General features: G+C 63.0%; 55 protein-coding genes, 1 tRNA gene and 2 pseudogenes (2 of these 58 cut by a window edge). 26 read left to right on the top strand and 32 right to left on the bottom strand.

Features of this window, described 5'->3' with window-relative positions; translation table 11 throughout:
* Together UP06_RS15530 and UP06_RS15525 are read left to right on the top strand one after the other, a co-directional pair.
* Positions 1–683: the 3' portion of a transglutaminase-like domain-containing protein gene (locus UP06_RS15530; protein WP_045003611.1), read on the top strand. The gene continues 133 nt to the left of window position 1, outside the view; 683 of the gene's 816 nt are visible here — the last part of the coding sequence; its start codon lies beyond the left edge, outside the window; its stop codon occupies positions 681–683.
* Between the two features lie 46 nt (positions 684–729).
* Entirely contained in the window at positions 730–1,128 is a 399-nt protein-coding gene (locus UP06_RS15525; protein WP_045003609.1) for a gamma-glutamylcyclotransferase family protein, read from the top strand.
* Here UP06_RS15525 and UP06_RS15520 read toward each other — a convergent pair.
* The 3 genes from UP06_RS15520 to UP06_RS15510 all read right to left on the bottom strand — a co-directional run bounded on the left by UP06_RS15520 (position 1,125) and on the right by UP06_RS15510 (position 2,335).
* Complete coding sequence (locus UP06_RS15520; protein WP_045003607.1) at positions 1,125–1,688, bottom strand: chlorite dismutase family protein; 564 nt, start codon at positions 1,686–1,688, stop codon at positions 1,125–1,127. The two genes, UP06_RS15525 and UP06_RS15520, sit on opposite strands and share 4 nt — an antisense overlap.
* A gap of 70 nt (positions 1,689–1,758) precedes the next feature.
* A complete protein-coding gene (locus UP06_RS15515) occupies positions 1,759–1,998 on the bottom strand; it encodes a BrnA antitoxin family protein (protein ID WP_245305488.1) in 240 nt (79 codons plus the stop codon).
* Between the two features lie 19 nt (positions 1,999–2,017).
* Positions 2,018–2,335 carry a BrnT family toxin gene (locus UP06_RS15510; protein WP_045003603.1) on the bottom strand — a complete coding sequence of 106 codons (318 nt, stop codon included), beginning with the start codon at positions 2,333–2,335 and terminating at the stop codon, positions 2,018–2,020.
* A 159-nt stretch (positions 2,336–2,494) separates the two neighbouring features.
* Here UP06_RS15510 and dnaG point away from each other — a divergent pair, with 159 nt between their 5' ends.
* Positions 2,495–4,513 carry a DNA primase gene (gene dnaG, locus UP06_RS15505; protein WP_045003601.1) on the top strand — a complete coding sequence of 673 codons (2,019 nt, stop codon included), beginning with the start codon at positions 2,495–2,497 and terminating at the stop codon, positions 4,511–4,513.
* Positions 4,514–4,891: 378 nt separating this feature from the next.
* Positions 4,892–7,033, top strand: a complete 2,142-nt coding sequence (rpoD, locus tag UP06_RS15500; protein ID WP_045003600.1) for an RNA polymerase sigma factor RpoD — start codon at positions 4,892–4,894, stop codon at positions 7,031–7,033.
* A gap of 95 nt (positions 7,034–7,128) precedes the next feature.
* Here the strand turns inward: rpoD and UP06_RS42675 are convergent, their stop codons facing one another.
* Positions 7,129–7,596: a DUF365 domain-containing protein gene (locus tag UP06_RS42675; protein WP_156162992.1), complete on the bottom strand. Its 468-nt coding sequence runs from the start codon at positions 7,594–7,596 to the stop codon at positions 7,129–7,131.
* Entirely contained in the window at positions 7,589–9,709 is a 2,121-nt protein-coding gene (locus tag UP06_RS15495) for a GNAT family N-acetyltransferase (protein ID WP_082081440.1), read from the bottom strand. The genes UP06_RS42675 and UP06_RS15495 overlap by 8 nt, the downstream gene beginning before the upstream one ends.
* 112 nt (positions 9,710–9,821) lie before the next feature.
* Here UP06_RS15495 and UP06_RS15490 point away from each other — a divergent pair, with 112 nt between their 5' ends.
* On the top strand, positions 9,822–10,202 hold the full coding sequence (locus UP06_RS15490; protein WP_502691563.1) for a thiol-disulfide oxidoreductase DCC family protein: 381 nt from the start codon (positions 9,822–9,824) through the stop codon (positions 10,200–10,202).
* Positions 10,203–10,220: 18 nt separating this feature from the next.
* Here UP06_RS15490 and UP06_RS15485 read toward each other — a convergent pair whose 3' ends face one another.
* The gene (locus tag UP06_RS15485) at positions 10,221–10,457 is read right to left on the bottom strand and encodes a hypothetical protein (protein ID WP_045003598.1); all 237 of its coding nucleotides are present in this window, start codon (positions 10,455–10,457) and stop codon (positions 10,221–10,223) included.
* Positions 10,458–11,003: 546 nt separating this feature from the next.
* Positions 11,004–11,939, bottom strand: coding sequence for an OmpA family protein (locus UP06_RS15480; RefSeq protein ID WP_502691555.1), 936 nt, complete (start codon positions 11,937–11,939; stop codon positions 11,004–11,006).
* Between the two features lie 154 nt (positions 11,940–12,093).
* Between UP06_RS15480 and UP06_RS15475 the strand changes: the two genes are divergently transcribed.
* Positions 12,094–12,900, top strand: a complete 807-nt coding sequence (locus UP06_RS15475; protein ID WP_045003594.1) for a lytic murein transglycosylase — start codon at positions 12,094–12,096, stop codon at positions 12,898–12,900.
* Between the two features lie 202 nt (positions 12,901–13,102).
* Here UP06_RS15475 and UP06_RS15470 read toward each other — a convergent pair whose 3' ends face one another.
* Positions 13,103–13,936, bottom strand: coding sequence for an SDR family NAD(P)-dependent oxidoreductase (locus tag UP06_RS15470; RefSeq protein ID WP_045003593.1), 834 nt, complete (start codon positions 13,934–13,936; stop codon positions 13,103–13,105).
* 125 nt (positions 13,937–14,061) lie between these two features.
* On the opposite strand from UP06_RS15470, the gene UP06_RS15465 reads away from it, so the two are divergent.
* The 4 genes from UP06_RS15465 to UP06_RS15450 all read left to right on the top strand — a co-directional run bounded on the left by UP06_RS15465 (position 14,062) and on the right by UP06_RS15450 (position 17,671).
* Positions 14,062–14,436 (top strand): response regulator, encoded by a 375-nt coding sequence (locus tag UP06_RS15465; RefSeq protein ID WP_045003592.1) that lies wholly within the window; start codon positions 14,062–14,064, stop codon positions 14,434–14,436.
* A gap of 96 nt (positions 14,437–14,532) precedes the next feature.
* Positions 14,533–15,144, top strand: coding sequence for a LysE family translocator (locus UP06_RS15460; protein WP_045003590.1), 612 nt, complete (start codon positions 14,533–14,535; stop codon positions 15,142–15,144).
* A 654-nt stretch (positions 15,145–15,798) separates the two neighbouring features.
* A complete protein-coding gene (locus UP06_RS15455) occupies positions 15,799–17,010 on the top strand; it encodes a GGDEF domain-containing protein (RefSeq protein ID WP_045003588.1) in 1,212 nt (403 codons plus the stop codon).
* 34 nt (positions 17,011–17,044) lie between these two features.
* A complete protein-coding gene (locus UP06_RS15450) occupies positions 17,045–17,671 on the top strand; it encodes a peptidoglycan recognition protein family protein (RefSeq protein WP_045003587.1) in 627 nt (208 codons plus the stop codon).
* A gap of 8 nt (positions 17,672–17,679) precedes the next feature.
* On the opposite strand, the gene UP06_RS15445 is transcribed toward UP06_RS15450, so the two are convergent.
* The 3 genes from UP06_RS15445 to UP06_RS15435 all read right to left on the bottom strand — a co-directional run bounded on the left by UP06_RS15445 (position 17,680) and on the right by UP06_RS15435 (position 20,541).
* Positions 17,680–18,021: a hypothetical protein gene (locus UP06_RS15445; protein ID WP_045003586.1), complete on the bottom strand. Its 342-nt coding sequence runs from the start codon at positions 18,019–18,021 to the stop codon at positions 17,680–17,682.
* 393 nt (positions 18,022–18,414) lie between these two features.
* Complete coding sequence (gene rpoH, locus UP06_RS15440; RefSeq protein WP_045003585.1) at positions 18,415–19,314, bottom strand: RNA polymerase sigma factor RpoH; 900 nt, start codon at positions 19,312–19,314, stop codon at positions 18,415–18,417.
* A 219-nt stretch (positions 19,315–19,533) separates the two neighbouring features.
* Positions 19,534–20,541 (bottom strand): RluA family pseudouridine synthase, encoded by a 1,008-nt coding sequence (locus UP06_RS15435; protein WP_045003584.1) that lies wholly within the window; start codon positions 20,539–20,541, stop codon positions 19,534–19,536.
* On the opposite strand from UP06_RS15435, the gene UP06_RS15430 reads away from it, so the two are divergent.
* Together UP06_RS15430 and UP06_RS15425 are read left to right on the top strand one after the other, a co-directional pair.
* Positions 20,540–20,884 carry a hypothetical protein gene (locus UP06_RS15430; protein WP_045003583.1) on the top strand — a complete coding sequence of 115 codons (345 nt, stop codon included), beginning with the start codon at positions 20,540–20,542 and terminating at the stop codon, positions 20,882–20,884. The two genes, UP06_RS15435 and UP06_RS15430, sit on opposite strands and share 2 nt — an antisense overlap.
* Positions 20,885–21,114: 230 nt before the next feature.
* Positions 21,115–21,189 (top strand) — tRNA-Glu (locus UP06_RS15425).
* A 73-nt stretch (positions 21,190–21,262) separates the two neighbouring features.
* Here the strand turns inward: UP06_RS15425 and UP06_RS15420 are convergent.
* From UP06_RS15420 to UP06_RS42665, 7 genes and pseudogenes are all read right to left on the bottom strand, one after another.
* Positions 21,263–21,763 (bottom strand): GNAT family N-acetyltransferase, encoded by a 501-nt coding sequence (locus tag UP06_RS15420; RefSeq protein WP_045003582.1) that lies wholly within the window; start codon positions 21,761–21,763, stop codon positions 21,263–21,265.
* Positions 21,764–21,766: 3 nt separating this feature from the next.
* On the bottom strand, positions 21,767–22,030 hold the full coding sequence (locus UP06_RS15415) for a type II toxin-antitoxin system TacA family antitoxin (protein ID WP_502691554.1): 264 nt from the start codon (positions 22,028–22,030) through the stop codon (positions 21,767–21,769).
* A gap of 168 nt (positions 22,031–22,198) precedes the next feature.
* Positions 22,199–22,684 carry a hypothetical protein gene (locus UP06_RS15410; protein WP_349509933.1) on the bottom strand — a complete coding sequence of 162 codons (486 nt, stop codon included), beginning with the start codon at positions 22,682–22,684 and terminating at the stop codon, positions 22,199–22,201.
* A 48-nt stretch (positions 22,685–22,732) separates the two neighbouring features.
* Positions 22,733–23,209, bottom strand: coding sequence for a DUF7986 domain-containing protein (locus tag UP06_RS15405; protein ID WP_045003579.1), 477 nt, complete (start codon positions 23,207–23,209; stop codon positions 22,733–22,735).
* A gap of 34 nt (positions 23,210–23,243) precedes the next feature.
* A pseudogene (locus UP06_RS42670) lies at positions 23,244–23,438 on the bottom strand (hypothetical protein); the annotation flags it as partial.
* A 173-nt stretch (positions 23,439–23,611) separates the two neighbouring features.
* Positions 23,612–23,908 carry a HigA family addiction module antitoxin gene (locus UP06_RS15395; protein ID WP_045003576.1) on the bottom strand — a complete coding sequence of 99 codons (297 nt, stop codon included), beginning with the start codon at positions 23,906–23,908 and terminating at the stop codon, positions 23,612–23,614.
* Between the two features lie 42 nt (positions 23,909–23,950).
* On the bottom strand, positions 23,951–24,127 hold the full coding sequence (locus UP06_RS42665; RefSeq protein WP_045003574.1) for a type II toxin-antitoxin system RelE/ParE family toxin: 177 nt from the start codon (positions 24,125–24,127) through the stop codon (positions 23,951–23,953).
* 981 nt (positions 24,128–25,108) lie between these two features.
* Here UP06_RS42665 and UP06_RS15385 point away from each other — a divergent pair.
* Genes UP06_RS15385 through UP06_RS15375 form a run of 3 tightly spaced genes read left to right on the top strand, consistent with a single transcriptional unit; the run spans position 25,109 to position 28,440 of the window.
* Complete coding sequence (locus UP06_RS15385; protein WP_045004194.1) at positions 25,109–26,599, top strand: amidohydrolase family protein; 1,491 nt, start codon at positions 25,109–25,111, stop codon at positions 26,597–26,599.
* Positions 26,600–26,602: 3 nt separating this feature from the next.
* Positions 26,603–27,532 carry a CobW family GTP-binding protein gene (locus UP06_RS15380; protein ID WP_045003572.1) on the top strand — a complete coding sequence of 310 codons (930 nt, stop codon included), beginning with the start codon at positions 26,603–26,605 and terminating at the stop codon, positions 27,530–27,532.
* A gap of 44 nt (positions 27,533–27,576) precedes the next feature.
* Positions 27,577–28,440, top strand: coding sequence for an urea carboxylase-associated family protein (locus tag UP06_RS15375; RefSeq protein WP_045003570.1), 864 nt, complete (start codon positions 27,577–27,579; stop codon positions 28,438–28,440).
* Positions 28,441–28,471: 31 nt separating this feature from the next.
* On the opposite strand, the gene UP06_RS15370 is transcribed toward UP06_RS15375, so the two are convergent.
* The gene (locus UP06_RS15370; RefSeq protein WP_045003569.1) at positions 28,472–28,849 is read right to left on the bottom strand and encodes a tautomerase family protein; all 378 of its coding nucleotides are present in this window, start codon (positions 28,847–28,849) and stop codon (positions 28,472–28,474) included.
* Positions 28,850–28,964: 115 nt separating this feature from the next.
* On the opposite strand from UP06_RS15370, the gene UP06_RS15365 reads away from it, so the two are divergent.
* Positions 28,965–29,573, top strand: a complete 609-nt coding sequence (locus UP06_RS15365) for a TetR/AcrR family transcriptional regulator (protein ID WP_045003567.1) — start codon at positions 28,965–28,967, stop codon at positions 29,571–29,573.
* 93 nt (positions 29,574–29,666) lie between these two features.
* Positions 29,667–31,349, top strand: coding sequence for a methyl-accepting chemotaxis protein (locus tag UP06_RS15360; RefSeq protein WP_045003565.1), 1,683 nt, complete (start codon positions 29,667–29,669; stop codon positions 31,347–31,349).
* Here the strand turns inward: UP06_RS15360 and UP06_RS15355 are convergent.
* Genes UP06_RS15355 through UP06_RS15335 form a run of 5 tightly spaced genes read right to left on the bottom strand, consistent with a single transcriptional unit; the run spans position 31,346 to position 36,042 of the window.
* Entirely contained in the window at positions 31,346–32,257 is a 912-nt protein-coding gene (locus UP06_RS15355) for a polysaccharide deacetylase family protein (protein WP_082081439.1), read from the bottom strand. The genes UP06_RS15360 and UP06_RS15355 overlap by 4 nt on opposite strands.
* A gap of 2 nt (positions 32,258–32,259) precedes the next feature.
* Positions 32,260–33,069, bottom strand: a complete 810-nt coding sequence (locus UP06_RS15350) for an ABC transporter permease (RefSeq protein ID WP_045003563.1) — start codon at positions 33,067–33,069, stop codon at positions 32,260–32,262.
* The gene (locus UP06_RS15345) at positions 33,059–33,916 is read right to left on the bottom strand and encodes an ABC transporter permease (protein ID WP_045003561.1); all 858 of its coding nucleotides are present in this window, start codon (positions 33,914–33,916) and stop codon (positions 33,059–33,061) included. Before UP06_RS15345 ends, UP06_RS15350 begins: the two co-directional genes overlap by 11 nt.
* 1 nt (position 33,917) lies before the next feature.
* A complete protein-coding gene (locus tag UP06_RS15340; RefSeq protein WP_045003558.1) occupies positions 33,918–34,961 on the bottom strand; it encodes an ABC transporter substrate-binding protein in 1,044 nt (347 codons plus the stop codon).
* Between the two features lies 1 nt (position 34,962).
* Positions 34,963–36,042, bottom strand: a complete 1,080-nt coding sequence (locus UP06_RS15335; protein ID WP_045003556.1) for an ABC transporter ATP-binding protein — start codon at positions 36,040–36,042, stop codon at positions 34,963–34,965.
* A gap of 246 nt (positions 36,043–36,288) precedes the next feature.
* Between UP06_RS15335 and UP06_RS15330 the strand changes: the two genes are divergently transcribed.
* The 4 genes and pseudogenes from UP06_RS15330 (at position 36,289) to UP06_RS15315 (ending at position 43,130) form a co-directional block, all read left to right on the top strand.
* On the top strand, positions 36,289–37,062 hold the full coding sequence (locus tag UP06_RS15330) for a GntR family transcriptional regulator (protein WP_045003555.1): 774 nt from the start codon (positions 36,289–36,291) through the stop codon (positions 37,060–37,062).
* A gap of 1 nt (position 37,063) precedes the next feature.
* Positions 37,064–37,731: pseudogene (locus UP06_RS15325) on the top strand (aspartate/glutamate racemase family protein).
* Positions 37,732–37,859: 128 nt separating this feature from the next.
* A complete protein-coding gene (locus tag UP06_RS15320; RefSeq protein WP_045003553.1) occupies positions 37,860–41,165 on the top strand; it encodes an acetyl-CoA carboxylase family protein in 3,306 nt (1,101 codons plus the stop codon).
* 108 nt (positions 41,166–41,273) lie between these two features.
* Positions 41,274–43,130, top strand: coding sequence for a sigma-54-dependent Fis family transcriptional regulator (locus UP06_RS15315; protein ID WP_045003552.1), 1,857 nt, complete (start codon positions 41,274–41,276; stop codon positions 43,128–43,130).
* 9 nt (positions 43,131–43,139) lie between these two features.
* On the opposite strand, the gene UP06_RS15310 is transcribed toward UP06_RS15315, so the two are convergent.
* Positions 43,140–43,691: a flavin reductase family protein gene (locus UP06_RS15310; protein WP_156162989.1), complete on the bottom strand. Its 552-nt coding sequence runs from the start codon at positions 43,689–43,691 to the stop codon at positions 43,140–43,142.
* 58 nt (positions 43,692–43,749) lie between these two features.
* Complete coding sequence (locus tag UP06_RS15305; RefSeq protein WP_045003551.1) at positions 43,750–44,847, bottom strand: LLM class flavin-dependent oxidoreductase; 1,098 nt, start codon at positions 44,845–44,847, stop codon at positions 43,750–43,752.
* A gap of 217 nt (positions 44,848–45,064) precedes the next feature.
* On the opposite strand from UP06_RS15305, the gene UP06_RS15300 reads away from it, so the two are divergent.
* From UP06_RS15300 to poxB, 3 genes are all read left to right on the top strand, one after another.
* Positions 45,065–45,979 (top strand): 2-dehydro-3-deoxygalactonokinase, encoded by a 915-nt coding sequence (locus tag UP06_RS15300; protein WP_045003550.1) that lies wholly within the window; start codon positions 45,065–45,067, stop codon positions 45,977–45,979.
* A gap of 13 nt (positions 45,980–45,992) precedes the next feature.
* Positions 45,993–46,625 carry a 2-dehydro-3-deoxy-6-phosphogalactonate aldolase gene (locus UP06_RS15295; protein ID WP_045003549.1) on the top strand — a complete coding sequence of 211 codons (633 nt, stop codon included), beginning with the start codon at positions 45,993–45,995 and terminating at the stop codon, positions 46,623–46,625.
* A gap of 79 nt (positions 46,626–46,704) precedes the next feature.
* Positions 46,705–48,441 carry a ubiquinone-dependent pyruvate dehydrogenase gene (gene poxB, locus UP06_RS15290; RefSeq protein ID WP_045003547.1) on the top strand — a complete coding sequence of 579 codons (1,737 nt, stop codon included), beginning with the start codon at positions 46,705–46,707 and terminating at the stop codon, positions 48,439–48,441.
* Positions 48,442–48,460: 19 nt separating this feature from the next.
* Here poxB and UP06_RS15285 read toward each other — a convergent pair whose 3' ends face one another.
* From UP06_RS15285 to UP06_RS15265, 5 genes are all read right to left on the bottom strand, one after another.
* On the bottom strand, positions 48,461–49,189 hold the full coding sequence (locus tag UP06_RS15285; protein ID WP_156162988.1) for a hypothetical protein: 729 nt from the start codon (positions 49,187–49,189) through the stop codon (positions 48,461–48,463).
* On the bottom strand, positions 49,186–49,578 hold the full coding sequence (locus tag UP06_RS15280) for a hypothetical protein (protein WP_045003543.1): 393 nt from the start codon (positions 49,576–49,578) through the stop codon (positions 49,186–49,188). Before UP06_RS15280 ends, UP06_RS15285 begins: the two co-directional genes overlap by 4 nt.
* The gene (locus tag UP06_RS15275; protein WP_045003541.1) at positions 49,575–50,846 is read right to left on the bottom strand and encodes a M48 family metalloprotease; all 1,272 of its coding nucleotides are present in this window, start codon (positions 50,844–50,846) and stop codon (positions 49,575–49,577) included. Before UP06_RS15275 ends, UP06_RS15280 begins: the two co-directional genes overlap by 4 nt.
* Before the next feature lie 153 nt (positions 50,847–50,999).
* Positions 51,000–51,365, bottom strand: a complete 366-nt coding sequence (locus tag UP06_RS15270) for a hypothetical protein (protein ID WP_045003540.1) — start codon at positions 51,363–51,365, stop codon at positions 51,000–51,002.
* Positions 51,366–51,431: 66 nt separating this feature from the next.
* Complete coding sequence (locus tag UP06_RS15265) at positions 51,432–52,355, bottom strand: PaaI family thioesterase (RefSeq protein ID WP_045003539.1); 924 nt, start codon at positions 52,353–52,355, stop codon at positions 51,432–51,434.
* 231 nt (positions 52,356–52,586) lie between these two features.
* On the opposite strand from UP06_RS15265, the gene UP06_RS41510 reads away from it, so the two are divergent.
* A complete protein-coding gene (locus UP06_RS41510; protein ID WP_045003538.1) occupies positions 52,587–52,904 on the top strand; it encodes a hypothetical protein in 318 nt (105 codons plus the stop codon).
* Positions 52,905–53,085: 181 nt separating this feature from the next.
* Positions 53,086–54,312, top strand: coding sequence for an LON peptidase substrate-binding domain-containing protein (locus UP06_RS15255; RefSeq protein ID WP_045003537.1), 1,227 nt, complete (start codon positions 53,086–53,088; stop codon positions 54,310–54,312).
* A 37-nt stretch (positions 54,313–54,349) separates the two neighbouring features.
* Here the strand turns inward: UP06_RS15255 and UP06_RS15250 are convergent, their stop codons facing one another.
* A protein-coding gene (locus tag UP06_RS15250) for an amidase (RefSeq protein ID WP_045003536.1) crosses the window boundary here: on the bottom strand, positions 54,350–55,631 show its 3' portion. Its footprint extends 188 nt past the window's final position; 1,282 of the gene's 1,470 nt are visible here — the last part of the coding sequence; its start codon lies beyond the right edge, outside the window — the gene reads right to left on this strand; its stop codon occupies positions 54,350–54,352.

The following is a 55,631-nucleotide window of genomic DNA, read 5'->3' as shown; positions in this document are numbered from 1 at the left end:
TTCCCATCCGCTTCTATCACGACGGTTTTGGTAATGTGTGCGGTCGCCTCGTCGCGCCGGCCGGCGGCGTGACGCTGAAGGGCCGCGCGCGGGTGCGTGACACCGGCCTGCCGGACGAGGTGATGCCGGGCGCGCAGCAACTCCCGATCGAGCAATTGCCGAACGAATTGATGCTCTATTTGATGCCGAGCCGCTATTGCGAGACCGACAAGCTCACTGACATCGCCTGGTCGCTGTTCGCCAAGACGGAGCCGGGCTGGAAGCGAGTCTGCGCGATCACCGAGTTCGTGCATAAGCACGTCACGTTCGGCTACGAGCATGCCCATCACATGAAGTCGGCGCACGACGTCTACGAGCAGAAGACCGGCGTCTGCCGCGACTTCGCGCATCTCGCGTTGACCTTCTGCCGCTGCATGGGCATCCCCGCGCGCTACTGCACCGGCTATATGGGCGACATCGGCATTCCGCCGGATCCATCTCCGATGGATTTTTCCGGATGGTTTCAGGTCTGGCTCTCCGGCAAATGGTTCACCTTCGACGCCCGCCACAACGTCCCCCGCAGCGGCCGCATCCTGATGGGAACGGGCCGCGACGCCGCCGACGTCGCGCTGTCGACCAGCTTTGGCCGGATGGAGTTGAAGAAGTTCGAGGTGGTGAGCGACGAGGTGGCGAAGGCGGGGTGAGTTGTAGCGCTGTCGCTCCGCAAAATTCGCAGCTATAGACACCTCCATGACCTCCGATCGTCTCTTCGTCTACGGCACCCTGATGCGCGGCTTCGACCATCCGATGGCGCGGCTGCTCGCGGGCCATGCGGATTTTTTGGGTGACGCGACCTGTCGCGGCAGGCTCGTGCTGGTGAAGCATTATCCGGGATTGCTGCTGTCGGACGCGCCGTCCGATCTCGTCCATGGCGAGCTGTTTCACCCGCGCACGCCCGACGAACTGCTGAGCGAGCTCGACATGTACGAGGCCTGCGGCGAAGGCTTTCCGGAGCCGACCGAATATCTGCGCAAGCTGATCGACGTGACGCGTGCGGATGGCGCCATCGAGAAGGCCTGGACCTACATTTACAACTGGCCAGTCACTGATATGCCCATCATCGAGTCGGGCCGCTTCCTGGAGCACTAAGCCGACAGCACTTCCTTGACCACGCGGACATCGACCTCGCGCTCGACGTAAGTCCACTCTTCGGTCCGTCGCAGCATCGCCACCAGCTCCTCGAACAGCGAGGCATGCGCGGGCGCGAACTCGAACCAGGTCAGGAAATCGAAGGGCTCGCCGAGATCGCGGCAGTGATAGAGCTGCCGCGCGATCGCGGGCAGGAAGCGCAGGCTGCTGGCGATGTGGTGCGACTTGTCCTCAAAGATCCTGCGCCGCTCCTCCTGGGTCAGCTCCCACCAGGCCTGCGACTTGCGGATCGGGATCAGCGCCGCGCAGGTGGCCTCGAGCCGGCCGAGCCCGGCCTGCGCCGCGGTGAGCTGCTGCTTCTCGGCGCGCTCGGTGTAGCGAAGCGAGCTCGGGGCGCCCACCAGCCGCCACGCATTGCGCGAGGGCACCAGTGGCAACGAGACGGCATTGCCGTCGATCACCGACAGCGCCGGCATGAAAGGCAGGGGCTCGCCCGTCACGGGCGAAACCGAGGTCACGCGCCAGCCCCCGCTCTGGCCACCCCGAAACGTCCTGAACATGGCCCATGGAAGCGTGGAACCGGGCTGGGTTCAAGGTCTCTGTCATGAGCCTCCGAAGATTTCGCCCGGATTAGGCCCGCTTCTTTGGCTTCGACTTCTGCTGCATGTAGGAGCGCAGCACCGCATTCATGCGCCGCTGATAGCCCTCACCCTCGCGCTTGAAGAAAGCGAGCACGTCCTCGTCGAGCCGGATGGAGATGGCTTTTTTCCTGGGGGGCATCACGAGCACGGCGTCCGACCAATCGATGTCCTTGAACTCTGCCCAGTCGGGATCATTTGCGATCGAGGCTTCCAACTCCTCGTCCGTCATCGCATCGACACGGGCCCAATCAGTGTTTCCCTTGCGACGATCGCCCCATCGACGCTTCACGATATGCTCTTTTTTCATCTGGCCTCGGACGTCGCGCTGAAATGATGCGGATCGCTCTGTCTCGTCGCGTAAAAATCACCGTCAGAATTCGGTCGTTGAACCCTCCGACCGCGATCCACCGCTCCTCGTCGTTACGATCTGATCGCTTGACGATGACGGGTCCTTCGAAAATCTGACTGGCGTCGTTGAAGCTGATGCCGTGTTTGACCAGATTAGCCCGGTTCTTCTCCTCGTCCCATTCAAACCCGGCAGGCGCGAGAGAGCTGAAATCCGGCATCAGTTTCTCTGTATATACAATCGTATTTTTGAAATATCAAGCCTGTGGATATGGACTGAACATATCAGGAACATTAAATAAGCCATTGAAGCAAGGCAAGGGTTCGCCTTTCTGGGGTGGGCGCTTCAAGCGGCCGAGCTGACAGAGTTCCATTGCGCCATGCGCTTCACGCCCCAATTCCTCGACGAGCTGCGTGCCCGGCTTTCGGTCTCCGAAGTCGTGGGCAAGCGCGTCAAGCTGAAGAAGGCGGGGCGGGAGTGGAAAGGGCTGTCGCCGTTCCAGCAGGAGAAGACGCCGTCCTTCTACGTCAACGACCAGAAGGGTTTTTATCACGACTTCTCCTCCGGCAAGCACGGCGACATCATCAACTTCGTGATGGAGACCGATGGCCTGCCGTTCGCCGAGGCGGTCGAGCGGCTTGCCAACATGGCGGGCCTGCCGCTGCCGGCGGTGACGCCGGATGCGGCGCGGCATGAGCAGCGGCGTCGCACGCTGCATGACGTCATGGAGCTTGCGGCAAAGTTCTTCGCAGAGACTCTGGCCTCGCGCGTCGGCGCCAAGGCGCGCGGCTATCTTGCCGACCGCGCGATCTCGCCGGCGACGCAATTGCAGTTCCGGCTCGGTTACGCGCCACCGCCGCCCGAGCGCTTCGCGCTGAAGGAGCATCTCGGCAAGCTCGGCGTTTCCGTCGAGGACATGATCGAGACCGGGCTGCTCGTTGCCGGCAACGATATCCCGGTGCCCTACGATCGCTTCCGCGATCGCGTGATGTTTCCGATTACGGATCTGCGTGGCCGCGTCATCGCCTTCGGCGGACGTGCGCTGGAGAAGGACGTTCCGGCCAAGTACCTGAACTCGCCGGAGACGCCGCTCTTCCACAAGGGCGACAATCTCTACAACCACCAGACGGCGCGCAAGGCCACCCATGACGGCAGCGCGCTGATCGTGGTCGAAGGCTATGTCGACGTCATCGCCATGGTCACCGCGGGTTTTGCAGGCAGCGTCGCACCGCTCGGCACTGCGCTCACCGAAAACCAGCTCGCGCTGCTCTGGAAGATGGCGGACGAGCCGATCCTCTGCTTTGACGGCGACCGCGCCGGACAGAAGGCGGCGTATCGCGCCGCCGATCTCGCGCTGCCGTTTCTCGCACCCGGAAAAAGCCTGCGCTTCGCACTGCTGCCGGAAGGGCAGGACCCCGACGATCTCGCGCGCTCCGGCGGCCGTGGCGCGATCGAGGAGGTGATCGCGGCGGCACGTCCGCTCGCCGACATGATCTGGTCGCGCGAGCTCGAAGGCGGCAACTTTGCCACCCCCGAGCGCCGCGCCGCGCTGGAGGCGCGCATCAAGGAGCTCTCCAACGGCATTCGCGACGAGGTGGTCCGGCGCTATTATCGCCAGGATCTCGCCGAGCGGCTTCTGCGCGCCTTTGCCCCCGATAGCGGGCGCGGCGGCTTTGCCGGCCGCGGCAATTTCCGTCCTGGTCAGGCCGGGCGCCAATTCCAGCCGAGGGGCGGGGGGCAGCCGAATCGATTCGGCGGCCAGGGGTTTGGTGGAGGCCGCCGCGGTGCGCCGGGGCCGATCCAGCTCCCCTCCGGCCCTTACCAGGCGGCCAGCCCGCAACTGGCATCAAGTCCGATCATGCGGGGGCAGCGCAGCGCCATTTCCCGGCGCGAGGCCCTGATCCTGCAAAGCCTGATCAACCACCCCTGGCTGCTGGATGATCACCTCGAGGAGGTGGCTGCCCTGGAGTTCGCCCACCCCGAGGCCCACAAGCTCAGGGCCGGGATCATCGCGGCTTTCGCCAACGATCATCACCACTCGCCGGACCCCGGCGAGCAGGCCGAGAAGATGCGATCCGACATCGAGAAAGGGGGATTTTTACAGCTTCTTCAAAGGGTTGAGGGCGGTATCACGACCGCGGCAGTGTGGGGCGCCCGCGAGGGCGCAGCCCGGGACGATGTTCTCTCCACCTGGCACCAGCTCGTTGCCTTGCATCGGCAGTACCATTCACTACTTAGAGAGTTGAAAGACGCCGAGCTGGCCTTGGGGGAGGACCCCAGCGAGGCCAATATGGCGTGGCTGCGTGACATCAAGGCCCGACTGGCCGAGGTCGACGGCACCGAGGCCCTGATCGAGGGTTTTGGCGAGCTGTCGGGCCGATTCCAGAAGAGCGTGTGATGAAAGAATCATGCGGACGGCCGGGGTCGGAACCGCTAAAAGACTCGCCAAATCCAAGGTTTGGCGGCAAAAACAGGGTTAATCGAGGCTTAACGGTCTTGTAGCACTTTGGCCCCCAGGCGGCCGCAGGCAGAACAGACGCGTCAGGAATGAATCCGCGCAATATCTGTTGGCACTTCACCTGCATCCGCTGCGACAAAGAGGCTCACGAAGCGTTAGGCAAATCCGGCGAGAGAAAGGTCGGGGTGGCGAGAGATGTGCGCGCCGCCCTTTCCGTGTCGCGATCTGACGAAGCGAGAGCGTCGAGCAACAGGTTCAAGTGATTTCACGCGGGCGGGCCAGTGAGCCTTCTGCATGAAGCGCGTTTAGGAGCAATGGATGGCCACCAAGGCAAAGACGCTGCAGGCGAAGGACAAGGAAAAAGACGACAAGGCAGCGGACGCGCCGGAGAAGGACTCCCAGGACGCGCCGTCGCCGTTGCTCGATCTGTCCGATGCGGCAGTGAAGAAGATGATCAAGCAGGCCAAGAAGCGCGGCTTCGTGACCTTCGATCAGCTCAACGAAGTTTTGCCGTCCGACCAGACCTCGCCCGAGCAGATCGAGGACATCATGTCCATGCTCTCGGACATGGGCATCAACGTCACCGAAGCCGATGATAGCGGCGACGAGGAGGAAAAGGACGAGGGCGGCGAGGACGAGACCGATAACGAGCTCGTCGAAGTCACGCAAAAGGCCGTCACCGAGGTCAAGAAGAGCGAACCCGGCGAGCGCACCGACGATCCCGTGCGTATGTATCTGCGCGAGATGGGCACCGTCGAGTTGCTGTCGCGCGAGGGCGAAATCGCGATCGCCAAGCGTATCGAGGCCGGCCGCGAGGCGATGATCGCGGGCCTCTGCGAAAGCCCGCTGACCTTCCAGGCCATCATCATCTGGCGCGACGAATTGAACGAAGGAAAGATCTTCCTTCGCGACATCATCGATCTCGAAGCGACCTATGCCGGCCCCGATGCCAAGGCCGGCATGAACACCGCCATGATTGCCGGTCCCAACGGCGAGAACGGCGAAGCGTCGGCCGAAGGCGGCCAGGCTGCTGCGGCCGTGGGCGCGCCGGCGCATGTCGCGCCGCCCGCAGCACCGCCGTCGCCGACCCCGTTCCGTGCCGTGCCTGCTGGCGGCACTGAGGCCGGCGAGGAAAAGGATCCGGCCGAGTCCGCCGCCGAGTCCGACATGGACGACGACGAGTTCGAGAACCAGATGTCGCTTGCGGCCATCGAGGCCGAGCTCAAGCCGAAGGTCGTCGAGATCTTCGACAAGATCGCCGACAGCTACAAGAAGCTGCGCAAGCTTCAGGAGCAGGACATCCAGAACCAGCTCCAGAACGAGTCGCTCTCGCCGCACCAGGAGCGCAAGTACAAGAAGCTGAAGGACGAAATCATCGTCGAGGTGAAGTCGCTGCGCCTGAACCAGGCCCGTATCGATTCACTCGTTGAGCAGCTCTACGACATCAACAAGCGCCTCGTCTCGCATGAGGGCCGCCTGATGCGCCTTGCCGACAGCCACGGTGTCGCGCGCGAAGACTTCCTGCGCAACTACACCGGCTCGGAGCTCGATCCGCGCTGGCTCAACCGTGTCTCGAAGCTTTCGGCCAAGGGCTGGAAGAATTTCGTCCATCACGAGAAGGACCGCATCAAGGACCTCCGCCACGAGGTGCATCAGCTCGCTGCGCTGACCGGCCTTGAGATCGTCGAGTTCCGCAAGATCGTGCACTCCGTGCAGAAGGGCGAGCGCGAAGCCCGTCAGGCCAAGAAGGAGATGGTGGAAGCCAACCTCCGTCTCGTGATCTCGATCGCCAAGAAATACACCAACCGCGGCCTGCAATTCCTCGACCTGATCCAGGAAGGCAACATCGGCCTGATGAAGGCGGTCGACAAGTTCGAGTATCGCCGCGGCTACAAGTTCTCGACCTACGCAACGTGGTGGATCCGGCAGGCGATCACCCGCTCGATCGCCGACCAGGCGCGCACCATCCGCATCCCCGTGCACATGATCGAGACGATCAACAAGATCGTGCGCACCTCGCGTCAGATGCTCAACGAGATCGGCCGCGAGCCGACCCCGGAAGAGCTCGCCGAGAAGCTCGGCATGCCCTTGGAGAAGGTCCGCAAGGTCCTCAAGATCGCCAAGGAGCCGCTGTCGCTGGAGACGCCCGTCGGTGACGAAGAGGATTCGCACCTCGGCGATTTCATCGAGGACAAGAACGCGATCCTGCCGATCGACGCCGCCATCCAGTCGAACCTGCGCGAGACCACCACGCGCGTGCTGGCGTCCCTCACCCCGCGCGAAGAGCGCGTGCTGCGCATGCGCTTCGGCATCGGCATGAACACCGACCACACGCTGGAAGAAGTCGGCCAGCAGTTCAGCGTGACGCGCGAACGTATTCGCCAGATCGAAGCGAAGGCACTGCGGAAGCTGAAGCATCCGTCGCGGTCGCGGAAGCTGCGGAGTTTCTTGGATAATTGATCTAGCGTCACGTCCGGACTCGACCCGGACGAGCCCATCCAAACGCAAGCGGCGGGCCAAAAGCCCGCCGTTTTGTTTGTGCCTACCGGAAGCGTTCAGCCAAAGAGGTTCATCTGCTTTTCTATCGGCCTATACTTGCGACGCGAAAGGCGCATCGATCTTCTTGCGCCATTCAGGTGGCAATAGAATTGGGGGGGATGAAAGTCGTCGATTGTCTCTCGAATTTTGGCGAGTGGTAACGCTGCTTCCATTTCCATTACGTCCGCCAGAACCAAGCCATAAGCGACCTTACACCCCCGAAAGTATGTCTCGAATTCCTCTCGTGATACTCCGGTCTTGCACCCCACCTTCTTCCAGAGTTGCGACGGTGGAGCGACCTCTATTCGGTCTAGGCGTGCGTAACCTCGAATTGCCGCTGTCGGAGCCGTTGCATAAATCCAAACGCGGGATCCAGGCTCTACGTTGAGGCGCCTCTTTCTTAGCTCAACTGTCTTTGCTCCGCCAAAAATGCTCTCTGCATGTCGTGGCTTCAGCGAGATCAAAATTTCGTTCACATCAGTCATCGGAAAAGCCGGCGTCAACAATTGAAGCTAACTGTTTGGCCGTTATCGGCGTCGCAGACACAAAGTTCGCTCCACTGACGCAACCTAGCTCTCGCAATTTTTTAAATGAGACAGGTTTGTTCAGTATGACGAGGTTGTCAAAAGTTGTTGCAAGAATCCTATCGGACTTTGTCAAGGCTTCAATGTCGACGACGACGCCACCTCGCTGAAGAAGTTCGGGCGCGTTGTTCGCGGGGATCGAAGTCACGTCCACAATCCGTCCCAGAGCAACAATCGCCCCGCGTCCCTTGCCGCCTCTCGAGGATTCGTAGAACGCTATAACTGATCCTCGAATCATAGCACGTGCAGCTCTGACTGTGTTGAAATAAGTCCGGCGGGACAAGAATTGCGCCTCGGGGACATCCAAAAACGTATACTGAGCGTCGGTGCCGAGGAGGTCAGCGGCAAAGGCAGGGGTAATTGGAGCCACGACCGCTTTGCGTTGGGGCAGAGCTAGCAGGGCTGGGGATAGAAGGGTTTCGAGTTCGAAAAGCCCCATCGTTTTCGGCGTGTTGTTTATTAAAACGGTCACTTCCGGTTTGTCATATCTAGGGCACTTCTCCTGAACGGTCATGCCGGAAAGGCGCTCGATGACTAATCTGGCATTGCTCCACGTTGTGTTGGTAATGGGGCCACCTAGCGCAACTTTGAAGAGACCTGATTGCCCGTGTGCCTGCTGAAAACCCTGCCCCAACGCGATTCTTCGTGTGATTGGCTGGGACGAAATGTCCATTAAGAGTAGGCTGCACGCTCCTCTTGTTGAACAGTGTTGTACTTGTTCGGAGATGAGAAAGTCTGCAATTGTGGACGAAAACGGATGTTCTTGATGAACGCAGACGACGCTGTGGGTTGGTCGCTCTAAAGCCGGAGCTGGATCCAAGAGGCTGACCCCAACCAAGCCCTGATTATCGAAAACCGCAGAACGTCGGCATCTAGAAACATTGATGTGTCCTTCAAGAGAGACGCCCTCACGTTTGAGAAACGTGGTCACTTCTTCGATGGTGGGCGCCTGGATACGAAAGCTCTTCGTCGACTTAGATGCTGCGGGCGCTGCCTCGTTAGGCAAGTCAAGAAGGTGGACGAATTCTGACAGGCCAATCACGTCTAAGCTGAAATTCTTCATTAGACGGTCGCGAGCTGCCAGAACCTTCGCATCGCTTGTTATGTAGCCGGAAACGCCTGCTGCCACAGCGTGGGCCAAATGCGCGATGTCTGACTCGTCCGTCGGTTTTAGGTTTCCTGCGGCCGACCTCTCGGGGAAGACGAGGGAGCCAATGTGAAGCTTCAAACCTTCGATTTTTGATTTATCCTGCACGGGCAGCGTAGGAATTGTCTTCGCCAATGACAGAATTGGATCATTGGTCGGATCGTTCGACTTTCGTTTGAGTTCAGCGAAAAGTTCGTGACTGGCTGCAATTCTGATCTGATGCTTGAATGCAGCTTCAAATACAGCAATCGCATCCTGCGAACGCGCTCGATCCTTCACGGCATCAAAGAACACGTTGAGGTCGATCGCATAAATGGGGATTTCGGGAGACCTCTTCCGCGGGAGCATCTCGACGTTATTCACCACCTTGAAATCTACCATGTAGGAGATCAGACTCGGTGTATCCAACTGAAATATCCGTACATTGATTTTTCTATTTCGAGTTTTGCCGCCAGCCTTCAGGCGAGAGGAAATGAAGCCGTGTTTTTCGTAGAACGAATTCGCGCCCGTCAAGTCTGTGGCAACGTTCGCAACTATATTCAAATAGCCTTCATGTTCGCCTTGAGCGACAAGCGTTCTAAGCAAGGTGCTTGCGTGCTGGTGTCGTCTATAATGCGGGGCTACAGCAATTTGTCGAACACGCAGGATCGGGAAAATTCCACCGAAAAGTAGATGACCCGCATAAGAAGTCTCGTCTCCGTCTTGCACGACTAAAAGTATTAGTTTGCGCTGTCGAGCGGCTTCCGCATACGCCGGTTGTGGCAAGAAGCCCAGCGCATCGCGCTCACTGTCTGCTTGCGCGCTAATAGAATCTAAGAAGGGAGCGATATCTGAATAATCTCGTCGAATGAAAAAGTGCTTGGCCATAAAGGTGCTACCTTGCGTTGATGTGTTTATCTCCTCTCTTCTATTGGTTGGCAAGGAATTCTAGGTGGATGGCTCCAGCCTCGACGTCGCGAGGGTCGGCATCTATGCTTCGATGATGCCGGCCTACCTCACCGTCTGGTACAACACCCGCTGCCCCGTCTGCGACGCCGGCATCGACTGGCAACGCAACAAGCTGCTGGCGCTGGTGCGCGCGGGCACGGTCGAGTTCAGGGACATCAACGAGCAGCCGGATGCACTGGCGCACTTCGGCGCCTCGGTCGACGACATCAGGCGCCGCCTGCACGCGACCGATGAGGCCGGTCGGCTTACCGTCGGTGCGGATGTTGCGATCGCGCTGTGGCGGTTGACGCCGGGGGAGCGGTGGCTTGCGGCGCTGTTCGGCAATCGCGTGGCATTGCCGTTCACGCGCTTCTTCTATGACCGGTTTGCGGATCTGCTGTTTGCCTGGAACAAGCGGAGCGGGCGCTGGTGAGCGCCTGCCTATGTCGGCCTATTTCTTCTTCGCGCCGACCCGGTCGAGGTTCTTGATCTCCAGCGGCGGGCGGCCGGATTTTTCGGCGATCTCGCGGTCCTGCTCCATGATGAAGGCACGGGCAGGCTCATCGCCGTCGAGGCCTCCGAGCAATTCCGAAGGCACGCGCCGGTTGGAGCGTTGTGAGCCGTCTTCGTAGAAGACGTTGAAAAAGGCGAATTCGCCTTTGGGATTGGTTCCAGGTTTTTTGGCCATGGCGGGCTTTTCGTCGATCAGGACGCCATAGTCAAATGACTTTGGCAGCTGCCAGCGCCGGTTTGAGGGGCTTTTTGCACGACTGCTAGACGAAATCCGTTCGCCCGATCGCCACGTCAGGCGCCTCGTATGGTCGATGCGACCTTTAGATCGGACCCTTGCCTCAATAAACGGCGGGCCGAAAAGCCCGCCGTTTATTTTTGGTCTTCAGTGTCGCCCGGGGCTGGCAGGGCAACAACTTAGGATAGAAGACTATAACTTGCGCCATAAGGTGGCAAGATAAATCGAGGCGGCGTTGGTCTCGCAGCGAGCGCGTCTGATATGCGCCAAAGGTCATCGCGGGTTCCAGCGTGCTCCCGAAGCAGATGCTTGGATAGCTGAAACATTTGTTCATTTTCTCTGCTCTCGCAATGCAGCGAGAGTTCGCTCGCATCGCGCGTATGCGTGTTGATGTGCATCGGCGCGCGTGCAGAAGGTCTCATCTAGTGCATGCAGATGAGTTCCAGCTTTGCGATGTGCACGTCACGTTGCGCGTGCGCGCCGCCCTCACGGTGCCACCAGCTCGACCCGCCGGTTGAGCGCGCGTCCGGCGTCCGTCGCATTCGAGCCGACGGGTGCCAGCAAGCCGACGCCGGCGGTGCGCAACCGTGCTTGCGCGATCCGAAAACTCTTCACGAGTTCGGCTGCGACAGCTTCAGCGCGACGCTTCGACAGATCGAGATTGTACTCATAGGCGCCCTGGCTGTCGGTGTGGCCGACGATGAAGACGTTGAGCTGGGGCTGGCTGGTGAGCAGCTTTGCGATCTGCTCCAGCGTCGGGCGGCTCTCCGGCTTGAGCATCGCCTTGTCGGTGTCGAAATAGATGCCGTAGAGCGCGATGTGGCCGGTCTCGCCAAGCCCCTTGGCCATCGCGGCGGCATCGACCATCTTGTTTTCGATTGCGCCCAGCTCCGCGACGGTGACCTGCGCATAGATCTCCTGGTTGTTCTGGCTGACGAGGACGCTGGCATAGGTCTCGCGCCCGCCCTCGGTCTTGCGGCCGGAAAAATAGCGGTAGTTGAAGCCGTCGACCCACATCTGCGGGACCGGCAGCGTGTCGATCGCTTCCGTGAACGGAATGGCGCCGCAGGCGTCGGTGTCGCAGGCGAGCAAGGTCTCGAAGCCGGCCTTGGCAAGCTGCGTTTCAAAATTGCGGGAGACTTCCAGGATCGACGGGCCGGGATTGGTGCGGTAGGCGATGCGGATGATGCGGCCCTCGAGCCGCCGCGCGTCGGTGGGCTGGCCGTCCTTGAAGGCGGCGGCTTGCATCCGCGCCGCGTCAAAATCTTTCACCACATAGCCGGTGACGACGCTGCCGGTGAAGCGGCCGATGCCGGAATAGTCGCGGGCGCCTGCGACATCGCGCGTCTGTGCTGAGGCGGTCGTGATGGCGTGAAAGGAGAGCAAAGCGAGGACAGCGATCATTCGATACGGAATGGGCATGGTCATCTCGAACAGTTGGGGATGGGGGCGAGCGCAAATCTTTAGTCGCGCGCACGCAGCGATCGGTTCTGGCGGGGATTTGCCGCTTTGACGCGACTCCGGTTCCCGGGCATGATCGCGCGCTGTTTCGCGCAAGATTTGAGGATTTCCCCACATGTTGAGATTCGCGCTCGCCACCGCGTTCGTCGTTTGTCTGGCCGGCGGCCAAGCCGAGGCCGCGCGTTGCGGCGGCGACTTCAACAGCTTTGTCGCCAGCGTGACCTCGGAGGCGCAGGCCGCCGGCGTTTCGGCGAGCACGACCAGTGCGGCTTTCAGCGGCATTACCGAGGACGGCGCCGTGCTCGCCTTCGACCGGCGCCAGCGCTACACCTTCAACAAGAGCTTTGAGCAATATGTCTCGACCCGCGTCGGCCCGGGCCGCATCAATGGCGGCCGCGCGCTGCTCCAGCGCCATGCGGCGCTGCTCTCGCGCATCGAGCAGCAGTTCGGCGTGCCCCGGCAGATCCTGGTCGCGATCTGGGGCCTGGAGAGCGATTTCGGCAAGGGCGACATCGGCAAGCTGCCGGTGATCCGCACGCTCGCGACGCTGGCGCATGACTGCCGCCGCACCGAGCTGTTCCAGGGTGAGCTGCTCGCCGCGCTCAAGATCGTGCAGCGCGGCGACCTGCCGCTGCGCGACCTCATCGGCGCCTATGCCGGCGAAATCGGCCAGACCCAGTTCCTGCCGTCGTCCTATATCAAATACGGTGTCGATTTCGACGGCGATGGCCACGTCGACCTCCGCCACAGCGTCCCCGACGTGCTCGCCTCGACCGCGAACCTGCTCCACACCAACGGCTTCAAGATGGGCCAGCCTTACGGCGAAGGCACCGCCAATTTCGATGCCATGCGGGAGTGGAACAGGGCGGTGATCTATCGCAAGACGATCGGGTATTTTGCGGATCGGTTGGCGGGGCAGTGAGGCGTTGAGGAGGGCGAATGGTTTTCCGGCGTCGTCCCGGCGAAGGCCGGGACCCATACCGCGGAATCTATCGGTTGCGGACGGTGGGAGTACCGAACTGCGAGTCTTCGCCAAACCGAGTTCGGTGGTTATGGGTCCCGGCCTTCGCCGGGACGACCACGGAGAGTGAGGCGCGCTGCTTCACTCACTCACCCACCCACGCTCACTTCGTCCCCTTCGCCATCTTCTCCAGCCGGCGCTGTAGCGGCGCCCAATATGTCCCCGGGCGGAAGCGCTGCAACAGGTCCATGAAGCGGGCGTCGTTGCCGATCAGGATGCGCGGCTGGTTCTTCTCGATGCCCTTGATGATGCGCAGCGCAGCGTCCTTCGGCGTGGTCTTCGCCGCGTTCTCGAACCGATCGATCATCTGCGCGCGACGGGCATTGTCGGTCACGCCGATCCCGGTGCGGGAACTGCGCGCGATGGAGGTGGCGACGCCGCCGGGATGCACGACCGACAGCTTCACCGGACTTCCCGCGACCGCAAGCTCGTGCCGCACGCTCTCGGAGAAGCCGCGCACCGCGAATTTGGCCGCCGCATAGGCTGCCTGACCCGGCGGCGCGATGATGCCGAAGATCGAGGAGAGGTTGACGATGTGCGCCTCTGCCTGCGTCTTCAGGTGCGGCAGGAAGGCGCGCGTGCCGTGCACCACGCCCCAGAAATTGATGTCGAACAGCCAGTCCATCTGCGTCTGGTCGATCTCCTCGAACTGGCCGAGCAGCGCCACGCCGGCATTGTTGACGAGGATGTTGAGCGAGGGATGCGCCGCGATCGCATCGGTCGCGAACCGGGCGATGTCACCGGGCTCGCTGACATCGACGCGATGCACGCTGACTTTGCGCGCAGCTCCGATCTCTGCGGCGAGAGTCTTCAGTCCGGCCTCGTCGCGATCGGCAAGCGCGAGGTCGCAGCCGAGCTGGGCCAGTTCGATTGCGAGCGCGCGGCCGATGCCGCTGGCCGCTCCGGTGATGGCCGCGGCGCCGCGAATCACAGTCATGATGCCTCCCGTCAAGCTCTGATAGGGAACTATGATTTACATTTTTTCAGAATGGAACCGAACTGCAAGGGAGTTCGCTCCTTAACTCACGTGAGGCGGACGCACACAAGCATTGGGAGCCATCGATGGGACAGTCAGAACCATTTCAAGCAACCGCACTCATCGTAGAGGACGACGCTATGCAGCGGGAGATGCTCAGTCTGCTGCTGGAAGAGAGTGGCTACCAGGTCATCCAGTGCGAAAGTGCCGAGGCTGCCGAGCGTGTGCTTGAGAAGAATGCGGGCGCGCTGTGCCTGTTGCTGACGGACGTGCAACTTGCCGGCCGCATGAACGGGGTCGAGCTGGCGCACGTCGCCAAGGACCGCAATCCGAAGCTCGACATCGTCGTCACCTCCGGGCGTCCGCTGATGCAGCCCTTGCCTGATGGCGCAAAATTCTGGGCCAAGCCGTGGGCGCCGCTCGACGTGCTGCGCGAAGCCGAGCTCGCGCAACTGTCCTAGGGAAGCACGAGGTCGCCGGCGACCCGATGGGCGTCGCCGGCTCGGCTGACCGGGTCGTGACTTTTCCAGGCCGGGCAGGGGTGGTAGGGACAGGACATGTCCTGGTCCTTCCTGCTCACCTCGCTCATCGTCGTCGCGTCCCCCGGCACCGGCGTGCTCTATACGCTGGCTGCGGCACTCACGCGCGGCTCCCGTGCCAGCGTGGCGGCCGCCTTCGGCTGCACCCTCGGGATCGTGCCGCATATGATCGCGGCGATGCTGGGCCTTGCCGCCGTGCTCCACACCAGCGCGCTCGCCTTTGCCGCGCTGAAATGGTGCGGCGTGGCCTATCTGCTCTACATGTCCTGGCAGGCGCTGCGCGAAACCGGGTCGCTTTCGGTCGAGGCTGATATCAAGGAGCGATCGAGCGGCCGCGTCATCGTGACCGGCTTCCTGATCAATATCCTGAACCCAAAACTCTCGATCTTCTTCCTCGCCTTCCTGCCGCAGTTCATCGCGCTCGACGAGGCCCATGTGCTGGCACGGATGCTGGAATTGAGCGGCGCCTTCATGGCGATGACCTTTGTGGTGTTCGTCGTCTATGGCCTCTGCGCGGCATCGGTACGCGAGCGCGTCATCTCCCGCCCTGGTGTGATGGCCTGGCTGCGCCGCAGCTTTGCGGCGGGCTTTGCCCTGCTTGGGGCGAAGCTCGCATTCGCCGAGCGATAGGCAGTAGACGCGATCTCCTCTTCACCTCTCCCCGCTTGCAGGGCGAGGTGTGAGAGAACGGAGCAAGCCAATAAAAAAGCGGGCCTCGCGCCCGCCACCTTCAATCTCTCAATCTGACCCGAAGCCCGGGCAGAGCGAGGCTCCGCCCGGGCAAACAAAAAGAAGCTGCGTTACTTCTTCTTCGCCTTCTTGGCCTTCTTCGCCTTCTTCTTCGCCGCCTTCTTCGCTTTCTTAGCCATAGTATCCTCTCAAGGGTTCATGGTTAAACGCGACACGAGGGATGCTCGGCGGAGGGCCAGCCTCGCAACATCCTCGGTGACGAACTCAGCAGATTCGCGGGCGCCTGCCCCGCGCTGTCACATCCGTGTCATTACGTTATCCACAGCTCAGATGCATTTTCGGGTGATTTCCGCCCGCGAATCCGCATCGCAGCACGCCACGGCGCATCTCACATCGACGTCGGCGGCATGGCTAACAACCCGACAATCGGCGCGCGCCGTTCATGAATCCAAAACCAAAGACGCGCTTTCGCAGATCGCGGTGAGGTTCCGTTAAGCGCACCCGCGCATTGTCGTCCGCAAGAACACGGGGACGGGTCATGGACGAACGGGTGCCAGAGACAGGGAGCGGGACGCTGCGCGTACTGTGGGCGCCATGCTGAACGTACCGACACTTTGGACGGTTTTCGTCGTCAACTTCCTGGCGCTCGGCCTGATCTGGGCCTACGTGACGAGCTCCTATCCGAAATTCGAGGCGGCACGGTTCTGGATGGCGTCGGCCTTTGTCGGTGCAGCCGGTGCAATGACCGCCCTGGCCCGCCTGTTCGTCACCTCTCCTCTGCCGCTTCTGCTCGGGTCCGCCGGTATCATCGCCGCGAGCTGCCTGGCGGCGATGGGCATTCAGCGTTTCTATGGCCGGCCGGTGTCCTGGCGCGTCATGGTCGCGACGAGCGCCCTGAGCATCAGTGGCACGGTGTTCTTCATGGTCGTGTTCGATCACATGCAGCTTCGCATGATGAGCTACACGCTCGGGCAGGCCGTTCCTCTGCTGCTGGCGTTGCGCCTGCTGCTGTCGCCGCAGGAAGGCCGCGTCAGTCCCGGCGCCTGGCTCTCCAGCATCGTCATCATCACCATCATCGCGATCTTCGCGGCCCGTACGGTCGGCAATCTGCTTGGCGGCGATTTCTCGGCCGTGGCCGGCAGTCAGGGCCATGCCGTCATGGTGCTGGGGCTTCTGTTCCTCTCGATGACGCTCAATTTCGGCTTCCTCTTGATGGCGATGGACCGCCTGCGCAACGAGGTCGCCGATCTGGCGCTGCTCGACGATCTCACCGGCGTCGCCAACCGTCGCCATCTGTTGCAGCGCCTCTCCGAGGAATGCGCCCGCTCGGAGCGCAGCGGCGAGCCGTTCTCGCTGCTGGTGATCGATCTCGACGGCTTCAAGACCATCAACGACACCCATGGACATGCGGCCGGCGACGCCTGCCTCCAGCATTTCACCCTGATGGCGCAGACGCGCCTAAGGCCCGGCGACATGCTCGCCCGCACCGGTGGCGACGAGTTCTGCGTCGTGCTGCCGTCGTCCTCCTTACGCGAAGGCGCGCTGATCGCCCGCCGCGTGCTCGAGGTCTGCCGTCAGGATGCCGCGGCTTGCGCCGGCAACGACATTCCCATCGCGATCTCGATCGGCGTGGCCGAATGGGATCGCGACATCGGCCAATTCCCGGACCGGCTGATCGCGCACGCCGACCACGCCCTCTATGCCGCCAAGAAAAACGGCAAGAACGATTTTGCGGTCTATGACCAGGCGCCGCCGCTCTCGCCGGAGCCGCCCGGACCGGTCGAGGCCACGCGCAAATTCGCGTAAAGTCGTGCTAACTTCGGGTCTGCATTGGACCCGCATGATGATATCTCGCCTGCTCGCGGCCGTTGTCGCTGCGCTCTTTCTGATCGCCCCCGCAGCCGCAACGGACGCCGAGCTCGCGAAAATCGCGCGCGTCTCCGGCACGCCCGATATTCCCGGGCTGAAAATGGTCTGGCTCGCGCCGTGGGGCGATGTCGGCAATGCCCATCCATGGCGCAACATCATCGTGCACCAGACCGAGGGGCCGACGGGCTCGGCGCGCGGCGGCGCGCAGGAGCAAGCGAAGAACCCGACCAGGCGCGGCGTGATGGTCTGGGTGGAGACCGACGGCACGGTCTATTGGTCGGTTGCGGAAAATCTGGTGCCGACCCACACCGACGGCGCCAACCGCGACGACAACAAGTACATCGACAACAAGTCGACCTTTCATCAGGTCGTGCGCGACAATTCGATCGGTGTCGAGTTCGCCGGCAACTATCCCGACGTGGCGACCGGCCCGACGGCGGCGCAAGTCGCAGCGTGGAAGATCCTCGTCCAGGTCTTGCGCGCGCGCTACGGCATCCCGCTCGACCACGTCTACGCGCACAACTGGATCGACTACAAGGACGCCCGCTATTGCGAGGGCTGCTGGCTCGCGACGCTGGCAAGGACATGGGGGGAGTAAGGGGGGCGTTAGACCGGCTGCGCCATCCAACCAAAAAATCGCCGGATCAATCCCGGCCGCTGCGGTAACTCCGGCGGCTCGTCGGCCGCCAGCACGCGTTTGAAGAAGTAATCCAGAAACACCGTGTCGTTCGGCTCGGTGACGGTGAACTGCTCGTCGCCGAAGAACACGCTGTAATTATAGAAGAACGGACCCATGATCGGGATCGTGGCCGTGCTCGCATAGTCCTTCGAGATCACGAACTCCGCGGGGTCGAGCCCGTGCTCGCGCATCGCTTGCTCGACCAGCGGCAGCTTGCGGATGAACTGGGCGGAGAAGCCGCCGACGGTGGATTGCAGGATGATCGACACGGTGGTGTCCGTTCGCTTGAATGTTGTCGCTCGCTCTCTTTGGGTCGGTTGACCGGTCGCAGGGGTTCAAGGCAAGCTCGGTTCTACCTTGGGCTCAGGGGAGGGGAATGTGATGGCCGTCTCAGTCGGCAGGACGCTCTACCGACTGCAGCCACAGCCACCGCTGTCATCGCCCGGTTTAGCCGGGCGATCCAGTATTCCAGAGGCCTGCGTTGGAGATCTCGCTCTCGCGATGGCGCCGCGGCGTACTGGATGCCCCGCCTTCGCGGAGCATGACACCGAGTGTGGGACGAGCTTGGCGCTCAAACAGAGCATCGCCACAAAACAAAAAAGCCGGCGTTGCCGCCGGCTTTCTGTCTCTCGATCCGCCAATCTCTGGCGCGAAAGCCTCGCTTAGTGCGCGGCTTCCAGCGCGGCTTGTTCGGCCCTTGCGATCGTGCCCTTGACCGCGGACTGCACCTTCTCGAAGGCACGGACCTCGATCTGGCGGACGCGTTCGCGCGACACGCCGAACTCGGCGGCAAGGTCTTCCAGCGTCATCGGCTCATCGGCGAGGCGACGGGCCTCGAAGATGCGGCGTTCGCGCGGGTTGAGCACGCCCATGGCGCCATTTAGCGCGTCACGGCGGTGATCATACTCCTCGTGCTCGGCCAGCATGGCTTCCTGGTTGGGCGAATTGTCGACCAGCCAGTCCTGCCATTCGCCGGCTTCGCCGTCGTCGCGGATCGGTGCGTTGAGCGACGCGTCGCCACCGAGGCGGCGGTTCATGTCGATCACGTCCTGATCAGTGACGCCGAGACGCTTGGCAATGATCTTCACCTGGTCGGGGCGGAGATCGCCTTCGTCCAGCGCGGAAATCTTGCTCTTCGCCTTGCGCAGGTTGAAGAACAGCTTCTTCTGGTTCGCGGTGGTGCCCATCTTCACCAGCGACCACGAACGCAGGATGTACTCTTGAATCGACGCCTTGATCCACCACATGGCGTAGGTGGCGAGACGGAACCCCTTTTCGGGTTCGAAACGCTTCACCGCCTGCATCAAGCCGACGTTGCCTTCCGAGACGACCTCGGAGATGGGCAGGCCGTAGCCGCGATAGCCCATGGCAATCTTGGCCACGAGTCGCAGATGGCTGGTGACGAGTTGATGCGCGGCGTCACGATCGTCGTGCTCGCGCCAACGCTTGGCGAGCATGTATTCCTGCTGGGGTTCCAGCATCGGAAACTTGCGGATTTCGCCGAGGTAACGGGAAAGGCCGGATTCTCCATTGAGGACCGGCAGGGTAGCGGTACGGGCCATAGTGCGCCCTCCAAACAGGTTCAGGCCCCCGATAGCGGCGGGCCAGGCAGACGACCGCTTGGTTAAAGCCAGTCGTAGCTGCGATGTTCCGCGTTGGTCATTTCAACGCAGGCGCAATATACCCCAAGGGGGGGCAAAAAGGGAAGGATTGCTGACGTCACGTCCCCGTGTGGCAGCTATAACTTTTTGTAAGGTAAGGGTTTTCTGAAACTGCCTGCGTCATAGCGCCGCTTTCAAAGCCCCCTCCAGGAGAAGCAAATCCTCCGGCAGAGCCGCCTCCCAGTGAAGAAGTTCTCCGGTCCTCGGGTGCTCCAGTACCAGCAGATAGGCATGCAGCGCTTGCCGTCCAAGGGCGGTCAAAGCGGCCTGCGACTCAAGGCCGAGCTGGTTCGCCTTGGTCTTGAAATGCGGGCCGTAGACGGCATCGCCTAAGAGCGGATGGTCGATATGGGCGAGGTGGACCCGGATCTGGTGGGTGCGCCCGGTCTCGAGCTCGCAGGCCAGCAGGGTTGCGATCGGCTTGCCGTCGCGCCCGGCAAAACTCTGCAAAATCTCCCAGTGCGTCACCGCTTCACGGCCACTCTGGCGCACCGCCATCTTCTCCCGCGCATACGGATGGCGGTCGATCGGCGCGTCGACCGTGCCGCGATGGCGGCCCGGCGCGCCCCAGGCGAAGGCCATATAGCCGCGCCGCATCGGTCCGGTGCGGCCGTGATCGGCGAATTGCGCGGTCAGCGACGCATGCGCAAGGTCGTTCTTGGCGACCACCATCAGCCCTGTGGTGTCCTTGTCGAGCCGGTGCACGATGCCGGGCCGGCGAACCCCGCCGATGCCCGAGAGAGAGCTGCCGCAATGGGCGATCAGCGCATTCACCAGCGTGCCGGTCTCGTGCCCGGCCGCGGGGTGCACCACCAGCCCCTTCGGCTTGTTGAGGACGATGATGTCGTCGTCCTCGAACACGATATCCAGCGCGATATCCTCGCCCTTGGGCTCTGGCGGGACCGCCTCCGGCACGTCGATTATGATCGTATCGCCCGAACTGACGTGATAAGCGGGGTCGCGGACCGCGGCGGCCTTCAGGCTCACCGCGCCCGCCAAAATCAGGGCTTTCAGCCTTGATCGCGACAGGTCCGGCAGCTGTGCCGCCAGCACGCGGTCGAGCCGGGCCGAGCCCTCGTCGCCGCCGACCACGACCTCCAATTTCTGCGCTGAACCCGAGCTTTCCATGACGACGTCTGATACCGTTGTTCCCGACCCGAGCCTCGAGCAGGCCGCGCTGTTTGCGCGGGTGCGGCGGATGATGCTGATCGCGGGGTTGACGACGGCGCTGGCAATCTGCGCCGTCCTGATCGCGGTGGGCTACCGCCTTTTCAAGTCGGAGGGAAGGGCGGCGGAGCCGGTCGTGGACGTCACCGCTACCTTGCCGAAGGGAGCCAAAATCGTCTCGACCGGGGTTGCCGGGGACCGGCTCGTGATCACGCTCGATGTCGGCGGGGTTATCGAGATCCGCACCTTCGATGCCCACAGCTTGAAGCCGGCCGGAAAGCTGAAATTTGCCAATGAGCCGTAAGGCCGGGCTCGGAACTCCCCAACGCCTCCGCTGTCGTCCTGGGCGAAAGCCAGGACCCATAGCCACTGGCCGGATATGGTTATGGGGACTCGGAGTTAACTCTGCGCGTTACAATTATCCCGAGGGGTAATGGGTCCTGGCTTTCGCCAGGACGACGACAGAGAGCATGTCTGAAACCCTCAATCCCGGCTTGCCGCCGGCAAAATTCGAGGCTATGTCGTGTCCCTCACGCTCCCTTCGTCTAGCGGTTAGGACGCGGCCCTCTCAAGGCTGAAACAGGGGTTCGATTCCCCTAGGGAGCGCCATATATCCCGAACATCGATGCGTCTCAGCGCATCTCTTGGCGATCGACTCTCGTGAGCTGCGCAATTGCGGCGGCTATTGGCGAAGCGATGCCGCAATATCAGCGATCGATCTGAAGAGGATAAGCGGGTCATCCTTCGAGGGAATGAACCCGCGCCGTCCCCAGAACGCAGCAGCGTCAGTATCGACCGCGTTGACAATCAACGCACGCCCTCCAATCAGGCCTGCGGCCGTGACGCAGCGCTGGAGCGCATGCTTGAGCAGGCCGGTGCCAACTCCTTTGCCAATCCAATTCTCATCAGTCGCAAGCTGACCCAGCAGCAGGCAAGGCACAGGGTCGGGCGGTTGACCGGTCCGTATGGACCGCGGCAGAGACGAGGGTATGATTGCCGTCGGCGCGAGACCATAATAGCCGACCACTCGGTTCACGTCGTGAACGACCATAACGGCCGTAAAACCCTTTTCCTGGTTGGACAGCGCCCGCGTTTTGAGCCATCGGTCGAGGGATGGCTTGCCGCAGGAGAACTCGTCGAGATTGTGAGCCCCCGTCAGTGGTTCGGGGCCGGAGATTGCCAAGCCTCATCGCCTCTTGCTTGAGCGATTGGTCTCCCATGGCGCTGCACGCTGGAAGAGCTCAACCATTTCTGGGACCGGGGCAGCCGGGCCGGACAGCGTCGCCATGAATGCCTTGAAGCCGGATGGAGTCATTCGAATAGGGGCCGTCTCCATCAGCACGTCCTCGGCCGCACGTACTGCCGCGTCACGCACGAAGTCTGTGCGTGATCGCCCGCGCAGCGCCGCTGCCCGATCGATGATGGCAATGTCAGTTTCCGGCAGCCGCATCGAAAGCGGATGCTCCTTACGTTCAACGGCTCGGGGCATCATGAACCTCCATAGAAGCCAATATAGAATTTGTAGCGCTTTTTGCAATACGAAGTGAAGATACAGAAAATAAGCTAGCTATTTCAGGTGGATGGAAGCGGATGCCTTCGTTCTGAACAGAGCGCCGCATTAACCGACGATTTCGATCTCATTCAGCGCACACCAGTCGCGCAGCGCCTGCTCCGTGGCTTTCGCCTCGAAGGCATGCCAGCGATCGATCGCACCGCGTCTGGCGAGCAGCGCCTTGAATTTCGAATAAGCGCCGCGCTTGTCGAAGAAATAGCGGACGTCATCGAAATCGCCCGGCAGGTATTCGCCGGCAAAAGCGAGAACCAGCGGCTTGCCCAGATCGAGTTCGCGCTTGTCCGGGAGTGCGACGTATTTTTCCTCGTCGTGGATGTCGTCCGGTAGTTCGTCGAGCAACTCTGCTGTGTCCGGGAAATCGGTTTGGAGGTAGATTTTCCCGGTCTGCTTGCAGACGAAGGCGCAAAACTCTCCCATGTCGCCGCCGGTATTGGCGAACTCGAAGGCTCCGGTAATGTCCCCGATAGTCACTGGCATGGTGTTCGCCCGTGTCGACCACGATGATCTCAGATTGAAGCGCGCCGCGCTCAAAGTCGCAATGGGTATCGCGAGAAACTCGACCCATGCTGCAAAAAGAGGTCAGGCCCGGTCGGGCAGATCAAGATAGGCCATCTTGTCCATGACGCCGTCCATCAGCCCCGCCTTGTAGACGGCTTCAGCGAAGCGCCTGTCCTCGGCTACGCGACTGAGCTCGCCGTTGCCAATGCTCCGGGGCAGTAGCGCGCAAATCGCCTCGAGCATTTCGATCTCGAACGGAACGTTGACGCCGGCGGTCATCGAGAACGAGCCGGGGGTGATCAGCCTGGTCGCGATCAATTCTCCGTCGTCCATCGAACTTTCGAGCCCAATGTCGAGCAGCCACACTTTGGAGTTGCGGAGAATATCGGTGGCGATCAGGCCCGCCGAGTCGTGACGTTGTTCGATCAGAAGGATTGCAAACTGCGACGCGCGCATCGCGTCCAACATCAACCGCTCGTCGGATTGCGGTTCGAACCGGGCCGACCTCGCGTAGCGGTCGATCGCCCGGCGCTGTGTAAACGGCAAGGTCGTAGACATAGTACATCTCGTCCTCATGATCGAGAACGAACATCTTTCCCTGTGCCAATCCGAGCCGACGCGCGTGATTCAGAAACGTCTCGGCAGAGATGGAGCTGAGAACGTCGTCATGAAGTCTTTTGGAGATTTCCCGAAGATGAAGATATCTGTCGAGGAGATCGTCCCGCGTCGAACGCGTATCGGGGCCCCAAGGCAGGGGCGGCTGCTGTTGGACGAGAGGAAGGGCCATGGAACGTCTCCGAATTGGACCGGCAATTTTCTGCAATAATTACCGCTGTGCACCGATTCGCGTAACAGCCAATGTCGCAATTTTGTATCGGCCGGAGCCGCCCGGTTCCGGCCTTTTCACAGTCGAGGTGAACCATCTCGCAAGGTCAATCGGTGCTCGCGACCGCTAGGCTCTCATACCGCCTCGTAAGACGTGATCTTCTTGATCTGGGGCGCAAGCACGTCTTCGGCCGTTTCGAGATCGAAGCGCGCCTGAATGTTCATCCAGAACGCAGCTCCGGTCTTGAAGAATTTGCCGAGCCGTAGCGCGGTGTCGGCTGTGACGGGCTTTTCTTCGCGCGCAATGCGCTCGATCCGGGTGCGCGGCACGTTCAGGGCAGCCGCGACCGCGTAGGGTGTCAGCTTGAGCGGAACGAGAAATTCTTCACGCAGAATTTCGCCGGGATGAATTGGCGGTAGCTTTTTTGCCATCTGCGAACTCCTTTTGGTCGGCCACAAGGCGGGCCGGTCTGCCTAGTGATAGTCCACGATCTCGACGTCTTCGGGGCCCGCGGCGGTCCATCTGAATACGATCCGCCATTGATCGTTGATGCGGATCGAGTGCTTGCCGGCCAGATCGCCCTTGAGAGCTTCAAGGCGGTTGCCGGGAGGCGATTTCAACGTATCGAGAAACTCGGCGGCATCCACCATGATCAGCTTTCGGCGCGCGACTTTCGCGAGATCTGCCGGGAAACCCCTTCGGTGCCATGCGGCCCTGAAGGATCGTCTCGGCGAACTTCCCTTTGAAGCTCTTGATCATGGCTATACGTATCTCGTTGGGATACGTATTTCAAGTCCTTCGCATCTCAACGAGATACCATTGGCGGGTCTACTTGCGTAGGCCGGCCGTGGGCTTGGGCCGCCCGTCCGGCAAAACAGCCGTCACTTGTGTCAACCCCTTTCTACAAAAATATTCCACTTTGCCGAAATTCGGATTTGTCGTATGTGTCGACATCCCAGCCCACTAAAGGGGCGGTCGTACGTCGTCACGAACGCGGGCGGGGATTGCGGTGGACGCGGGCGGCGTCGATGCGGGATCGGGCGTGCAGGGCGGGATGAACCCCGTGAGTGCGTCACGAACTGCGCATGACGAACGGCGCCTATGCCCTGCGAAGCCTCTTGGCGAAGCAGGGTTGCCTGCGTACGGCGAAACCGTGTGGTCCTGGCCGTCGTTGCTACGGTCAAGCCTTCGCGAAGGAGTCATTGCGTCAACCGGCGCGGAGGTCGTGAATTTCGCGATGGTGAGGGAGGCCAGAACGAACTCGGCTCCCGGGAGAGCACGGCATAGGCCGTCAAACCACTGCGCAGGGAAGGCCGAACGTTTGGCTGCCCTGTGTTTCCCCTGTGCATTGCGTGTGCATCATCTTCGCATAGGGGTTGTGTGGGTGCCAGCCGGCGCCCGGTCTTCCCTGCGCCCTTTCTTACGAGAGGGTGAAAACGAAAAGCATGACTCGGGCCAAACGGGCCGCGAGAACGCGAGCGTACGCCCTGACCTCCCATGCGAGCATGATGCATCGGCATCAGCGGAGGTGGTCGTTCTCCCCGGAATCTGCCTCTATGCGCCCCGATCTGCCTCCGAAGCTGCCGCCGGGCCTTTGGAGGTTTTGGCTATTTGCATTTCGGAGCGACGATATGAGCGGTTTGGTGATCAGCGGCGGCCGGGTGGTGGATCCGGCGAGCGGGATGGATGCCATCGGCGATGTGGCGGTGGTGGATGGCAAGATCGCCGCCGTCGGCTCCTCGCTCGGCGGCGCCGAGCGGGTGATCGACGCGACCGGGCTCGTGGTCGCGCCCGGTTTCATCGATCTCCATGCGCACGGCCAGTCGCTTCCGGCCGACCGCATGCAGGCCTTCGATGGCGTGACGACGACGCTCGATCTCGAGGCCGGCGTGCTGCCGGTCGGGTCATGGTATGAGCGCCAGGCCAGGAAGGGACGCGTGCTGAACTACGGTGCCGCTACCAACTGGGCTTTTGCGCGCATCGGCGCGATGACGGGCTCCAATGCGGAGAGCTCGCTGGAGGCGTTCGGCAATGCCATGCGCGATCGCCGCTGGATGGACAACGTGGCGAGCGACGCGGAGGTCGCGGGCATCCTCGAGCGCCTCGCGCGCGGCCTGAACGAGGGCGGCATCGGCATCGGCATCTTGAACGCCTATGCGCCCGGCGCCGGCGTGCAGGAGCTGACCGCGGTCTGCCAGCTCGCGGCCAAGCAGGATGTGCCGACCTTCACCCACGTCGCCTATATGTCGCGCGTCGATCCTGAAAGCGCGGCGGAAGCCTATATCCGCCTGATCGGCTATGCCGGCGCCACCGGCGCGCACATGCACATCTGCCATTTCAACTCGTCGAGCAAGACCGACATCGCGCGCTGCCGCGTGCTGATCGAGAAGGCGCAGGCGCAGGGCCTCCCCATCACGGTCGAGGCCTATCCTTACGGCACCGGCTCGACCGTCCTCGCCGCCGCCTTCTTCAGCGACCCTGAATTCGTCGAGCGCAACGGCACCGGCTACGATTCAGTGCAGCGGGTGACCGACGGCTACCGCTTCCACGACCGCGAGGAGCTGCTCAAGGCGCAAGCCGAGGAACCCTCCACGCTTGTGCTGTGGCATATCCTCGACACCGACAACAATGCGCATCATCGCGACCTCCTCGATATGTCGGTGCTCTATCCCGGCGGCGCGATCGCCTCCGATGCGATGCCGTGGACGACGTCGGACGGCAAGACCTACACCGGCGACGCCTGGCCGCTGCCGGATGACGCCACCTCGCATCCGCGCTCGGCCGGCTGCTTCACAAAATTCATCCGCGAATGGGTGCGTGAGCGCAAAGCCGTGTCGCTGATGGAAGGCGTGCGCAAATGTGCGCTGATCCCCGCGGAGATTTTGTCGCAAAGCACGCCCGCGATGCGCGCCAAGGGCAGGCTCACGCAGGGCGCGGATGCCGACATCGTCGTGTTCGACTACGAGAAGCTCAGCGACCGCGCCACGTTCACGGCGATGAACCGTCCGTCGGAAGGCGTGCGGCATCTCGTGGTCAGCGGGCAGCCGTTGATCAGCGACGGCATTCTGGATGTCGAAGCGCGCCCCGGAAAGCCGGTGCGCCGGCCCGTCGTCGAGAGCTGACGCATGCCGGTCCCGATTCTCCTGGTCACGGGCTTTCTGGGGGCGGGCAAGACGACGATCGTGAACCATCTGCTGGCGCATGCGGGCGGGCGGCGGATCGCCGCCGTGGTCAATGATTTCGGCGCGATCAACATCGATGCCGAGCTGATCGCCGGCGCGAGCGACGGCGTGGTGAGTCTGAGCAACGGCTGCATCTGCTGCTCGCTCGAAGGCGATCTGCTCCGCACGCTCTCGTCGCTGCTGCGGCGTGATCCCAGGCCGGAGTACATCGTCATCGAAACCAGCGGCGTCGCCGATCCCGCCGACATCGTGCGCAATCTGCTGGACCCCGTGATCCTGCGCGAAGCACCGCTGGAAACGGTGCTCTGCGTGATGGACGCGGCAACACCGCCGGCGGCCCTGGATGACGCGCTGATGCGGTCGCAGTTGCGCGTCGCCGATATCGTGGCGCTGAGCAAGCTGGATCTGGCGGACGAGGGGGCAGGTGCCCGGATGCGTGATTCCATCCGCGCGCTCCGCGTTCCTGCGGTGGTGGTCGATGCACGCAATGGCGAGATCCCCGCTGCGCTGCTGTTTCCCGCGAATGTTGATCGTGCGCCGGCGCCGCGCGAGCCGGGGCCGAAACGGCCGGCCGAAGAGCGCTTCGAGACGCTGAGCTGGACGTCGGAGCGGGCGCTCTCGCTGCCACGCTTGCAGCAGGCCATCAATCGTCTGGCGCCAAAACTTGCGCGAGCCAAAGGCCTGTTCGAAACGATCGAGCAGCCCGGGCGCTTGATGGTGTTTCAGTTCGCCGGTGGCCGCGCGACGCTGGCGACAGGCGAGGTGCCGGTGCCGGGCGTGCCGCGAGCGCGGATCGTCTTCATCGCCGAGCTCGGCGTGCTCTCGAAGGCCGAGCTCGACGGGATCATGGAGGGGTGCGTTGCGAGTGGGTGAGCTGAGGCAGTAGTATGGATCGCAATCGTAGGAATGAGCCTGGCATGTCGCCCAAAATCGCACCCGCTGACGCCGCCTCGCGCCGCGCCGCCAAACCGGCGATCGTCTACCCGGCCGGCACGATGCCCAGGCCCGACCTGGCCGCGCTCGAGCAAGCCCGCCATACCATGGTCAAAACGCACGAAGTCATCGTACCGGCGCGCGACGCCAGAACATTTCGTGTCGCGCGCGGCCAGTTCTTCCGCATCGTCAGCATTGAGGGCCCCCAGGTCGGCGATCTCAATCTCTGGAACGCGGACGATCTCTCCGAGCGTTTTTTCAGCGGCAAGACGCGCGCGATCCATGGCACGCATGTCGGCGCCGGCGACCGGCTCTGGAGCAACATGCCCTATCTTCGGCCGATGGCGACCATCAGCCACGACACGCTCGGCTGGTACGGTTTCGACGAGGACGGCGGCGGAATTCACGACGTCATAGGCACGCGCTGCGATCCCTACACGAACCTGATGCTGAACGGCGGCAGCTATGATTTCTGCTGCCATTCCAATCTGTCCCGCGCGCTTGCTGCTGAACTGAAGATGGAGCCACGCACGGTCGAGCATCACGTCCACGACGTGCTCAATGTCTTCATGTGTACCGGCTTCACCAGAGACACACACCAATATTTCATGAAGGCAAGCCCCGTCCGTCCCGGCGACTTCATCGAGTTCTTCGCGGAGATCGATCTGCTCGGAGCGTTGTCGGCCTGTCCCGGTGGAGACTGCAGCGCAACCCATTCCAGCGACGCTGCGGCATGCCACCCGCTCAAGATCGAAATCTTTGAGCCGGATCGAGCGACACTGAAGGGCTGGACCTGGTCGTCGCCGAGTGAGTACCACCGCCGCCACGGTGCGCATGCGGGAAGCTGAGCCTCGGGTCCTGTCGGCAGGTCCGGCAAACTCACGCGAATTGCGCGAGGCCGTGGCCGACGGACCAGTTTTCCGCCGGGGCGTCGAGCACGTTCACGAACACGTCCTCCGGCCGGATCCCCGGGTTTTCGCCGAGCAGCGCCGCGATTCGCCGATACAGCGTCTTCTTCTGCTCGGCGGTACGCGTGGCGAACACGGTGATCTGGATCAGCACTGCGTCGTCGCTTCGCTTGATGCCGTAGGCGTTGCCGCAGCGGAAGTTTGCGGGCCCAAGCTCGCTGATGGTCATGAACTCGTCGCCCTCGGGCACGTTGAGCGCCTCGCGCATGGCGCAATAGAGGCCGTCGAGGATCGCTTTCCGGTAGGCCTCCGGCTTGCCGGCGCGCATCGAGATGTGAAGCAGAGGCATCGCGGTCCCTTTGGCGCATTGACGAAAGGGGTCATCGACCCCAATTTGTTTTTGACACGGTGTCGAGAAACCATGTTTTTGACGTCGTGTCAAATACTCTCGAGGGGAGCAAAACTTGAGGCCGCGCGAATTCGACCACGACGATCTCCTGCGCATCGCGTTCGATCAGTTCTGGCGCAACGGCGTCCGCGGCACCTCGCTGTCCGACGTCGCGCGCGACGCCGGCGTCCAGCGCGGCAGCCTCTACAATGCCTTCGGCAGCAAGGAGGCGCTGTTTCTCCAGGCCTATGAGCGCTACGCGGGCGACTATGTCGGCTCGATCCAGAAGGTGCTCGGCTCGGGCACCTTGCGAAAACGCCTCGCGGCGTTTTTCGATCTGACGATCAAGAACTTCCGCTCCGGCTCGCCGCCTCGGGGATGTCCGACGACGCGGGGGCTGATGGAGCTTGGCTCGGTCGAAGGCGAAGGGTTGGACGAAGGCGCGCGCCAGGCGTTTGCGGCTATGGTGACGCGCATCACCGCTCTGGTCCGGGATACCTTGTCGGCAGGTGCGGAACGGGGCGAGTTCAGCGGCGATCCCGAAATTGCCGCCTTGCACATCATCACCGTGACGCGCGGGCTGGCTGTTCTCGAGCGCGCCTATGGCGATGAGGCCGAGCTTCGAAAGATTGCGGCCCACACCATCGATCTGACCCTGCGCAAGGACGTCGCCAAATCCAGGTGATACTGCAGGGGTTCGGAGCCCGAATGCTTAAAGCTTTGATAAGGCGTTCGGGCTAAATTGGCATATCTGTATTGCTTATTCATGCGAGCCCCAATGATTTTCTCCCGTATCAGTTTCAAGCTGGTCCTGATTGTCGGCGTCAGCCTCCTCGGCATGATTGCGCTGGTGCCGATCGCGCTCTCGACCCTGCGCGGACAGATGGTTGCCGATCGCCAGGCCAAGATCCAGCAGATGGTTGATGTCGTCTACGGTATTCTGACGCACGAGCAGAAGCTCGAGAGCGAAGGCAAACTCACGCGCGAGCAGGCACAGGCCGCCGCGATCGCGGAGATCAAGAGCCTGCGCTACGACAAGGTCGAGTATTTCTGGCTCAATGACATGGCCGCAAAGATGATCATGCATCCGATCAAGCCCGAGCTTGACGGCAAGGATGTCTCGGACATGAAGGACCCGACCGGCAACCGCCTGTTCTCCGGTTTCGTTGACGTGGTCAAAAAGCAGGGTGCGGGCTTCTATAGCTACCTCTGGCCCAAGCCCGGCTTCGAGCAGCCCGTTGCCAAGATTTCCTATGTGAAGGGTTTTGCGCCCTGGGGCTGGCTTGTCGGCACCGGCATCTATCTCGACGACGTCGACGCCGTGTTCCGCCAGGATGCGATGACTTTCGCGCTGGTTTGCCTCGCCGTGTTCGTGCTCGTGCTCGGCTGCTCGTTCGTGATCGGCCGCAGCGTCACCCGGCCGCTGGCCAAGATCACCGCGCTGACCGAGCGCCTCGCCGCCGGCGACAGCGCGTTCGACGTGCCCTACACCCATCATAACAACGAGGTCGGCGGGCTCGCCAAGGCGCTGGCCGTCTTCAAGGACAACGCGTCGCAGGTGGGCCGGATGCACGCCGAGCAGCAGGAGGCGAAGCAGAGGGTCGACGACGAGAAGCGCAAGACGATGACCGATCTCGCCGGCAAATTCGAGGCGAGCGTTCAGGCCGTGGTTAGCGAAGTCTTCAACGAGGCCCGCGCCATGCAGCACGCCGCGCAAGGCATGTCGGAGACCGCGAACAAGGCGACCGACCGCGCCAGCTTCGTCGCCACCGCCTGCCAGCAGGCCTCGAGCAACGTGCAGACGGTGGCCTCAGCCGCCGGCGAGTTGTCGTCCTCCATCAGCGAGATCAGCCAGCGCGTCGCACAGGCCGCGGCGGTGGCCGATAAGGCGGCCGCCGATGGCCAGCGCACCAACGATACGGTTCAGGGCCTTGCTGCGGCCGCGCACAAGATCGGCGAGGTCATCGACCTCATCAACCAGATTGCCTCGCAGACCAATTTGCTCGCGCTCAACGCCACCATCGAAGCGGCCCGTGCCGGCGAGGCCGGCAGGGGCTTTGCGGTGGTCGCAAGCGAAGTGAAGTCGCTGGCGAGCCAGACCGCCAGGGCGACCGAAGAAATCGGCGCGCAGATCTCGGCGATCCAGACCGAGACCAACCAGGTCGTTGGCAATATCGAAAGCATTCGCTCGACCATCATGGAGGTCAACGAGATATCCTCGTCGATCGCAGCCGCAGTCGAGGAGCAGGGCGCCGCGACCCAGGCGATCGCCCACAGCGTGCGGGAGGCGGCCTCCGGCACCGACCAGGTCTCGCAAAACATCTCCGGCGTCACCGAGGCGACGGCAGAGACCGGCCAGGCCGCAGGCGTCGTGCTGCAATCGAGCGGCCGGCTGACGCACAAGCTGCAATCCCTCCAGGACGAGGTCAGCGCCTTCGTTGCGGGGGTACGGGCGGCCTAGTGCGGCCGCTCTTCTGCGACATCGCGAAAATACTTCGCGATGTCCGCGCGCGTTGCGACCCAGACGCGGCCGTCGAGCCGCGCAAGCTCGGCGAGAATGGCCTTCACGGCCCGGAAGCGCGCTGGCCGGCCGCAAATGCGCAGATGAAAGCCGATCGACAGCATTGAGGACCGCCCGCGTTCGGCCTCCTCGAGCAGCGTCGTGAGCGCGGCGCTGACATAGCCCGAAAAATCCTCCGGCTGCACAAATCCGTTCGGGTGGAAAAACTTCATATCGTTGGTGTCGAAGCCATAAGGCAGGATCAGCATCGATCCCCGCGGCGATGGACTCCAATAGGGCAGGTCGTCATCGAGTGCGTTCGAATCGTAGTCGAAACCGAGTTCGATCAGGAGATCGCGGGTCCAGGCGCTCTGGCTGCCGCGCGACATGAAGCCGACCGGCGTGACGCCGGTCACGCGGGCAATTACCTCGCGTGTCCTCTCGATGTCGCGACGCTCGGTTTCGGGAGCGCCATAGAGCGCGTGCGACAACCAGCGCCAGCCGTGCACCGCCGGCTCGTGCCCGGCGTCAATTGCTGCGCGCGCGAGATCAGGTACACGTTCGACCGCACGACCGCACATCATAAAGGTAGAACGGATGTTGGCGTCAGCGAAGGCGTCGAGGAAACGCCACAGGCCGGCGCGCATGCCGTAATCGAACACCTGCTCCTGCGCGAGGTCGCGTACACTTGGCGGTAGCGTCGAGGCGACCTCGCCGTAGCGTTCGGTCTCGGCGTCGCCCTGTTCGACGGCAAGCTCGGCGCCTTCCTCGAAATTCACCACCAGCGACACTGCGACGCGGGCGCCATTAGGCCAGATGATATCCGGGCGTACCCTGCCATATCCGCGGAGATCGCGTTGGATCGGCATGGTCAGCGGCTCCCGATCTGACGGCTGACGCCACCGAAGATCTCCGCGCAGACGAGGCCGGCCAGCGTCACCAGCACGACCACGCCGGAGACGGCGGCGACGCGCACGTCGAGACTGCCTTCGAGGATCGCCCAGAGCTTGATCGGCAGGACTTCGGTGCGGGCATCGGCCAGGAACAGCGACACCGGAACGTTGTCGAACGAGGTCAGGAACGCCACGAAGCAGCTCGCGATGACGCCGCGGCGGATCAGCGGCAGCGTGATCCGCCGGAATGTGTACCAACGGCTGGCGCCGAGGCTGTGTGAGCAGGTGATCAGCCCCGGATTGAGTTGCTGCACCGATGCACCAACCATCCGGATCACGAAGGGCACGCAGATGATGGTGTGGCCGAGCACCAGCGTGGCCGCAGACAGTCGGATGCCGAGAAGGTTGAAGACCAGCAGCAGCGATAGGCCGAATGCCATCGCGGGAAGTACCATCGGCGACATGAACAGCGCATCCAGAGCGCGCGCGGTCTTCAGTCTGCTGCGCGCGAGCCCGAGGGCTGCCGCGCCACCGAGCACGGCAGAGAGGATCGTCGCCGCCGCGGCGACCTTGAGACTCGTCAGAGCGGGTTCGATGATCTCCTGTGATTGCAGCAGCTCGACATACCAGCGCAACGACCAGCTCGGCGGCGGGAATTTCAGCGTGATACCGCCGGTGAAGGAAATGATGACCACGACCAGGGTCGGTGCCAGCAGCAGCAGCATCCCGAAGCTGGTGATCGTTCCGACCACGCCGGAATAAATGCGATCGATCAAGCTACGCTGCATCGATGCCTCGCACGTAGCGGCGGGACAGCGCGCCGATGGCAAAGACGATGCCGGTCACGGCGAGTGTGAAGACCAGCGACAGCGCCGCTGCGAACGGCCAGTCCTGCACGCCGACCGCCTGCTGATAGATGTAGGATGGCATCAGAATGATGCGTCCGCCGCCGACCAGCGTCTGGGTGATGAAGGCGGTCGCGGCGGCGGCAAAGACGAGCAGCCAGCCGGCAATGGCGCCCGGCAGCGTCAGCGGCAGGATGACGGTCACGAAGGTACGGGCGCGGCTTGCTCCGAGCCCCTCGGCGGCCCTCGTCAGGTTGCCGTCGAGCCGCAGCAGGCTGTTGATGACCGGTAGTGCCATCAAGGGAAGCTGGATCTGGGTCAGCGCCAGAACCATGCCCTCCCAAGTATAGAGCAGCCGGGCGGGCGCCTGCCAGAGCCCGAGTGACAGCATCGCCGAGTTGATGATGCCGTCGCGGCCGAGGATGACGATCCAGGCGAAGGTGCGCACCACCGTGCTGGTGAGGAGCGGCAGCATGATCAGGAAGGTGATCAGGGTGCGCATGAACTGGCCGCTCGCGACATAGACGAGCGCCAGCGGATAGGCGAGGACCAGCGCCGCAAGCGCGACTTCCGCGCCGAGCAACAGCGTGTCCGACAATACCTTGATACTGAACGGGTCGGACAGAAATCGCAGATATTGCGCCAGCGACAACTCCGCAAATTGCGGGGTCCGGAACAGGCTGATCGCGACAAGCGCGGCCAGCGGCAGCACGAAGGCTGCGAAGAACAGCGCTGCCAGCGGGATCACTGGCAGCAATTGTCTTGATGCGGTTGTGCTGGCCGGTGTCATCTTAAATCTTCACTTCCTTGCTGAAACGGGTAATCCACTCGCCGCGCATCGCTTGGAATTTGGTCCAGTCGAGCAGGACATTGTTGGCGACGAGATCGTCGACGCTCTTGGCCACGGTGAGGTTGGCGCCGGTCAGCGCCACCTTGCTGTTAGTCGGCATCATCACCCAGGGCGCGGCCTCGATCCCTTTTTGCGTGTCGACCGACATCACGGTGTCGAGATAGTCGAGCACAGCCTTCGGATCCTGGTTGTTCTTGACGATCTGCGCGCTGGTGCGGATCACGACGGCGCCGGATTTCGGTTTGGCGAAGGCGATATCGACGCCCTTGGCGGCGAGCAGCGCCACGTTGTTCCAGAAGTTGAAGGCGATATCGATCTCACCCTGCTGGAACAATGTGGCCAGCGCGCCGGGCGAGGCTGCGATCGCGCTGACATTCGGCAAGAGCTTTTTGATAGCTTCGAAAGCCGGCTCAATGTTGGTCTCGGAGCCGCCGTTCAGCTTGGCGATCTCGACCATGAAGGCGGTGCCGAGGCTCGAGCCGAGCCCAGTGATGCCGACGCGCCCCTTGTATTCTGGCTTCCACAGATCCTCCCAGGAGGTCGGAGGCGTCGTGATCTTCTTCGGATTGTAGGCGATGCCGATCAACTGCACTGTGATAACAGGGGCGTAGCCGTCGGGATGCCGGAATACGTTCGGAATGTCGGCATAGGACTTCGACTGTTCGATCGGGAATTTCTCCAGCACGCCGCTGGCAATCGCCGGAATCAGCGGCCCTTCGTCGAACAGCACGACGTCGAAAGGCGGCGCATTGCGCGAAGCCTGGATCTTGCCGATCTGATCAACACCGAGCAGGGGTGTGAAGGTGACGCTACCGGTCTTCTTGAAGGCCGGTCCGACCACGGCGCGGAAGGCTTCGTCGAAACTGCCGGGATAGGTCGTCGCCACGATCGAGGTGGTGGCGCGCGATGAACTCGGCAATCCGAGGCCTGCCGCGGCGAGGGCGGCTGAACCGGTCGCAAGCAGCGATCTCCGGGATAGGCTCATGTCAGATACTCCTTTGCTGTTGGCTTGAAACGTCGTCGACCGGCGTGCTGAAGATGCTGACACGCGAAAGATCTGAGATCGCGAGCCAGACGTTCGATCCCGCTTGCGCCTTCGCGGTTGTAGCGGCGCGCGCCTGGCTGATCTTCACGGCCTCGCCGCTGGCGGTGATGCCCTCGGTGACACTGACGGCGCCGAGCGGCACAGTGGCGCGGATCGTGACGGGAATTGCGCCGGGCCGTTCGGCGGCACCGAACTCGACGTTCTCGGGTCGGACCGAGACCGTCACCGGGGTGCCGCGCCTGCGTTGCACGGAGCGTCCGAGATCGATCTCCGGACCTGCATCCAGCAGCACGCGGTCTGTCTCGGTCACGGTGCCGCGCAGCAAATTTGTGTGGCCGATGAAACTCGAGATGAAGAGGCTCGCCGGGCGATCGTAGAGCGCATCAGGGTTGTCGATCTGCTCGATGCGGCCCTTGTTGAGCACGACGATGCGGTCGGCCATCGACAGCGCCTCCTCCTGGTCGTGCGTGACGATGATGGAGGTGACGCCGAATGTCCTCAGCAGGCTCTTGATCTCGATCTGCATGTCGAGGCGCAGATTCTTGTCGAGTGCCGAGAACGGCTCGTCGAGCAGGACGAGGCCCGGATCGATCGCGAGCGCGCGGGCCAGCGCCACGCGCTGCTGCTGCCCGCCGGACAGCTCGCCGGGGAGCCTTCGCGCGAACGTCGTCATCTGGGCAAGGCCGAGCATCTGCTCGACCTTCGTCGCGACCTCGGCGTTCGCAGTCTTGCGCGCTCGCAGTCCGTAGGCGACGTTCTCGAACACCGTGAGATGCGGAAACAGGGCGTAGTTCTGGAACACCATGCCGATGCGGCGGCGGTTCGCTGGTATGTGCTCCACCCGCGCGCCGTCGAAGCGGACTTCACCCCGGGAAGGGCGCAGGAAGCCTGCGATGATCTGGAGCATCGTGGTCTTGCCGCAGCCGGATGGTCCGAGCAGCGCGATCAACTCTCCGGCCGCGACGGCAAGGTTGATCCCGTCCAGCGCAACTGTCGCGCCGAACGCGTGGCCTATGTCCATGAGATCCAGCGAATGTCCGCGCGTGTTGCTCAACGCCGACTCCGTCGTTCGTGTGTCCCGACACGAAGGAAGGTTAGCAAGCGCCGTGCCAATCCTGTCTGATAGCTAATGCATTGTGAGTACGTTGATAATTTTAAGGCGCCAAAAATTGGCGCCAATAAAGTGTCTATATTGTAAACATTATGTCGGTTGTTTTGTGCAAAAAATAGGCTGCGGCAACATTAGAAAACCCTGTAAAAGCGAAGCATGAAGCGAGTTCGTTCCGTTAAGCGCAAGTCGAAGCGCCCCGAGCCAAAACGCGGGAAGCCCGAGGCTGTCGATCCGCGCAGCATCGATGACGATCCGGTGGTTCAGGACATTTTGACCGCGATCAGCCAGAAGCGGCTCAAGCCGGGGGCAAAGCTTGGCGAGGACAAGCTCGCGGCTGCGTTCGGCACTACGCGGATTCATATCCGCCAGGCGCTGGCGCATCTCGCCTCGCGCAAGGTGGTGATGCAAATCCCCAACCGCGGAGCGTTCGTGTATCGGCCGAGCTGGGAGGAGGCCCAGGAAATTTTCGCCGCGCGGCGCCTGATCGAGACTGCCACGGTGGCTGCGGCGATCGACCGGTTGGACAAGTCAGGCAAGGCCGCGCTGAAGGCGCATATGGAGCTCGAAGCGCGCCACGACCGCAATGATCGCTGGGCCTCACTGTCGGTCACGGCGGAATTCCACATCCTGGTCGCGAAGCTCGCGGGCAACCGCGTGCTGCTGGACATGTCACGCGAACTGATGCTGAGGACGTCGCTGGCTATCGCAACGTTCGAGCAGCCGGACGAGCAGGATTGTTCACCCGACGCGCACCCCGACATCGGGGCGCTGATTCTCGCCCGGGATAAGGCCGGCGCGATTCATGCCATGCGTCACCACCTCGAGGAGATGGAGCAGCGGATCAGGCCCCAGGAGGGCAGGGACGAGGTCGACGAGCTCACCGCGATCTTCCAGGAGATCGGCGCGCGTGCAGCACGGGCGGGCGGATAGCATGGCCGGCCGTCGCATCCTCCTGATCAATCCAAACAGTCTTGAGGCGACCACCGCGATGATGGTCGCCATTGCGAAATCTGCTGCCACGGACGGCTTCGACATCATGGACGCCACGGCAACACGTGCTCCGCAGATGATCGTATCGGCGGAGGCACTGGATACGGCTGCGCCTGAGGTCGAGGAGATCGCGCGAGCGCATCAGCACGCCTGCGATGGCGTCATCGTCGCCGCCTTCGGCGATCCCGGTCTGGCCGGGATCAAGGCCCACATGGCGTTGCCTGCGGCCGGCATTGGAGAGGCGGCAATGCTGGAGGCGGCCGGAAGTGGTCGTCGCTTCGGTGTGGCAACCACGACGCCGCTGCTCGGAGCGAAAATCGACGCCTTGCCCGAAGCGCTGGGATTGCGATCCTGCTACCGGGCACGCGGTTCGCCGATGGCGATCCGGAAGCATTGATGCGCGACCCGGCGCGGCTGCGCGCAGCTCTCGCCGGCGCGATTGAGGCCTGCATCGCGCGGGACGGGGCGGAAGCGGTCATCATCGGCGGCGGACCGCTGGGCGAGGCCGCGCGCGGGCTTCAACCGATGTTCGCCGTGCCGGTCATCGCGCCGATCCCGTCTGCCGTGGCGCGGATTATTCGCCTCATCACGTCGCGCGCGGCTGGCTGATATTCCGGCCCGCGGGAGCGGTCCTTGCGACCGGCTTCCTCGCCCTTGACGATCTCGGCTAAAGTGAAGAAGCAGGATCATCGAACCTGCCGCCTTGCGTTTGGCCGCGGGGCCATGGAGACCGCTGCATGTCGTTCAAGAAGCTCCTGATCGCCAATCGCGGCGAGATCGCCATCCGCATCGCGCGCGCAGCCGCCGATGCCGGCATTGCAACGGTTGCGATCCATCCGGCCGATGACGCGCTGTCGCTGCACGTGCGTGTTGCCGATGACGCCGTCGAAATCCTCGGTCGTGGAGCGCGGGCCTATCTCGACATCGATGCCGTGGTGAAGGCGGCGAAGAGCGCCGGCTGCGATGCCGTGCATCCCGGCTACGGCTTCCTCAGTGAGAATGCGGCGTTCGCGAAGGCCTGCGCCGACGCCGGCATCGCCTTCGTCGGGCCGAAGGTCGCGGCACTCGAACTGTTCGGCGACAAGGTCGCGGCACGCCAATTGGCAAAACGCTGCGGCGTGCCGATCATCGCCGGCACCAGCGGGCCGTCGTCGGTCGAGGAGATCACGGCGTTCTTCACCTCGCTCGGCAGCAATGCGGCGATCGTGATCAAGGCAATGGCCGGCGGCGGCGGCCGTGGCATGCGCGTGGTGGAGAACGCTGCGGATCTCGCGGAGGCCTATGCCCGCTGCCAGTCCGAGGCCAAGGCGGCGTTCGGCTTCGACGGTGTCTATGCCGAGCGACTGATCCGGCAGGCGCGCCATATCGAGGTGCAGATTATCGGCGACCGCCACGGCGCGATCTCTCATCTCTGGGAACGCGAATGCACCATCCAGCGCCGCCATCAGAAGCTGATCGAGGTGGCGCCGAGCCCTTCGTTGAGCGAGCCCCTGCGCGGCCGTATCATCGAGGCGGCGAAGCAGCTTGCAACGGCCGCGGCTTACGACAATCTCGGCACGTTCGAGTTTCTGGTCGACGGCGGTGCTGAGGACAGCTTTGCCTTCATCGAGGCCAATCCGCGCCTTCAGGTCGAACACACCGTGACGGAAGAGGTGCTCGGCCTCGACCTTGTCCGCGCCCAGCTCGCAGTTGCCGCAGGCAGCACGCTGGCCTCGCTCGGCCTTGCGCAGGGATCGATCCCGAAGCCGCGCGGCTATGCCATGCAGTTGCGCGTCAATATGGAGACGCTGGATGAGACCGGCGCCACGCATCCGACCGGCGGTGTGCTCGCCGTGTTCGAGCCGCCGTCGGGGCCCGGTGTCCGCGTCGATAGTTTTGGCTATGCCGGCTACAAGACCAGTGCCGCCTTCGACTCCCTGCTGGCCAAAGTCATCGTGCACACACCGGGCGAAGCCTGGCACGACGTCGTCGCAAAAGCCTCGCGTGCCTTGCGCGAGTTCCGGATTGACGGCGTCGTCACCAACATCGCTTTCCTTCAAGCGGTGCTCGCGCATCCCGATTTCAGGACCAACCGCATCGCGACCGACTTCATCGATCGCAACATCGGCAAGCTTGTCGAGGCCGCCGATGGCGCGGCCAAGCCACTCTACTTCGCTGCGGCTGAACGGAGTGGTGGCCACAGCGCGGAAGCGCATGTCGCGCAAGCCGTACCCGAAGGTGCCGTGATGGTTGCGGCACCGCTGCAAGGAACCATCGTCACCATCCAGGTCAGGGAAGGCGAGATCGTGCGCCCCGGCCAGCAACTCGCAGTGATCGAGTCCATGAAGATGGAGCATCTGGTCATGGCCGAACAGGGCGGCCGGGTGATGAAGCTCGTCGCCGGCGACGGTGTCACGCTGATGCATGGCGAGCCGATCCTCTATCTTGAACCGCTCGACGTCGCGGCGGATCATTCGGCGGCCGAAGCCGATGTCGATCTCGACCACGTTCGTCCCGATCTCGCCGAGCTGATTGCGCGTCAGGCCAATACACTTGACGCGAACCGCCCGGGCTCGGTCGAGCGTCGCCGCAATACCAACCAGCGCACCGTGCGCGAGAACGTCGCGCAGCTGGTCGACGACGGCTCGTTCATGGAATATGGCAGCCTCGCAATCGCGGCGCAGCGCCGCCGCCGCAAGCTCGACGATCTCATCAAGAACACGCCGGCCGATGGCCTCGTCATGGGCGTTGCCACCGTCAATGCCGAGAAGTTTGGCCCTGAAGGCGGCCGCTGCATCGTCGTGGCCTACGACTACACCGTGCTTGCGGGCACGCAGGGCCACATGAACCACAAGAAGATCGACCGCATGCTGACGTTGGCGGAAGACTGGCGCGTGCCGCTGGTGTTTTACGCCGAAGGCGGTGGCGGTCGGCCTGGCGACACCGACCGGCTCGGCATGACCGGCCTCGACGGCCCATCCTTCGTGCAGTTCGCAAGGCTCTCCGGGCTCGTGCCCGTGATCGGAATCGTCTCGGGCTATTGCTTCGCCGGCAATGCCGCGATGCTCGGCTGCTGCGACGTCATCATTGCGACGAAGAATGCGTCGATCGGCATGGGGGGCCCCGCGATGATCGAGGGCGGCGGGCTCGGCGTCTATCATCCGGCCGAGGTCGGCCCGGTCTCGTTCCAGTCGCCGAACGGCGTCATCGACATTCTCGTCGAGGACGAGGAGGATGCGACGCGGGCCGCGCAAAAATACCTGTCCTATTTCCAGGGCGCTGTGACGGAGTGGCAGGCGGCCGATCAGCGCCTGCTCCGTCGCGCGATCCCTGAGAACCGGCTGCGAGTCTACGACATCCGCAGGGTGATCGATCTCGTCGCCGACAAGGACAGCGTGCTGGAGCTGCGCCGCGACTACGGCGTCGGCATGATCACCGCGCTGATCCGCATTGAAGGAAAACCGTTCGGCCTGATCGCCAACAATCCGCGCCATCTCGGCGGCGCGATCGATGCCGACGCCGGCGACAAGGCCGCGCGCTTCCTCCAGCTCTGCGACGCCTTCGATCTGCCGATCGTCTCGCTCTGCGACACGCCCGGCTTCATGGTCGGCCCCGAGGCCGAGAAGACCGCGATCGTGCGCCATGTCTCGCGCATGTTCGTCACCGGCGCGAGCCTCACTGTGCCGTTGTTCGGCATCGTGCTGCGCAAGGGCTATGGGCTGGGCGCGCAATCGATGATCGGCGGCGGCTTCCACGCCTCGTTTTTCACGGCGGCGTGGCCGACCGGCGAGTTCGGCGGCATGGGCCTGGAGGGCTATGTTCGTCTCGGCTTCCGCAAGGAGATGGAGGCGATCGCCGATCCCGAGGAGCGCGAGACCTACTACCGCAACAAGGTCGCGGAGCTCTACGCCAACGGCAAGGCGGTCTCGATCGCCTCGGTGTTCGAGATCGACAATGTCATCGATCCCGCCGAGACGCGGCGCTGGATCATGGCAGGGCTCCGCACGGTGCCGAAGCCGTCGGCGAGGACAGGGAAGAAGCGGCCTTGCATTGATACTTGGTGAGGGCAGTGCAGCAATTCTGACGGCGTCGCGTCTGTTCCCGGTTCCCGATTGACATCTCCGCCTGTGGTGCCAGACTTTGCACAATAATACAGGGTGGAGACGTCCGCGATGGCCAGCCTTTCGGCCTCGAACCATGTCGCCCGTGTCTTGTCCGTCGCCAATCACGTGGCCGACGTCGACGCCTCTTCGCGCATCGCCAATTCCTGGCGGCGCTGCCTGATCAGCCACAAGCTCGACCCCGCCCGCCAGGGTCCGCCACAGACGCTTACCGAGGCAGAGGTGCGGCACGTCGTCGAGCCGATGGAAGAGACGATCAGGCTGCTCACGCCCGAGCTCGACGATCTCGCCCGCGTGCTGCGCGACGCCGGTTACTGCGTCAACTTCGCCGACACGAATGCAACGATGCTGTTCAGCCGCCTGCCGGGCGAAGCCGACGCCAAAATGTTCATGGACTGGAAGATCTATACGGGTTCGAACTTTGCCGAGACGTTTGAGGGCACCAACGGTCTGGGGACCTGCCTCGCCGAGCAGAAGCCGATCCTGGTGCATCGCGACGAGCATTTCCGCGCGCAGTGGCACATGTTCTCTTGCGCCGTGGCGCCGCTGTTCGACCAGGCCGGACGCCTTGCAGGCGCCATCAACATCACCTCGTGCCGCGAGGATCTCGAACGGACCGCGCATCAGCTCGCGCTTGCAGTGACGATGGAGGCGACGCGCCGGATGGAGGGCGCGATCTTCCGCGATCATTTCCACAACGCCTGGATCGCGACCGTGCCGGGCGACGGCGGCAGCGGCCTGCTCGCCTATGACGACGACCACCGCATCGTCGGCGCCTGCCGGTCGGCGCGTGCGCTGCTCAGCCTCACCGATGGCATGATCGCGTCCGGCATCGATCTGTCACGCTACATCAAATTCGATCATCGCGCCGCGCGCAATGCCGACGAGCTCGTCGAGCTGCGCCGCGCCGATGGCAGCGCGTTAGGGCAGGGGCATGTTGTGCCGCCGCTGCGCGCGAAGTCTTCTACGCCACGTCGCGATGTAACCGTCGATCGCTTCGACGCGCTGCACCGGCTCGCCGGCCGTGATCCCAGCCTGATCAAGAGCGTGAAGCAGCTCAGAAGCATCGGCGATCACAATCTACCGGTGCTGCTACATGGCGAGACCGGCGTCGGCAAGGACGTGTTCGCCCGCGCCATTCACGCCGCGAGCAACCGAGCCCGCAACAACTATGTCGCATTGAACTGCGCGGCGATGCCGGAGAGCCTGATCGACGCCGAGCTGTTCGGCTACGAGGCCGGCGCCTTCACCGGCGCGCGGCGTGACGGCTCGAAGGGCCTGATCGTGCAGGCTGACGGCGGTACGCTGTTCCTGGACGAGATCGGCGACATGCCGATCGGGCTACAGACGCGGCTTCTGCGCGTACTGGAAAATCGCGAGGTCTGGCCGCTCGGCGCGCTCAAGCCTGTGCCCGTCGATATTCGCCTGATCAGTGCCAGCCATCGCGACCTCGGTCGCATGGCGGAAGAGGGCGTCTTCCGCGCTGATCTCTACTTCCGTCTCCGCGGCATGGAGGTGCGCCTGCCAGCGCTGCGCGAGCGCGCGGACAGAGATGATGTCATCCGCCAGATCGCGCGCGAAGAGGCGCCGAACTGCCGCCTGTCGGAGGAGGCCTGGTCGCAGCTCGCGGCCTATCCGTATCCCGGCAATATGCGCCAGCTCCGCCACGTGCTGCGGCTCGCCGGCTGCACTGCGGAGGATGGTATCATCACCGACGCAGACCTCGATCTGCCGCCGTTTGGTCGGAGGACGGCGGAGTCGGATCTTGCCGCGGCCGAACGCGCGACCATCATTGAAGCGTTGCGCAAGCATGGCGGCCGCGTCACCGAGGCGGCGCGCGCGCTAAAACTCAGCCGTGCCACGCTGTATCGGAAGATCAAGCTGCTGAAGATTGAGACGGCGCAGTAGCGCCGCTCTCTACGAAAAATCGCTCCAGCTCAGATGTCGCGAATCGAGATCGCCGACCGAAACGGTGCCGCGGATTTCTTGAGGGATGTGGAAGCTGCTGCGCAGATACACCAGCGGCGCCCCGTCGGAATGCGACACGCCGCGTACCTCGCCGACGAAGATCGAATGCGTTGTCGTCTCGAATTCCTGTGCCAGCACGCAGTCGAATGCGGCAACCGCATCCGTCAACACCGGCGCGCCGGTCGCCCCGCGGGTCCATTGCCCGAAGGCAAAACGGTCGTCGCCGTTGACGCCTTTCTGGCCGCTGAAGGTGAGCGCCAGCAGCGCGTGATCCTCGTGGAGGAAGTTGATCGCGAAGGCGGCTTCCTCACGAATGCGCGCATGTGCGCTGGCGTTGCGATTGACGCAGACGATCAGCGACGGCGGATTGTCCGACAGCGAGCAGGCCGAGGTCACCGTCAGCCCGGTGCGCTTGCCATGCTCGGCGCCGACCGTGACCAGCGCGACGGCGCCGGCACATTGGCGCATCGCCTGTTTGAAATCCTTTGCGTCGACCGTCACGCCCAAATCTCCGAAATAGATGCGGGTGCGGCAGGATCGCGCCGCACCCGCCTTCCGGTCAAGCCGCCCTGCGCGCACCGCCGAGATGCTTCAGGCGCGGCATCACCTCGTTGCTGAGCAGGGAGAGCGAATGCTTCCAGGCTTCCGGCTTGTGCTTGTAGTCGAAACCGAACACGAGGAGCACGCCGAAGCCGCCGACCTCGTCGTAGATCTTCTCGATCTTCTCGGCGACGGTTGCGGGCGAGCCGACGATCCAGTTCCGCTTGGCGCAATATTCGACGGTGACGTCGCTGTCGGGCACGTCGGGCGCGTGCTTCAGATAGTCCTTGAAGCCGAAATGGCCGAGCAGGGGCAGGAAGTACTCGCCCATCATCCGGCCCATCATGTCGCCGGTCGAGAGCTTCCAGGCCTCTTCATCCGTGTCGGCGACGAACACCTCGCGCACCAGCCGCCAGTCCTGGCGGTTCGGCTTGCGGCCGGTCTTGGCGGCGCCGATCTCGACCGAGTCCCAATGGCTGCCGACATAGGCCGGGTTGAGGTTGAGGCTCATCGGAATGAAGCCGCGCTCGCCGGCGAGCTTCAGTGTGTCCGAGTTCTTCGACAGCCCGGCAACGCCGATCGGCGGATGCGGCGCCTGCAACGGCTTGATGTGGGGCTTCAGGAAGTCGAACATCGTGTCCGGCTTGGTCACCGTCCAGAACTTGCCCTTGTAGGTCCAGGGCGCGGGATCGGTCCACATTTTCAGGATGATCTCCAGCGCCTCGCGCGTCATGTCGCGGTTCTGTCCGCTCATGCCGTCGACGTTGAACATCGCCCAGTCGCTCGGCAGGCCGCTAGCCGCAACGCCGAAATTGAGCCGGCCCTCGGAGAGGTGGTCGAGCATGGCGACGCGGTTGGCGAGCTCGGCGGGATGGTGATAGGGCAGCAGGAAGCCGCCCGGTCCGATGCGAATATTCTTGGTCTGCATCAGCGCCTGCGCGATCAGGAGATCCGGCGTGGGGTTGGGTTCCCAGGGCGCGGTGTGGTGCTCGCCAACCCAGGCCTCCTGATAGCCGAGCTCGTCGAGCCAGCGCATGACCAGCAGGTCCCAGTCGTTTCCTTCCTTTAGGCCGCACTCCGGCGGGTGCGAAGGCATCGTGAAATATCCGATCTCCATGGGTTTCCTCATCTGATGTTGACGCGTCTTGTTGCGCGGTTCACGGATGTGAGTGGAGATGCTTGAGCAAGCGGTGTGCCAGCGGGGTCAGGGCTCAAACTGACGAGAAAAGGCTGGTTTGCAGCGGCAATAGCCGATATCCCGAGGCGGAAATGCGTGGCGTCGTCTCATTGTCGCGAGACGGCGTCTTGCCGGCGAGACGAGGACGTGAACTGACATGAGTGAGCCTGCCTATGTCGCTGTGGACTGGGGCACCAGCAGCTTTCGGCTCTGGCTGGTTGATCGCGCCGGCCACGTTCTGGCCGAGCGCCGCAGCGACGAGGGCATGCTGGTGGCGGCGAAGGCTGGTTTCGCCGGGGTGCTGCAATCGCATCTCGCTGCGGTCGAGGCCCCCGAGCATCTGCCGGTTCTGGTCTGCGGTATGGCGGGTGCCCGCACCGGCTGGGTCGAGGCGGGCTATGTCGACACGCCGGCGCCGCTTGTGGGCATCCTGAGGCAGGCCGCGCGCGTGCCGGGCCAAACACGCGACATCCGCATCCTGCCGGGTATCGCGCAGCGCGACGCCAGGGCGCCGGACGTGATGCGGGGTGAAGAGACGCAATTGCTCGGCGCGCTTGGCCTGGATGCCACGGGCGAGACGCTGGTGTGCATGCCCGGCACCCATTCGAAATGGGTGCGCATGAAGGGCGGGATGGTCGAACATTTTTCCACCTTCATGACCGGTGAGCTTTTCAGCGTGATCTCGCGCGAGACGATCTTGTCGCTCGCGGTCGCCGGCGCCGATGACGCCGAAGACGTCGCGAGTTTCAGGGCCGCCGTCATTGCCGCATACGAGGCGCCTGCTTTCGCCGCCAATCTCCTGTTTGGCGCGCGGTCGCGACAGCTCCTGTTCGGCGGCACGCCGTCCGCCGCGCGCGAAAGGCTGTCGGGCACGTTGATCGGGGTCGAACTCGCGGCAGGACTTTCCGGGACGTTGCCGAAAGCTGGCGTCACGCTGATTGCGTCGGGACGGCTCGCGATGTTGTACCAGCTGGCCTTTGACGCGCTGTCGGTCGCGGTGAAGCCGATCGATGCCGACGAAGCCGTCCGCCGCGGCCTGTCGATGGCGGCGGCCGCGATCTGGGTGAAATAGAAGGACTCCCAAGATGAGCATTCCCTTTCCGCCGATGAAGCGACCGTTGGTTGCGATCCTGCGCGGCGTGAAGCCGGAGGAGACCGAGGCCATCGTCGGCGTGCTGATCGAGGCCGGCATGACCGCGATCGAGATTCCCTTGAATTCGCCCGATCCGTTCCGCTCCATCGGACTTGCCGTGAAGCAGGCGCCGGCCGGCGTGCTGATCGGCGCCGGCACGGTGCTGACGACCGCAGATGTCGATCGCCTCAACGACGTCGGCGGCAAGCTGATGGTCTCGCCGAATGTGGATACGCTGGTGCTCGCGCGTGCCCATCAGTACGCGATGGTCACGTTGCCGGGCGTATTCTCGCCGACCGAAGCGTTGCTCGCGGCGCGCTCCGGCGCATCGGGTTTGAAGTTCTTTCCGGCCAGCGTGCTCGGCGCCTCCGGCATCGCCGCGATCCGCGCCGTGCTGCCGGCCGGCGTGCTGATCGCGGCCGTCGGCGGCGTCTCCGACCAGAATTTTGCGGAGTATATCAAGGGCGGCGTGACCGCCTTCGGGCTCGGCTCCAGCCTCTACAAGCCCGGCATGAATGCGGCCGATGTCGCCGCCCGCGCCAAGGCGACGATCGCGGCCTACGATCGGGCGATTGTGAAAGATTGAGCAGTAATAAACAAGCCGTGATGCCGTCACGGCGGCTTAGTGTCCTATCTTGCGTTACCGGCGAGATCAGGAGACCGACATGGCGATCAACAACATAGCTGATCTGTTTGTGGCAACGCTCGAACAGGCCGGCGTCAAGCGCATCTATGGCATCGTCGGCGACAGCCTGAACGCTTTCACCGAATCGCTGCGGCGCCGCGGTACTATCGAATGGATCCATGTCCGGCACGAGGAAGTCGCGGCATTCGCGGCCGCCGGTGAAGCCGAGATGACGGGGAGCCTGGCGGTGTGCGCGGGCTCCTGCGGCCCGGGCAATCTGCATCTGATCAACGGCCTGTTCGACGCGCATCGCAGCCGTGTTCCCGTGCTGGCGATCGCGGCGCAGATTCCGTCGGCCGAGATCGGCGGCGGCTATTTCCAGGAAACCCATCCGCAAAACCTGTTCCGGGAATGCAGCCATTATTGCGAGCTGGTCTCGGATCCGAGCCAGCTTCCTTATGTGCTGGAAAACGCGATTCGCGCGGCGGTGGGCTTGCGCGGCGTGGCCGTGATCGCCATGCCCGGCGACGTCGCCTTCCGTACGCCGCCCAAGCGCGCGCTGTCGACGGCGCGCGGGCTTGCGCTGTCGCCGCCGAAGGTCGTGCCGCAAGCCGACGAGTTGAAGGCGCTCGCGGATCTCCTCAATGGTGCTGAGCGCATCACGCTGTTTTGTGGCCGCGGCTGCGCTGGCGCGCATGCGCCCTTGATGCAGCTTGCCGAGGCCTTGAAGAGCCCGATTGTGCATGCGCTCGGCGGCAAGGAGCATGTCGAATACGAAAACCCCTACGACGTCGGCATGACCGGCTTCATCGGCTTCTCCTCGGGCTATGCCGCCATGCATGCCTGTGACGCGCTGGTGATGCTCGGCACCGATTTCCCCTACAAGCAGTTCTTCCCGACCGACTGCCAGGTTGCGCAGATCGATATCCGCCCCGAGAATCTCGGCCGGCGCTGCAAGATCGATCTCGGTCTCGTCGGCGACGTCAAGCTCACCATCGAGGCGCTGCTGCCACTCTTGAAGAGCAAGACGCAGCGAAAGCATCTCGACGATGCTGTTGCACACTACAAGAAAGCGCGGGAAGGGCTCGACTCGCTTGCCAAGGGCACGCCGGGCAGCAAGCCGATCCATCCGCAATATCTCGCCAAGGTCATCAGCGATCATGCTTCTGATGACGCAGTGTTCACCGCTGATGTCGGCACACCGACGGTGTGGGCCGCCCGCTATCTCGACATGAACGGCCGCCGCCGGCTGATCGGCTCCTTCGTGCACGGCTCGATGGCCAACGCCATGCCGCAGGCAATCGGTGCGCAGGCCTCGCAGCCCAGCCGTCAGGTGATCTCGCTTTCGGGCGACGGCGGTTTCACCATGCTGATGGGCGATTTGATCACGCTGACGCAGATGAAGCTGCCGGTGAAGGTCGTGGTCTTCAACAACGGCGTGCTCGGCTTCGTCGCACTGGAGATGAAGGCGGCCGGCTTCGTCGACACCAATGTCGACCTGGAGAATCCCGACTTCGCCGCGATGGCGCGCGCGATGGGCATCTTCGCCAAACGCGTCGAGGATCCCGGCGAGCTTCCGGGCGCGATGAAGGAAATGCTGGCCCACAATGGGCCGGCGCTGCTCGATGTCGTCACCGCCAAGCAGGAGTTGTCGATGCCGCCGACCATCACGCCCGAGCAGATCAAGGGCTTTAGCCTCTGGGTGCTGCGTGCGGTGATGAACGGCCGCGGCGACGAGGTGCTGGATCTGGCGAAAACGAATCTGCTGTCGCGCTAGGCGCAACGAGACTGGCGCGCTATTTCGTCGCTTCCTGCGCGCAAGTCGCGACCAGCACCAGGGAAACCAGTTGCGGAGTCGGGAGCCGCCTGGCATCGGGCTCGCCCTTGATCTTCAGGACGGTGTTGGTGCCGTCCTGCGCTGTTAACTCTCCGCACAGAGTCTCGGTGGGTTGGCTTGCCGTTGCGCCGCGAACGACCATTTTGACGAATGCAAGGGGTTTGCTTGCTGCTGTCGGTCCGTACCAGGACAACGCAATCGCGGCCGCGAGCAATGCTGCGCTGATAACTGCAAGGAGCTGGGCCCAGCCCAGATCGTTCAATGCCGCCGTCGCCAGGTTCACGTTGCGAATGTCGACCCCGCCTTCAGTCAGTATGGACTGTACGGTGACCGTTCGCAGTCTGCCATAAGCAGCCAGGAGGAACAGCCATAACGAAATCATCGCCAGAACGACCGCGAGCAAGGTGAGCCCGCCGAGTGCATATTGGACCCAGGGTTCATATGCGTTGATCGTACCCTGACCTTTGAAGAGCAGGATGGTCGTGACCAAGGTGAGAAGACCTGCTGTACCGGTTCGCCAGCTTTCAGCCGTCTTCCTAACCCGCTCAAGGGCGCCCTTGACCTCTTCCGCCAGGCGGGCTCGGTCGCCAAGTTCGCTTGCGCTGGGCATCGGATCGTGCGGTGGAACTGGCTTGATGACCGGTCCACTCGATCTTGCATTCACATGTGATGGCGCAGTGTCGTTCACGAGTGTTCCTCGTCGACGCTCTCGATACGCATCTTCCAGGTCGCGCCACATCCGGTGAGTCCGGAGCGTCCGAGACCGTCGGGGTGCACAACCTGGCAGCGGCACCGGACGCTGAACTCTACAGGTAGCAGCGGTCCGTTGATCATCCCAGCATCCCGCAACGTCTTGACCGTCGCGCGCAGGGTTTCGGGGCTCGTCGGAGCCACGCCCTTGAACGCGATCAGGAACTCGCTGTGTTGCATGTGGTCTTTGCAGCGCGGGCAATTGCCATCCAGCTCAAGCACCATTGGGTCATGGGCATCCGGACGCGGAGTTACGTTGAAACTTTCGACGGCCAAGGCCGACCACGTGGGATCGGGCTGGTCGATGTATTTGAGCGGCTTCTTCAAGCTTGGCCCCCCATGATTGGAAATCGTACACCTAGGCACTGCTTTACCGGAACTGGCGCGTATCGGGCGATGAAGTGCGCGATTTGATGACGCCGCCAGCGATCGTCCCGCTCGAGCGCCTCAACAGATGAAGCGGATTGCAGGACCTGCCTGTATGTGTCGGCGTCACAGAGGTTCGCGGCCAGGGCCTCCACGACGGCACTGGGCGAATGCGACATCAGAGACTGCATTTCCTTCAGCAGCGCCGTGTCTCGCGCGATATCACGCTGGCCCATGCTCCACGTCGTGGTCCGCAGAACCTCGTCCATGCGCGCGGCCGCCACCAGCCGACGTCGATCTCGCTCCTTGAGTGCTGCCCTGGCGAACCGTTCGAGCAATTCGTCGCTTGAACGAGCCCATTGTCGCAGCACGGGCGCATGCGATCCATAGCGTTCGCCAATCACGTGATCGCAAATATTGAGCCGCTCTTCGGCCGGGCGATGTGCCTCGTCGACCTCAATGGCGCCGACCAGCTCTCCAAGCTGGACGGCGCGCAGAAAAAAATAAATGCCGGTGACTGCTGCACGCGGATCGATCCCGTCTTTGTCCATCGACTCGATCGAAATGAAGGTGCCACTCACGTCGGCTTCGATCTCCTGTTCGACCGGCCGTTTATCGAGTTCCGCGAGGGAAGCCTTTGCGAGATCCACCTTGGCGGAGTCTGTGATCAGGTGCTTGTGCAGGATGTGCCCGACTTCGTGCGCGATTACGAAGCGCTCAGCCGAGGTTGCGAAGTTCTCCGCAGTTTTCGTCTCGCGTGGTCCGACCGGCCAATCCTCCACAAGCGGTGCGCGCACGGGTGACGCCATCCAGTCCAGCAGGGAGGCGATGATGCCAATCGTCTGGCTTTCCGGCGGCGCTGGTGGGTCGTTCGGCCCGCGTACGATCACGTGGGCGGCAAGCGCCCGGGCGAGTCGGTAGACGAACAGGGCAAGGCCTCGGTTGACCGCGATGACATGCCGAGGCGCGATCCATATCGTCAATGCTTCGATACCCGCGGGCGGAATCGTTCGTATGAGCACGCGGTCTGGTTGCAGCAACTGCGCGAGCTCAACGTCCTTCAGCGTAGTCCCGGCGTAGCGCAGAATGCTTTCGGTGATCGTCTCGATGACGCGGGCTACGGGGTCATTGTCCGGAGCCCCGATTTCGACTTCTTGCGGTTTGCCACGCGCGAACAGCTGGACGTAGAAGTCGTCCACCTGTTGGGCTGCGCCTTTGGAAGAGGACATCCTCTACTCCGCGGCAATCGGGGTCCGAGCCTTCATCTGCGTGAGGTTGATAGCATATAGCAATACATCCTTTGCGGATATCGTTTTCCGCGAGCCTCCCCAAAAATTGTAGGATCGTTCGGAACGTCCTCGTTGCTTCATCGAATTCGCTAATTAGCTGCGTTTCGCCGAAGGCAACGGCAGACGCTCGTGGCGGCGCTGGAAGCGCAGCCAGTGCAGCACAATTCCGATGATCGCCGCCGGCACGAAGCCAAGCACGATCAGGAAGTGCGGCAGCTCTTTCGGCGAGATGAAGGCAATGGCGATGTCCGAGATCAGCCAGAGCGCTGCGAATATCACCGCGAAATCCGTCCGCGGGCAGCGCAGATAATAGAACACGGCGGTGATGATGATGGCGGGGCCGATCGCGATGGCGATCATGACCGCCGTCAGCTCTTTCGGCGTGAGCGCATCAAGCACCATCGACGCCAACAGCCAGATGGCGGCGAACATGGCGATGATGTCGATCGGATGCCGCAACCCAATACCTCTCGTGGGAACGCGCTATCGTTGAGTCCCAAGCCCCGGCCGTCAAGCAAAATACGCCTATTCCTCGTCATTTCCAGGCGTCGGGCGCAGCATGAAATGACCGAAGGCGGAGGCTATCGGTTTATCCGGATCGTCCTGCCAGGCCCGCGCCTCGAAGGCGACGATACGCCGGCCCTGTTTCACGATCGAGACATTGGCAAAGCTGTCGAGCGCACGGCCGGAGCGCAGATAGTTGACCGTCAGCCCGATCGGCTTCGGTAGTGCGGCAATCCCGAGCTCGCGCCTCACGCCAAAAATCGCGGTGGTCTCGAGGAAGGCGCCGGTCATGCCGCCATGGATCGCGGGCAGGATCGGGTTGCCGATGATCATTGGCGAGAACGGCATCGTCAGCGTGCCATCGTCGTTGACGCGAATGCCGAGGCAGCGCGCGAACGGGCTGTTGGCGAACGGGCCATCCGGATCCTCAGGCGCCTCCAGCGTCGCGATGGCGCGGTTGTCGAGCCTGATGTCCGCGAGCATGTTGGTGCGGTTGGCGCCGATCATGAAGCAGGCGGTCGCGGTCGCGACCGGATCGTCCTCGGAGTCCTGGTAGGCGGTGGAGCGCACGAAGGCGATCGAACGGGTAGTGCGGTAGCAGACCGAATGCGCCTTGATGTCGAGGCCGGGCGTCGCCGGCTTCTGGTAGTCGATGCGCAGGTCGAGCGTTGCAATCGCACTTGTGCCGTCGAGCGCGAGCTGCACGGCCATGCCGCAGCTCTCGTCCAGCATCGCGGTGACGACGCCGCCATGCAGTACGCCGGTCTCGGTGTCGCCGACGAAGGCGGGGCGGTAGGGCAGGCTCGACCAGGCTTCTCCCGGTGCAAAGCGGTCGAGCTGGAGTCCGCTGATATGGCCGTAATCGGAACGGCGGCCTTTGATGGCCTCGGCGAGTTCCGCGAAGGCAAGCGTGGTCGGTGAGCTGGACGTAGGAGAGTTGGACATGGTCACGTTCTAGACCAGTGCCGCGCGCCGCGCAAAACATCGCATGCATTGCTGTACGGCGGGTCTGCTCGAGCATGATCCGGAAAAGTGCGCGGCGGTTTTCCGAAAAGATCATGCTCAAACAATAACCTAAAGCGCGATGACATCGCGCTTTAGGCCCGGTTTGGCCTCGACAGGGCGGGGCGAAGCAACGATGGTGGGCGTTCGTCCACTGCCCGCGAGGAGTATCCCATGGCCGACCCCGAGACGCCCGCCAATCAGGGGCCCGTCACCATTTCGAGCTCCAGCTCCGAGCGGGCGCCGATCATCTATTTCGACGGCGCGTCCTGCTTCGGCCATCACAACGGCGCGATCCAGATCGAGCTCGCCGCCAACCTCCTGCTGCCGGTCGGTGCTGCCGTCAGGGTCGACGTGGTCCAGACCGCGCATCTGCGTTGTAGCGTGGCCGCGGCACTGGCCTTGCGCGAAGCGCTCGACAAGGCACTGGCGATGTACAAGCTCGGACAGCAGCAGCCGACTCCGGAGGAGATTCCGGCGGTGAAGAATTGAACGGCAATTGACTCGACGCACTGTTTGCGCCATTTTTTACGCAGGTTGATACGACCTGCCGGTTGCCCCCTCCGCGGAATGGTGAACGTATCGAGCCCTGATCGGCCCCCTTTGCCCGAGCGACCGGGTCAGCAACGCAACCACCTGACACACCTGGATCGCTCATGCAGAGGACGAACCGATGCGCGATTTTCGCGATGCCAAGGCTATGGCGCAGACCCTGCGCGAATCCCTGACTACCAAGGCCGTCACCATCAGTCACAGCGAGAGCCTCGAACTGGTGTCGAGGATGCTCGGCGTTGCCGACTGGAACACGTTGTCGGCACTGCTTCACGCCGAGCGCCGTGACGCAACTGTACCGGCTGCACGGCTCAAGACGACAACGGCGGTCTATCCAGCCGTTCCGCTGCGCGATCTCGTTCCATTTCCGAATGCGACTTACCCGATGTTTGTGGGCCGCGAGAGAACCGTCCAGGCCCTGAACCAGGCGTTTGAAGGTGGGCGGGAGATCGTCGTGGCGATCCAGCAGGAGGCGGCCGTCGATGAACCCCGATTTTCCGATGTTTACGAAATCGGCGTATTGGCCCAGCTGCTCGAACTCGAACCGCTCGCCGATGGTACGTTCAGGGTGCTGACGCGCGCGCTTCGGCGTGTCGCGCTACGCAGCTTTGCGACTGAAGCCTCTGGCTATCAGGCTGAGGCGGCTGAAGTTAGCGAAGGAGCGGCCCGCGATGCCCGGGATCTGATCCGAAGGATCTATCAGCGTTTTCAGGATTACACGGCGGCGCATGGAATTCTGGTACCGGATATCTGGCTGTTCTTCGATCAAACGCGCGATCCTGGACAGATCGCCGATACCGTCGCGACGCGGATGAAGCTGCCCGTCAGCGACAAATACGAGCTGCTGGCGACGCTCGATCCCATGAAACGGCTCGAGCGGATCGAAGCGCTGCTTGATCTGTCGCAGCGCCAAATCTCGGCAAATTACGCGGCCACGAAACGGCAGGCGCTGGATCACGCTGATGGGCGTCGCCATCAATACGCGACGCTTGAGCATTTGCTGCTCGCTCTGATCGATGATGCGGAAGCATCTGCGGTGATGCGCGCCTGCGACGCAAATCTCGCTGGGCTGAGGCAAAGCCTTGCGCAATATCTCGACAACGAGCTCAAACACACCGTGACCGAGACCGGGAGTGCCGAGCCCACGGCGGCGTTCAAGCGCGTCGATCAGCGCGCCGCGCTCCACGCTCAGGAGGTGGGCTATGCCGCTGTGACCGGCGCCAATGCGCTTGTCGCCTTGTTTGCCGAAACGCGAAGCCCCGCGGCGCGGCTGCTCGCGGATCATGGTGTCTCGCGCGGGCCCACCGATAAAGCGATCGCGCGAGGCGTTGGCAAGGGCGCGCAGTAGAGCCCAGGCGATCGCATCTCAATGCGATCGCTGACCCCTAGCCGACATGCACCTTCGGCTTCTTGCCGCCGTTCCACTTGCCGTCGAGTGCGCGCTCGATCTGGGCGGCGAGTTGCAGCAGCAGGCCGTCATTGGCCTGCTTCGCAATCGCCTGGATGCCGAGCGGCAGGCCGTGATCTTGCGCCGCCATCGGCATCGAGATCGCGGGCATGCCGCAGAGATTGGCGAGCGGCGTGAAGGCGAAAAAGCGCCAGAGATTGCCGAACCAGTCGAGCACGTCCGGATTGTCGGAGATGGTGAGATATTCTTTCGTGCCGACCTTCGGCGTCGGCAGCGCGGTGATCGGCGTCAGGATCACGTCCCACTGTTCGAAGAAGCTGCCGAAGCCGCGCGACGTCGTGTTGAACACGCCTTGCATCCTGGCGCGGTCGGCGAAACTCGTGTGCCGCCCGGCTTCCCAGATACGGATGTTGACGGGCTCGATCAGATCCTCTGGCGGCCGCTCCAGCCCGCGTGCGGCGAGCATGTTGGAGATCACCACGGCAAAATTGCTGATGTAGCAGGTAGTCTGGGCCTCGAACGCGGTGCGGAAGTCGAGCTCGGGCAGCGCATAGTCGACGTGGTGGCCGAGGCCTTCGAGGAAACGGCCGGTCTTCTCCAGTTCGGCCGCGATGTGCGGCGTCGCGGTGTAGTCACCCCAGGTGTGCGACAGCGCGATGCGAAGCTTCGCCGGATCGCGCTTGACCATCTCGCTATAGGGCTGCGCCGTGGTCCAGAATGGCATGAACTCGCCGGGCGCAGGCCCGCGGGCATGGTCGACGAAGGCCGCAGTGTCGCGCACCGAGCGCGACTGGCAGCCCTGGATCGAGACGAGGCCGGTGAGGTCCGACATGTGCGGCGCCAGCGAGAACACGCCGCGCGACACCTTCAGGCCGATATTGCCGTTGACGCCGGCGGGAATGCGGATCGAGCCGCCGCCATCGGTCGCATGTGCGATCGGCACGACGCCGGCCGCGACCATCGCCGCGCTTCCCGCCGATGAACCGCAGGTGGTGTAGTCGGTATTCCAGGGATTGCGCGTGACATAGACGGCCGGATTGTCGGCCGAGCTGCACACGCCGAATTCCGGCGTCGTCGTTCGCCCAATCAGGTTCAGTCCGGCCTGGCGCAATTTTCCGGTCAGGAATGTGTCGGCGGCGGCGCGATTGCCGCGCATCAACAGCGAGCCCATCTCCTGGAGCCGGCCCTTCATGGTCGGGCCGAGATCCTTCATCAGGAAGGGCAGGCCTGCGAACGGGCCGGCGAGATTGGCGCCGTCC

This window comes from Bradyrhizobium sp. LTSP857 (assembly GCF_000938285.1).
Lineage (GTDB): Bacteria > Pseudomonadota > Alphaproteobacteria > Rhizobiales > Xanthobacteraceae > Bradyrhizobium.
Note: the sequence above shows the minus strand (reverse complement) of the source record. Positions and strands in the feature narration are given on the sequence as shown.

Coding starts and splice junctions, on each gene's coding strand:
- UP06_RS15495 (WP_082081440.1), bottom strand. CDS start 9,709: ATGGCCAAGCACTTTTTCATTCGACGAGATTATTCAGATATCGCTCCC.
- UP06_RS15340 (WP_045003558.1), bottom strand. CDS start 34,961: ATGAGCCTATCCCGGAGATCGCTGCTTGCGACCGGTTCAGCCGCCCTC.
- UP06_RS42675 (WP_156162992.1), bottom strand. CDS start 7,596: ATGACTGATGTGAACGAAATTTTGATCTCGCTGAAGCCACGACATGCA.
- UP06_RS15450 (WP_045003587.1), top strand. CDS start 17,045: ATGATGATATCTCGCCTGCTCGCGGCCGTTGTCGCTGCGCTCTTTCTG.
- UP06_RS15295 (WP_045003549.1), top strand. CDS start 45,993: ATGAGCATTCCCTTTCCGCCGATGAAGCGACCGTTGGTTGCGATCCTG.
- UP06_RS15475 (WP_045003594.1), top strand. CDS start 12,094: ATGTTGAGATTCGCGCTCGCCACCGCGTTCGTCGTTTGTCTGGCCGGC.
- UP06_RS15520 (WP_045003607.1), bottom strand. CDS start 1,688: ATGTTCAGGACGTTTCGGGGTGGCCAGAGCGGGGGCTGGCGCGTGACC.
- UP06_RS15460 (WP_045003590.1), top strand. CDS start 14,533: ATGTCCTGGTCCTTCCTGCTCACCTCGCTCATCGTCGTCGCGTCCCCC.
- UP06_RS15465 (WP_045003592.1), top strand. CDS start 14,062: ATGGGACAGTCAGAACCATTTCAAGCAACCGCACTCATCGTAGAGGAC.
- UP06_RS15370 (WP_045003569.1), bottom strand. CDS start 28,849: ATGCCTCTGCTTCACATCTCGATGCGCGCCGGCAAGCCGGAGGCCTAC.
- UP06_RS41510 (WP_045003538.1), top strand. CDS start 52,587: ATGGCCGACCCCGAGACGCCCGCCAATCAGGGGCCCGTCACCATTTCG.
- UP06_RS15485 (WP_045003598.1), bottom strand. CDS start 10,457: ATGGCCAAAAAACCTGGAACCAATCCCAAAGGCGAATTCGCCTTTTTC.
- UP06_RS15320 (WP_045003553.1), top strand. CDS start 37,860: ATGTCGTTCAAGAAGCTCCTGATCGCCAATCGCGGCGAGATCGCCATC.
- UP06_RS15345 (WP_045003561.1), bottom strand. CDS start 33,916: ATGACACCGGCCAGCACAACCGCATCAAGACAATTGCTGCCAGTGATC.
- UP06_RS15490 (WP_502691563.1), top strand. CDS start 9,822: ATGATGCCGGCCTACCTCACCGTCTGGTACAACACCCGCTGCCCCGTC.
- rpoD (WP_045003600.1), top strand. CDS start 4,892: ATGGCCACCAAGGCAAAGACGCTGCAGGCGAAGGACAAGGAAAAAGAC.
- UP06_RS15360 (WP_045003565.1), top strand. CDS start 29,667: ATGATTTTCTCCCGTATCAGTTTCAAGCTGGTCCTGATTGTCGGCGTC.
- UP06_RS15315 (WP_045003552.1), top strand. CDS start 41,274: ATGGCCAGCCTTTCGGCCTCGAACCATGTCGCCCGTGTCTTGTCCGTC.
- UP06_RS15330 (WP_045003555.1), top strand. CDS start 36,289: ATGAAGCGAGTTCGTTCCGTTAAGCGCAAGTCGAAGCGCCCCGAGCCA.
- poxB (WP_045003547.1), top strand. CDS start 46,705: ATGGCGATCAACAACATAGCTGATCTGTTTGTGGCAACGCTCGAACAG.
- UP06_RS15275 (WP_045003541.1), bottom strand. CDS start 50,846: ATGTCCTCTTCCAAAGGCGCAGCCCAACAGGTGGACGACTTCTACGTC.
- UP06_RS15415 (WP_502691554.1), bottom strand. CDS start 22,030: ATGCGGCTGCCGGAAACTGACATTGCCATCATCGATCGGGCAGCGGCG.
- UP06_RS15525 (WP_045003609.1), top strand. CDS start 730: ATGACCTCCGATCGTCTCTTCGTCTACGGCACCCTGATGCGCGGCTTC.
- UP06_RS15430 (WP_045003583.1), top strand. CDS start 20,540: ATGACGACGTCTGATACCGTTGTTCCCGACCCGAGCCTCGAGCAGGCC.
- UP06_RS15255 (WP_045003537.1), top strand. CDS start 53,086: ATGCGCGATTTTCGCGATGCCAAGGCTATGGCGCAGACCCTGCGCGAA.
- UP06_RS15385 (WP_045004194.1), top strand. CDS start 25,109: ATGAGCGGTTTGGTGATCAGCGGCGGCCGGGTGGTGGATCCGGCGAGC.
- UP06_RS15405 (WP_045003579.1), bottom strand. CDS start 23,209: ATGTCTACGACCTTGCCGTTTACACAGCGCCGGGCGATCGACCGCTAC.
- rpoH (WP_045003585.1), bottom strand. CDS start 19,314: ATGGCCCGTACCGCTACCCTGCCGGTCCTCAATGGAGAATCCGGCCTT.
- UP06_RS15265 (WP_045003539.1), bottom strand. CDS start 52,355: ATGTCCAACTCTCCTACGTCCAGCTCACCGACCACGCTTGCCTTCGCG.
- UP06_RS15335 (WP_045003556.1), bottom strand. CDS start 36,042: ATGGACATAGGCCACGCGTTCGGCGCGACAGTTGCGCTGGACGGGATC.
- UP06_RS15375 (WP_045003570.1), top strand. CDS start 27,577: ATGTCGCCCAAAATCGCACCCGCTGACGCCGCCTCGCGCCGCGCCGCC.
- UP06_RS42665 (WP_045003574.1), bottom strand. CDS start 24,127: ATGGTGGATGCCGCCGAGTTTCTCGATACGTTGAAATCGCCTCCCGGC.
- dnaG (WP_045003601.1), top strand. CDS start 2,495: ATGCGCTTCACGCCCCAATTCCTCGACGAGCTGCGTGCCCGGCTTTCG.
- UP06_RS15350 (WP_045003563.1), bottom strand. CDS start 33,069: ATGCAGCGTAGCTTGATCGATCGCATTTATTCCGGCGTGGTCGGAACG.
- UP06_RS15455 (WP_045003588.1), top strand. CDS start 15,799: ATGCTGAACGTACCGACACTTTGGACGGTTTTCGTCGTCAACTTCCTG.
- UP06_RS15395 (WP_045003576.1), bottom strand. CDS start 23,908: ATGGCAAAAAAGCTACCGCCAATTCATCCCGGCGAAATTCTGCGTGAA.
- UP06_RS15305 (WP_045003551.1), bottom strand. CDS start 44,847: ATGGAGATCGGATATTTCACGATGCCTTCGCACCCGCCGGAGTGCGGC.
- UP06_RS15380 (WP_045003572.1), top strand. CDS start 26,603: ATGCCGGTCCCGATTCTCCTGGTCACGGGCTTTCTGGGGGCGGGCAAG.
- UP06_RS15435 (WP_045003584.1), bottom strand. CDS start 20,541: ATGGAAAGCTCGGGTTCAGCGCAGAAATTGGAGGTCGTGGTCGGCGGC.
- UP06_RS15515 (WP_245305488.1), bottom strand. CDS start 1,998: ATGACGGACGAGGAGTTGGAAGCCTCGATCGCAAATGATCCCGACTGG.
- UP06_RS15470 (WP_045003593.1), bottom strand. CDS start 13,936: ATGACTGTGATTCGCGGCGCCGCGGCCATCACCGGAGCGGCCAGCGGC.
- UP06_RS15355 (WP_082081439.1), bottom strand. CDS start 32,257: ATGCCGATCCAACGCGATCTCCGCGGATATGGCAGGGTACGCCCGGAT.
- UP06_RS15510 (WP_045003603.1), bottom strand. CDS start 2,335: ATGCCGGATTTCAGCTCTCTCGCGCCTGCCGGGTTTGAATGGGACGAG.
- UP06_RS15480 (WP_502691555.1), bottom strand. CDS start 11,939: ATGCCCATTCCGTATCGAATGATCGCTGTCCTCGCTTTGCTCTCCTTT.
- UP06_RS15300 (WP_045003550.1), top strand. CDS start 45,065: ATGAGTGAGCCTGCCTATGTCGCTGTGGACTGGGGCACCAGCAGCTTT.